General features: G+C 60.7%; 46 protein-coding genes and 1 tRNA gene (1 of these 47 only partly in view). 16 read left to right on the top strand and 31 right to left on the bottom strand.

Going from position 1 to position 57,671, the window contains the following annotated elements; all coding sequences use genetic code 11:
* On the bottom strand, positions 1 to 189 hold the 5' portion of the coding sequence (gene ispF, locus K315_RS0104230; RefSeq protein WP_033520764.1) for a 2-C-methyl-D-erythritol 2,4-cyclodiphosphate synthase. The gene continues 288 nt to the left of window position 1, outside the view; the window shows 189 of its 477 coding nt (coding positions 1–189); its start codon is at positions 187 to 189; the stop codon falls past the left edge of the window.
* 104 nt (positions 190 to 293) lie between these two features.
* On the bottom strand, positions 294 to 896 hold the full coding sequence (locus tag K315_RS0104235; RefSeq protein ID WP_029576332.1) for a CarD family transcriptional regulator: 603 nt from the start codon (positions 894 to 896) through the stop codon (positions 294 to 296).
* Positions 897 to 1,127: 231 nt separating this feature from the next.
* Here K315_RS0104235 and glgB point away from each other — a divergent pair, with 231 nt between their 5' ends.
* From glgB to K315_RS0104260, 5 genes are all read left to right on the top strand, one after another.
* Positions 1,128 to 3,356 (top strand): 1,4-alpha-glucan branching protein GlgB, encoded by a 2,229-nt coding sequence (gene glgB, locus K315_RS0104240; protein ID WP_029576333.1) that lies wholly within the window; start codon positions 1,128 to 1,130, stop codon positions 3,354 to 3,356.
* Positions 3,357 to 3,369: 13 nt separating this feature from the next.
* Positions 3,370 to 4,125 carry a response regulator transcription factor gene (locus tag K315_RS0104245; protein ID WP_015450393.1) on the top strand — a complete coding sequence of 252 codons (756 nt, stop codon included), beginning with the start codon at positions 3,370 to 3,372 and terminating at the stop codon, positions 4,123 to 4,125.
* Entirely contained in the window at positions 4,125 to 5,255 is a 1,131-nt protein-coding gene (locus tag K315_RS0104250; protein WP_044085797.1) for a sensor histidine kinase, read from the top strand. Before K315_RS0104245 ends, K315_RS0104250 begins: the two co-directional genes overlap by 1 nt.
* 183 nt (positions 5,256 to 5,438) lie before the next feature.
* Positions 5,439 to 6,071: a LexA family protein gene (locus tag K315_RS0104255; protein ID WP_081666391.1), complete on the top strand. Its 633-nt coding sequence runs from the start codon at positions 5,439 to 5,441 to the stop codon at positions 6,069 to 6,071.
* A complete protein-coding gene (locus K315_RS0104260; protein WP_029576336.1) occupies positions 6,064 to 7,392 on the top strand; it encodes a Y-family DNA polymerase in 1,329 nt (442 codons plus the stop codon). Before K315_RS0104255 ends, K315_RS0104260 begins: the two co-directional genes overlap by 8 nt.
* 1,322 nt (positions 7,393 to 8,714) lie before the next feature.
* Here K315_RS0104260 and K315_RS0104275 read toward each other — a convergent pair.
* The gene (locus tag K315_RS0104275; protein WP_029576337.1) at positions 8,715 to 9,527 is read right to left on the bottom strand and encodes an HAD-IIB family hydrolase; all 813 of its coding nucleotides are present in this window, start codon (positions 9,525 to 9,527) and stop codon (positions 8,715 to 8,717) included.
* A gap of 68 nt (positions 9,528 to 9,595) precedes the next feature.
* On the opposite strand from K315_RS0104275, the gene K315_RS0104280 reads away from it, so the two are divergent.
* Positions 9,596 to 10,027: a metallopeptidase family protein gene (locus K315_RS0104280; protein WP_044085798.1), complete on the top strand. Its 432-nt coding sequence runs from the start codon at positions 9,596 to 9,598 to the stop codon at positions 10,025 to 10,027.
* A 7-nt stretch (positions 10,028 to 10,034) separates the two neighbouring features.
* Here K315_RS0104280 and K315_RS0104285 read toward each other — a convergent pair whose 3' ends face one another.
* From K315_RS0104285 to K315_RS0104295, 3 genes are read right to left on the bottom strand one after another with little or no spacing between them, the layout of a single operon-like run.
* Positions 10,035 to 11,591 carry a DUF5719 family protein gene (locus tag K315_RS0104285; protein WP_029576339.1) on the bottom strand — a complete coding sequence of 519 codons (1,557 nt, stop codon included), beginning with the start codon at positions 11,589 to 11,591 and terminating at the stop codon, positions 10,035 to 10,037.
* Entirely contained in the window at positions 11,588 to 14,734 is a 3,147-nt protein-coding gene (locus tag K315_RS0104290; RefSeq protein WP_029576340.1) for a glycosyltransferase family 2 protein, read from the bottom strand. Before K315_RS0104290 ends, K315_RS0104285 begins: the two co-directional genes overlap by 4 nt.
* A gap of 30 nt (positions 14,735 to 14,764) precedes the next feature.
* Positions 14,765 to 15,079, bottom strand: coding sequence for a WhiB family transcriptional regulator (locus K315_RS0104295; protein ID WP_015450384.1), 315 nt, complete (start codon positions 15,077 to 15,079; stop codon positions 14,765 to 14,767).
* 301 nt (positions 15,080 to 15,380) lie between these two features.
* Here K315_RS0104295 and K315_RS0104300 point away from each other — a divergent pair, with 301 nt between their 5' ends.
* The 4 genes from K315_RS0104300 to K315_RS0104315 all read left to right on the top strand — a co-directional run bounded on the left by K315_RS0104300 (position 15,381) and on the right by K315_RS0104315 (position 20,828).
* A complete protein-coding gene (locus K315_RS0104300) occupies positions 15,381 to 16,781 on the top strand; it encodes an LCP family protein (protein ID WP_029576341.1) in 1,401 nt (466 codons plus the stop codon).
* A 64-nt stretch (positions 16,782 to 16,845) separates the two neighbouring features.
* Positions 16,846 to 18,147, top strand: coding sequence for an LCP family protein (locus K315_RS0104305; RefSeq protein WP_161786023.1), 1,302 nt, complete (start codon positions 16,846 to 16,848; stop codon positions 18,145 to 18,147).
* Positions 18,148 to 18,617: 470 nt separating this feature from the next.
* Positions 18,618 to 20,483, top strand: coding sequence for an FtsK/SpoIIIE domain-containing protein (locus tag K315_RS0104310; protein WP_211219728.1), 1,866 nt, complete (start codon positions 18,618 to 18,620; stop codon positions 20,481 to 20,483).
* A gap of 66 nt (positions 20,484 to 20,549) precedes the next feature.
* Entirely contained in the window at positions 20,550 to 20,828 is a 279-nt protein-coding gene (locus K315_RS0104315; protein WP_015450379.1) for a WhiB family transcriptional regulator, read from the top strand.
* Positions 20,829 to 21,659: 831 nt separating this feature from the next.
* Here K315_RS0104315 and K315_RS0104320 read toward each other — a convergent pair.
* A complete protein-coding gene (locus tag K315_RS0104320) occupies positions 21,660 to 23,153 on the bottom strand; it encodes a sensor histidine kinase (RefSeq protein WP_029576344.1) in 1,494 nt (497 codons plus the stop codon).
* A 103-nt stretch (positions 23,154 to 23,256) separates the two neighbouring features.
* Here K315_RS0104320 and trhA point away from each other — a divergent pair, with 103 nt between their 5' ends.
* A complete protein-coding gene (gene trhA, locus K315_RS0104325; RefSeq protein ID WP_029576345.1) occupies positions 23,257 to 24,153 on the top strand; it encodes a PAQR family membrane homeostasis protein TrhA in 897 nt (298 codons plus the stop codon).
* Positions 24,154 to 24,391: 238 nt separating this feature from the next.
* On the opposite strand, the gene K315_RS0104330 is transcribed toward trhA, so the two are convergent.
* The 13 genes from K315_RS0104330 to K315_RS0104385 all read right to left on the bottom strand — a co-directional run bounded on the left by K315_RS0104330 (position 24,392) and on the right by K315_RS0104385 (position 35,057).
* A complete protein-coding gene (locus tag K315_RS0104330) occupies positions 24,392 to 24,877 on the bottom strand; it encodes a GreA/GreB family elongation factor (RefSeq protein ID WP_029576346.1) in 486 nt (161 codons plus the stop codon).
* Positions 24,878 to 24,981: 104 nt separating this feature from the next.
* Positions 24,982 to 25,389: an FKBP-type peptidyl-prolyl cis-trans isomerase gene (locus K315_RS0104335; RefSeq protein WP_015450374.1), complete on the bottom strand. Its 408-nt coding sequence runs from the start codon at positions 25,387 to 25,389 to the stop codon at positions 24,982 to 24,984.
* 146 nt (positions 25,390 to 25,535) lie between these two features.
* Positions 25,536 to 26,996 carry an L-serine ammonia-lyase gene (locus tag K315_RS0104340; protein WP_029576347.1) on the bottom strand — a complete coding sequence of 487 codons (1,461 nt, stop codon included), beginning with the start codon at positions 26,994 to 26,996 and terminating at the stop codon, positions 25,536 to 25,538.
* Between the two features lie 143 nt (positions 26,997 to 27,139).
* Positions 27,140 to 27,706 carry a hypothetical protein gene (locus K315_RS0104345; RefSeq protein ID WP_029576348.1) on the bottom strand — a complete coding sequence of 189 codons (567 nt, stop codon included), beginning with the start codon at positions 27,704 to 27,706 and terminating at the stop codon, positions 27,140 to 27,142.
* A gap of 147 nt (positions 27,707 to 27,853) precedes the next feature.
* A complete protein-coding gene (locus tag K315_RS10185) occupies positions 27,854 to 28,054 on the bottom strand; it encodes a helix-turn-helix transcriptional regulator (RefSeq protein ID WP_029576349.1) in 201 nt (66 codons plus the stop codon).
* Positions 28,055 to 28,341: 287 nt separating this feature from the next.
* A tRNA-Leu gene (locus K315_RS0104355) sits at positions 28,342 to 28,422 on the bottom strand.
* A 95-nt stretch (positions 28,423 to 28,517) separates the two neighbouring features.
* On the bottom strand, positions 28,518 to 29,549 hold the full coding sequence (locus tag K315_RS10385) for a Ppx/GppA phosphatase family protein (protein WP_029576350.1): 1,032 nt from the start codon (positions 29,547 to 29,549) through the stop codon (positions 28,518 to 28,520).
* A 75-nt stretch (positions 29,550 to 29,624) separates the two neighbouring features.
* On the bottom strand, positions 29,625 to 30,179 hold the full coding sequence (locus tag K315_RS10390) for a DUF501 domain-containing protein (protein WP_420796739.1): 555 nt from the start codon (positions 30,177 to 30,179) through the stop codon (positions 29,625 to 29,627).
* Between the two features lie 241 nt (positions 30,180 to 30,420).
* Positions 30,421 to 31,020: an FtsB family cell division protein gene (locus K315_RS0104370; protein ID WP_029576352.1), complete on the bottom strand. Its 600-nt coding sequence runs from the start codon at positions 31,018 to 31,020 to the stop codon at positions 30,421 to 30,423.
* Between the two features lie 106 nt (positions 31,021 to 31,126).
* A complete protein-coding gene (gene eno, locus K315_RS0104375; RefSeq protein ID WP_029576353.1) occupies positions 31,127 to 32,428 on the bottom strand; it encodes a phosphopyruvate hydratase in 1,302 nt (433 codons plus the stop codon).
* Between the two features lie 666 nt (positions 32,429 to 33,094).
* Positions 33,095 to 33,538 carry an amidase domain-containing protein gene (locus K315_RS10940; RefSeq protein ID WP_081666393.1) on the bottom strand — a complete coding sequence of 148 codons (444 nt, stop codon included), beginning with the start codon at positions 33,536 to 33,538 and terminating at the stop codon, positions 33,095 to 33,097.
* Complete coding sequence (locus K315_RS0104380) at positions 33,486 to 34,250, bottom strand: hypothetical protein (RefSeq protein WP_029576354.1); 765 nt, start codon at positions 34,248 to 34,250, stop codon at positions 33,486 to 33,488. Before K315_RS0104380 ends, K315_RS10940 begins: the two co-directional genes overlap by 53 nt.
* Positions 34,251 to 34,298: 48 nt before the next feature.
* Positions 34,299 to 35,057 (bottom strand): hypothetical protein, encoded by a 759-nt coding sequence (locus K315_RS0104385; protein WP_152571444.1) that lies wholly within the window; start codon positions 35,055 to 35,057, stop codon positions 34,299 to 34,301.
* A 195-nt stretch (positions 35,058 to 35,252) separates the two neighbouring features.
* Here K315_RS0104385 and K315_RS0104390 point away from each other — a divergent pair, with 195 nt between their 5' ends.
* Together K315_RS0104390 and K315_RS0104395 are read left to right on the top strand one after the other, a co-directional pair.
* A complete protein-coding gene (locus K315_RS0104390) occupies positions 35,253 to 36,125 on the top strand; it encodes a response regulator transcription factor (protein ID WP_081666394.1) in 873 nt (290 codons plus the stop codon).
* Positions 36,106 to 37,536 (top strand): sensor histidine kinase, encoded by a 1,431-nt coding sequence (locus K315_RS0104395; protein WP_029576357.1) that lies wholly within the window; start codon positions 36,106 to 36,108, stop codon positions 37,534 to 37,536. The genes K315_RS0104390 and K315_RS0104395 overlap by 20 nt, the downstream gene beginning before the upstream one ends.
* A gap of 105 nt (positions 37,537 to 37,641) precedes the next feature.
* Here the strand turns inward: K315_RS0104395 and K315_RS0104400 are convergent, their stop codons facing one another.
* The 7 genes from K315_RS0104400 to K315_RS0104430 all read right to left on the bottom strand — a co-directional run bounded on the left by K315_RS0104400 (position 37,642) and on the right by K315_RS0104430 (position 47,513).
* The gene (locus K315_RS0104400; protein ID WP_029576358.1) at positions 37,642 to 38,427 is read right to left on the bottom strand and encodes a hypothetical protein; all 786 of its coding nucleotides are present in this window, start codon (positions 38,425 to 38,427) and stop codon (positions 37,642 to 37,644) included.
* A gap of 215 nt (positions 38,428 to 38,642) precedes the next feature.
* A complete protein-coding gene (mfd, locus tag K315_RS0104405) occupies positions 38,643 to 42,254 on the bottom strand; it encodes a transcription-repair coupling factor (RefSeq protein WP_029576359.1) in 3,612 nt (1,203 codons plus the stop codon).
* On the bottom strand, positions 42,244 to 42,843 hold the full coding sequence (gene pth / locus K315_RS0104410) for an aminoacyl-tRNA hydrolase (protein WP_029576360.1): 600 nt from the start codon (positions 42,841 to 42,843) through the stop codon (positions 42,244 to 42,246). Before pth ends, mfd begins: the two co-directional genes overlap by 11 nt.
* Before the next feature lie 162 nt (positions 42,844 to 43,005).
* Positions 43,006 to 43,542: a GNAT family N-acetyltransferase gene (locus K315_RS0104415; RefSeq protein WP_029576361.1), complete on the bottom strand. Its 537-nt coding sequence runs from the start codon at positions 43,540 to 43,542 to the stop codon at positions 43,006 to 43,008.
* Between the two features lie 165 nt (positions 43,543 to 43,707).
* Positions 43,708 to 45,102 (bottom strand): nucleoside hydrolase, encoded by a 1,395-nt coding sequence (locus K315_RS0104420; protein WP_029576362.1) that lies wholly within the window; start codon positions 45,100 to 45,102, stop codon positions 43,708 to 43,710.
* Positions 45,103 to 45,241: 139 nt separating this feature from the next.
* A complete protein-coding gene (locus tag K315_RS0104425) occupies positions 45,242 to 46,342 on the bottom strand; it encodes an ABC transporter substrate-binding protein (protein WP_029576363.1) in 1,101 nt (366 codons plus the stop codon).
* A gap of 334 nt (positions 46,343 to 46,676) precedes the next feature.
* Positions 46,677 to 47,513 carry a DUF1287 domain-containing protein gene (locus tag K315_RS0104430; protein WP_044085800.1) on the bottom strand — a complete coding sequence of 279 codons (837 nt, stop codon included), beginning with the start codon at positions 47,511 to 47,513 and terminating at the stop codon, positions 46,677 to 46,679.
* Between the two features lie 172 nt (positions 47,514 to 47,685).
* Here K315_RS0104430 and K315_RS0104435 point away from each other — a divergent pair, with 172 nt between their 5' ends.
* On the top strand, positions 47,686 to 48,492 hold the full coding sequence (locus K315_RS0104435; protein ID WP_029576365.1) for an ABC transporter permease: 807 nt from the start codon (positions 47,686 to 47,688) through the stop codon (positions 48,490 to 48,492).
* A gap of 322 nt (positions 48,493 to 48,814) precedes the next feature.
* Here K315_RS0104435 and K315_RS0104440 read toward each other — a convergent pair whose 3' ends face one another.
* Positions 48,815 to 52,057 carry a UPF0182 family membrane protein gene (locus K315_RS0104440; protein ID WP_029576366.1) on the bottom strand — a complete coding sequence of 1,081 codons (3,243 nt, stop codon included), beginning with the start codon at positions 52,055 to 52,057 and terminating at the stop codon, positions 48,815 to 48,817.
* 203 nt (positions 52,058 to 52,260) lie between these two features.
* Between K315_RS0104440 and K315_RS0104445 the strand changes: the two genes are divergently transcribed.
* Both K315_RS0104445 and K315_RS0104450 read left to right on the top strand, forming a co-directional pair.
* Entirely contained in the window at positions 52,261 to 53,031 is a 771-nt protein-coding gene (locus K315_RS0104445) for an ABC transporter ATP-binding protein (protein WP_029576367.1), read from the top strand.
* Positions 53,028 to 53,930: an ABC transporter permease gene (locus K315_RS0104450; RefSeq protein ID WP_015450335.1), complete on the top strand. Its 903-nt coding sequence runs from the start codon at positions 53,028 to 53,030 to the stop codon at positions 53,928 to 53,930. The genes K315_RS0104445 and K315_RS0104450 overlap by 4 nt, the downstream gene beginning before the upstream one ends.
* 191 nt (positions 53,931 to 54,121) lie before the next feature.
* On the opposite strand, the gene K315_RS0104455 is transcribed toward K315_RS0104450, so the two are convergent.
* From K315_RS0104455 to K315_RS09410, 3 genes are all read right to left on the bottom strand, one after another.
* Positions 54,122 to 55,414 carry a uracil-xanthine permease family protein gene (locus K315_RS0104455; RefSeq protein ID WP_029576368.1) on the bottom strand — a complete coding sequence of 431 codons (1,293 nt, stop codon included), beginning with the start codon at positions 55,412 to 55,414 and terminating at the stop codon, positions 54,122 to 54,124.
* A 184-nt stretch (positions 55,415 to 55,598) separates the two neighbouring features.
* A complete protein-coding gene (locus K315_RS0104460) occupies positions 55,599 to 56,426 on the bottom strand; it encodes a histidine phosphatase family protein (RefSeq protein ID WP_015450331.1) in 828 nt (275 codons plus the stop codon).
* Between the two features lie 301 nt (positions 56,427 to 56,727).
* Positions 56,728 to 57,444 (bottom strand): L,D-transpeptidase, encoded by a 717-nt coding sequence (locus K315_RS09410; RefSeq protein ID WP_029576369.1) that lies wholly within the window; start codon positions 57,442 to 57,444, stop codon positions 56,728 to 56,730.
* Positions 57,445 to 57,671 lie beyond the last annotated feature (227 nt).

Below are 57,671 nucleotides of genomic sequence, written 5' to 3' on the forward strand. Positions count from 1 at the left end.
GCTGTCAGCACCAACGCCGAACAGCGTGCCGATATCACCCAATCCTGCCGCTGATAACAGTGCGTCAATGAGGGCATGCACAGCGACGTCCCCGTCGGAATCCCCCTCAATCCCGATGCCTTCCCACTTCAGGCACGCAAGCCACAGCGGACGGGCGTCCTTGGCGAAACGATGGGCGTCAAACCCCATTCCCACAAGCGGGATTTGCGGAACCGGGACCCCAGAAGCCCGTCGGTTCTGGTGTTCTTGAGGAATCGGCACGGATGAATCCCCGTACGGCACCGAAGCCAAGGTCACTTCTTCTTGCTCTTGGACTTCTTCTTTTCCGCTTCAAGACGGGCAAGCGTCTGCGATGCCGGCTCCTCGGGAGCCTCGGTGTGATGCTTGTCATCGCCCGGCAGCGGGTCGGCGTAGCCGAGGTTGACGTCAAGCAGTCGCTGCGCCTCCTCTTCGGAAATGTCTTCGGACAGCGAAATTTCGGACGTGAGGATGCTCCGCGCGCGTGTCAGCATGCGCTTTTCGCCGGCGGACAGGCCGTGCTCATCGACATTGCGCTGGGACAGGTCGCGCACGACCTCGGCGATTTGATTCACGTCGCCTGTTGAAATCTTCTCGACATTGAGTTTGTAACGGCGGGACCAGTTCATTTCCTTCTCGACGATCGGCGTACGCAGGATGTCGAACACCTTCGACACGGCATCGGCGTCGACGATATCGCGAACCCCGACCTTCTCCGCGTTTTCCACGGGGACATTGATGACCAGACCGTCAGAGGACAGGACAGACAGCTGCAGGTACTGCCGTGTAACGCCTTTCACCGTGCGTTCGGTAATCGCATCGACCCGTGCCGCACCATGACGCGGATACACGACCATATCGCCGACTTTGTAACCCATGAACCCTCCGTGAACGACGTAGTCAAAGACCGTAACCTTACATATTATGCCAAGGGGCCGAGACTTAGATAATGATGGAATCACGACACCTCCTCGAGCACGACCCCGTATTCCATCGACAGCGAAAAAAAGTGAGAAGAAACATACGACACGGCGGGACTTTTGCACAAATTGCGGGTAGTCTCGTAATATGACCACTACGAACACGAGAGAATCAATGGAGATGTCATCATGTTTACTGTAGATCAAGGAACACTGGACGCCGTCAGCAACGCAAGCTATTACAACCCCCATGAGGTGCTTGGCGGGCATTTCGCACAGGATGACGAGCGCACCGTGACCGTGCGGGTCCTGCGTCCGCTGGCATCCAGCGTCGACATCATCACAGAGGAGGGCGGCAAGCGGGTCCGTCATGCCGCCGAGCATGAGCACAACGGCATCTTCCGCGCGACCGTCCCTGCAATCGAAACGCATGACGGCTGGGGTGTGCCGGACTATCGTGTGGCCACCACCTATGAGAATGGCGAGACCCTCGTTGAGGACGACCCGTACCGGTATCTGCCGACTGTGGGCGACCTTGACATGTACCTGTTCGGCGAAGGAAGGCATGAGCGGCTGTGGGAGGCGCTCGGTGCGCGCGTCATGCGTTATGACGACCCGATGGGTTCCAACGACGGCACCAGTGGCGGACAGCTGGTCGGCACCGCGTTCAGCGTGTGGGCACCGAACGCCCACGCCGTGCGCGTCGTCGGCAACTTCAACGGCTGGGACGGTCGCAAGCACGCCATGCGCGAACTGGGCTCCTCCGGCATCTGGGAACTGTTCATCCCAGGTGTGGAGGCCGGTGAAGTCTATAAGTATCAAATCCTCAACGCGAACAACGAGTGGGTCATGAAGGCTGATCCAATGGAGCGCTCCCATGAGGTTCCGCCGGCCACGGGCTCCATTGTGGTCGATTCGCAATTCGCCTGGGACGACAAGACGTGGATGGACCACCGCAAACGCACCAATCCGCATGACGGCCCAGTCAGCATCTACGAAGTTCACGCCGGCAGCTGGAAGAAAGGCATCAAGAACTACCGCGAACTCGCCGACCAGCTCGTCGACTATGTCGCCAGGGAAGGCTTCACTCACGTTGAGTTCATGCCGCTTGCCGAGCACCCGTTCGCCGGCTCGTGGGGTTATCAGGTGACCGGATACTACGCCATCGATTCCCGTCTCGGCGGGCCGGACGATTTCAGGTATCTGGTCGAGAAATTCCATGAGGCCGGTATCGGCGTCATCATGGATTGGGTCCCGGCGCACTTCCCCAAGGACGCCTTCGCTCTCGGTCGCTTCGATGGCACACCGCTGTATGAGGATCCAGATCCCACCCGCGGCGAACACCCGGACTGGGGCACGTACATCTTCAACTTCGGCCGCAACGAGGTACGCAACTTCCTCGTCGCCAACGCCTGCTTCTGGCTGGATGAGTACCATATCGACGCGCTACGTGTCGACGCGGTCTCCTCGATGCTCTACCTCGACTACAGCCGCAAGCCCGGCCAGTGGCATCCCAATATCTACGGCGGGCGCGAGAACCTCGAAGCCATCGACTTCCTCAAGGAAGCCAATGCCACGGCGTACAAGAACAACCCTGGCATCATGATGATCGCCGAGGAGTCCACCGCGTATCCGGGCATCACCGCCCCGACGGACCAAGGCGGCATCGGATTCGGCCTCAAGTGGAATATGGGCTGGATGCACGACACGCTGCAATACCTGCACGAGCAGCCCATCAACCGCAAGTGGCATCACAACGAGATCACGTTCTCAATGGTCTACGCCTATTCGGAGCATTATGTCCTGCCGATCAGCCATGACGAGGTCGTGTACGGCAAGGGGTCGCTGTTCGGCAAGATGCCGGGCGACGACTGGCAGCGATACGCCGGCGTGCGGGCGCTGTTCGCCTATCAGTGGGCCCACCCGGGCAAGAAGCTGTCGTTCATGGGCAACGAAATCGCCCAATACGGCGAATGGGACCACAACGGGTCGGTTGACTGGGATGCGCTCAACTGGAAGGAACATCGCCAAATCCAGCATCTGGTCGCCGATTTGAACGCCATGTACAAGGCGCATCCGGCGCTATGGAGCCAGGACTTCGATCCCGCCGGCTTCCAGTGGCTGACCAACGATGACGCCGATCACAACACGCTGAGCTTCGTGAGGATCGGTGCCAAGGGCGAACAGCTCGTTGTCGTTGTCAACTTCTCTGGCGAAGCGTGGGAGGACTACCAGGTGCCACTGACGAGCGGCGGTCGCTGGCGCGAAATCCTGACCACAGATGACGAGCAGTACGGCGGTTCCGGCATCCACAACGGCGAATTCGAGGCCGACGCAGGGGCCTATCATTCCCGCGATTGGTCGGCGAAACTCACCATTCCGGCGTTGGGAGCGGTATTCTTGGAACCAGAGAACTGAAAGGCGGTCCCATATGCTCAACACTTCCGCACGCCAGAACCCCAAGAAATCACGCACGATTCTGGTCGTCGAGGATGAACCCGATCTCGCCACTGCCATAGCGCAGCGCATCACCGCGAACGGATGGACGGCACGCGTCGCAGGAGACGGCGCGTCCGCCGTCCGGGCGGCAAAGCAGCTCAAGCCTGATCTAGTCATCATGGACATCATGCTGCCCGTTATGGATGGCATCGAAGCGACGAAACGCATCGTCGCCGAACGTCCTGTCCCGGTGTTGATGCTTACCGCCCGCGATGCCGAATCGGATAAGGTCATGGGACTCGGCGCGGGCGCCGACGATTACATGACCAAGCCGTTCTCGCCGCGCGAACTCATCGCCCGCTGCGAGGCTCTGTTACGCCGCGTGGAGCGCGCCACCATCATCGCCAAGAACCTGGAGAACGAGAAGATCCTCGACTTCGGGTCGCTGGTCATCGACCCGCGGCAGCGCATCGTCACGCTCAACGGCGAACAGGTGCACCTGACGCCCACAGAATTCGACCTACTTGCAACCCTCGCACGTAAGCCGAAAACCGTGTTCAAGCGCGAGAAACTGCTTGAAGAAGTCTGGGATTGGCCGGATGCTTCGGGCACCCGTACCGTGGATTCCCACGTCAAGGCCCTGCGCCACAAGCTCGGCTCGGAAATGATCCGCACAGCGCACGGTGTCGGGTACGCCTTCGAACCGCCGGAGCCCAATGAGGACGACGCCGAAAGCGAGACCCGCTGATGACTCACCAGTCAGATTCGCCCCGGCCCAATCAATCTTCGAAAAAACGGCCGCGGGCGAACCGGCTGTTGGATAGTGGACGGCCTATCGGCTTCTTCTCCTCGCTAAAGTTCGAATTGTCCGTCCTGATTGTCATTTCCACCGCCATCGCATTCGTGATGGCATGGTTCCTGCTTAAAGTCGGCCTGACCGGATGGGTGGCCATGCCGATTACGCTCGCCGTGGCCTTGGGCATCACCTATTTCTTCTCACGCGGGCTGACAACGCCTCTGCGGCAGATGCGAGACGCCGCGGAAGCCATGGCGGAAGGCGACTACACCGTGCGCGTGCAGACCGGCACGGACAGCAATGATGAGATCGGCATGCTGGCCAGATCGTTCAACGAAATGGCCGAGGAGCTTCAACACGCCGACCAGATGCGCAACGATTTGATTGCGAATGTCAGCCATGAGCTGCGCACACCGGTTTCGGCGCTGCAGGCGATGCTTGAGAATCTCGCCGACGGCGTGGTCGAACCGACCCCGGCGAATATGGAGAGCATTCTCAACCAAACGCATCGATTGAGCGATCTGATCGCATTCCTGCTCGATTTGTCCCGTATGGAGGCGGGCGCGGCGAGCCTGCAAATCGAGCGGTTCAATTTCGCCGATTTCATCGACGAGACCATCGAGCCTTTGGAAATCGCGGATTCCGGCCATGCCCACACCATCGACATGCATGTGCCTGACGATCTGACGATGGAAGGCGACCAGGACCGGCTGCGCCAACTGTTCACGAATGTCATCGGCAACGCGCTCAAGCACTCCCCCGACGACACGGCGGTGTTGATTGAAACGCACGAAAACAAAACCAACGACACTATTGTGACCAATGTGGTCAATTTCGGTTCGCAGATTCCGGTTGAGGCCAGAAGCGATATCTTCCGGCGTTTCGTCAAAGGCAAAACCGGCCCCGGCACAGAATCGGGCGGCACCGGGCTCGGGCTGTCTATCGCGCGGTGGGCTGCCCAGCTGCACGGCGGCACGGTGCGTGTCGTGGACGACCCGCGCGGTGCGGATTTCGAAATCACACTGCCCAAGCATCATATCCAGGCGGATGTTGCCAAGTCTGCGCATAGTGGGGACGCATAAGGGCGCTAGCATTGGCCGACGCGGTGCATTCGGCGCATTCTGTGCCTTCGATGTATTCGGCATATTCGGTCAACGCATTCACGTATTTGGCGGGTGTCGCGGTTGGTCCTGCGGCACCCGCCGCTGTTTGTCGTGGCTATCCGACATACTGAATTCGAACATATGTTCGAATGGAGGTATGCGATGGTCGTCAGCGTCAGAACACGCCAGCCGGGCATCACCGGCGTTGACACCGGTATGGCCCGGCTGTCAGATGTCATTTCCTCGATTCATCCGGCATCGGAATCCCCCGTACCGGTGCCGCAGGCACTTGAGGCGGTACACGCCGGCTTTCCCTCGGTCGCGCAGGATTATTTCGATGGCGACTTCAGTCTTGACGAACATATCATCATGCACCCGGACACCACGTTCATCGTGACCGTGGCAGGCGATTCCATGCAAAACGCGGGTATCTGGGACGGCGACTTGCTGGTGGTTGACCGTGCGCTCGATCCGCAGGACGGCGATGTGGTCGTTGCCGTCCTCGATGATGAGCTGACCGTAAAGCGGCTGGTCATGCACGGGCATACCCCGGTGTTGCACCCGGAAAATCCCGCGTATCCGGATTTCACCCCCTCCCCCGACCAAGACCTGCTGATTTGGGGTGTGGTGACCGGGAACTACCATTGGCAGCGTAAGACGGCCCAACGCCACGCAGAACAACCAGTTCCGCCGTCGGTCACCTATCCGGGGGCGAAATCCGGTGGCGGCGCAATCGTCGCTCCCCAGCATCCGGGTGCCTACCGGCACGGAGGGTGGGGGTCGCGCCATGCCTGACCGTGTGCAAGAGCATCCAATTGTGCTCGCCGACGCCAATAACTTCTACGCATCCTGCGAAGCCGTATTCCATCCGGAGGTAGCCGGGAAGCCTCTTGTGGTCTTGTCGAACAACGACGGATGCGTGGTTTCCCGGTCGTACGAAGCCAAAGCGCTTGGCATCGCCAACGGCACGCCATGGTTCACCATCCGTCAGGAGGCGGCATACGACCAAGTCATCGCCCGGAGCTCCAACTACGAGCTGTACGGCAGCCTGTCAAGGCGTATGATGTCCATCATGTCGGGATTCCTGCCCAGACAGGAGGTGTACTCCATCGACGAATGTTTCATGCATTCGCCGTGGGACAGCGAGCGGACACGCCGAATCGCCGCCGTTATGCGGCGAACCGTATTGCAGGGAATAGGCATACCGGTGAGCATCGGCATCGCCCCCACCAAAACTCTGGCGAAAATCACGAATCATTGGGCCAAACGGCATCCGTCGTCCCATGGGATTACCACATGGGGCGATTTGTCGCGCGACGACCAAGGAACAGCCGTGCTTTCGTCCATCGAAATCAACGATGTCTGGGGCATTGGCAGAAGACTGGCTAAACGTCTGCGCGGCTTGGGCATACGGCAGGCCGCGCAACTGCGCGATCAGGATCCGGTCAATATGCGCAGGCGCTTTTCGGTGCAACTTGAACGGACGATTCTGGAGCTGCGGGGCATACCGTGCATCGCGGATGACAACGACGCAACCGGAGGCAAGCGCGACTGCCAGATATTATGCTCCCGTATGTTCGGCACCCCGATTCTTGGCGAGGAAGGCCTCAGACAAGCGGCGTCCGTATACGCCCAGTACGCCTGCAGGAGGCTCCAACGGCAGCACAGCCTGTGCACGCGGGTTTCAGTGTTCTGTGCCAGCAGCCCTTTCAGCAAGCATGATCAGTACTCATCCGTCTGCGGCAGTATCCTCCTGCAAGACCCGAGTGACGACCCGGTCATCATATCCGCGGCCGCCAGGCAGGCGCTCCACGGCAGAATCACCCCTTCGGTGCGTTATGTGCGGGTTGGTGTCATGCTCACCGGATTAGTCGATGCCGCGTCCTATGGCACTCTGCCTGCTCTGGGTGCGCAGACAGATTCTGGTCTGAGTGAGGCGTTCGAACAGGTCGCCAGAAGATTCGGCCCGGCCCACGTAGGCATCGGTTTCGCAGGCATCCGGGGAAACGGCAGGAACAACGGCGATACCGGAGCCGCATGGGCCATGCGGCGCGAGATGCTGTCATCGCGTTGTACCACACGTTGGGACGAGATGCCGGTCGTGCGTGCCGACTGACAGACAGACTGCCGACTGGCAGACAGACTGATGCCGCGACACACCGCACTCCACAAACCGTCTACGCAAACAACACCCTCAGCGTAAGCAGTTTGCGAAACCACACAAACCAGTGACGCAAACGGAGGGCTCAGCGTAAGCAGTTTGTAAGGACACACAAACTAGCGACGCGTAAACACTGCTCAGCGTAGATAGATTGTGAGGGAGCGCACTGTGGTGAGGTGCGCTGTGAGGAGGTAAGGGCTGGTGTGGCTGAGAGTTGATTCTTGGTGCGAGTCAGCAATCAGCTGACACACGACGAACCACCTCGAGGCGGCGTATCCGCCAAGGCGATTGCTGCAGAGACATGAATTCCAGCGGCAGCAAGCACATCGGCGCATCCACGCAATGTGGATCCGGTTGTGATGATGTCATCCAGCAGAATCACCGTCCCGACACCCACGTCGCGGCAACCCGTATCATGTAGACAACCATCATGCAACCGACCGCGCACACGGAACCGATCGCCCATGCGGTCATGACGCTGCTGCGCGCTGGACAGGCTGACCGACCGTCCCCCGTGGCGCGCGACTGTCAGCACATCGGCGACCACGGCATCGTACCCGTATTCCCCACATAGCAGACGACACACCGCATGCGACAACACAGTCATATGCGGTCTGCCGCGGGCCCGAACGGACCGTCCGGATGAAGGTACTGGGACAAGCGTCACCCGATGATCGCTGCCGACACCCGAAACACCCGAGGCAGCACCAATCCTGCCCAGCATCATATCGACGGCAAACGCAAGATACCGGGCGAACACAGTATCGCATTCCCGATCATCATGGTCCTTCCATGCAAGCACCGCCGACCTTGCCCGACCCGAATACCGCGCACATGCGAGCGTACCGCCGGGAAGGCCCGGAAACTGCCGGGACGGCCACACAGTAAACAACGCCCGGCAATCGGCGCACAACACCGAATCGGGTTCGCCGCACCCCGCACATCCGCGCGGCAGCACAACCATCGCGAACGGGGATGACAACAGGCGGGAAGCCAAATCACGCAATCGCATGCATCCGACTGTATGCGAACGCCACGCGGCGATGCCAGCCCGTACGAAGCATGTGGTCAGAAGTTACGGCTGCGCTGCTCTCCAAAGCATCACATCACACAACGCCGCACAATACGCGCAATACGCAGCACAACATCACTGCATCAGACCATCATGATGCCCGCGCCACATCACAGCTCGGTAAGACACGCCGTGCGACACAACTAGGCTCATGCCCCTGACGACACAAACACCTACCTGCATCCGGCAAAAGGCCACCGGTGATTCACGCCACCACAGGCAGACGGCGAATAAGCTCACCGCACACCTCAAGGGTCTCCTCCGGCCCCGTGACACGAATGGCAATCGTTCCGGCGTTGACGGCAGGGTAATCATTGCCGTCCGGATCCATACGGTCGCCGAGATAAATCATCTGCGACACGTCGATATGCAGCGCGGTCGCCAACTGCCGGACGGCATACGCCTTATCCACACCGCGCAGCGAGATATCAACGCTTGTGGACCCGCCGGATCGGACCGCCAAATCAGGCACATCGGCGCTGACAGCCTCGGCAAGCCGGTTCTTCTTCTCATTGGTCGGATCCCAGGATTCCTTCGCCGCAATCGGCGCGAGCTGCCCCAAGGCAGAGAAGGTAATCTGGCTGCCGCGGTCTTCGATGCAATCGCCCCACACGTGGTCTTCCCAAATGCCTTGTTCCTTGGCGTGTCGTTCCAGCGAACTGATGGCGGCCTGCCGCTCGGCGACGCTGAGATTATGCTCGTACACGCACTCCCACTGCGTGCCGTCCCAGCGGTAGTAGCGGGTTCCGCTGGTCGGCATCAAATGCATGTTGGCTTTGCAGGCGCGATCGTCCAACATATCGAGAATCTGGCTGCGCACCAAGGCGAACCTGCCGCCGGTGACAATCGCCACCGGCAGACGGTGGGTCAGCGCGGTCAGGCAATCCGCGATTTGCGGGGAAATCGGTTTCTTCGATCTGGCGAGCGTACCGTCAAGGTCGAAGGCAATCGCTTTCGCTTCGGACGCCACTGCGTCGAGATCAAGCTGCTGCCATGCATGGATCGCTGTGGCGTTCATTGTTCCTCCTTGCCGAAATGCACCCTGCTATCCTAGCTCAATCCTTGCCTCGACATACAGTTGACGACATGCTGCGAGCACCTTGGCAATTACACGTATACCGCAACAGGCACGGCCGCGGAAGCCGTACCCCGATGTTCGGGGTGAGAATGCCCCGGTACCGGACGAAAAGCGGCATATTCGACGATATGGTCGCATCCCAGTTGCGTCGGCTGCACGGAGCATGGCCTCAATTGGTGCAGCCCGTGCAGTTCGCCGTCGAGGACGTTCCGCCGTCCGATCCGGCACCATGGCAGGCGGACCCGGATTTATGCTCCCAATGCTTCCCCGCTGGGCGCGGCACGCCAGCACGCATCGTCCTGTACCGCATGCCAATTCAGATGCATGCGCGCACCCGTATGGACCTGCAGTTCGCGATCCGCGACGAGCTGGTCAGCCGTCTCGCTGAGCTGTATGGCCGCAGACCTGAGGAAATCGACCCCGATTGGGGGCTTGATTAGCGAACGGTCAGTGCACGATGCGCTGGTCGTTCGCCGTCAGCACTTCACGGCTCTGTGGCTCCAACGATGATGCCGGCAGATATGCTGCCTGCGCCACCTTGCCTGAAGACAGCGAAGTCTGCGACAGTCTCGCGCCCCACACCATGTTCTTGCCTGCACGGCATGTGAGCATCTGGGTACCGGCGCCGATATCTTCGGGATCGACCGACACGCCGGTCGTGGCATCCACCTGAATCTTCTTGCTTCCCGTCGCCTTACCGGACGCATCGAAGCCACGCACCGTGACAGTCTGGTCATTGTCGGACAGATTGACCAGTTGCAGGCTCGCTGACGTTGATGATGGGATGACCAAGCCTGAGGCCTGCTGTCCCGACTCTCCGGGAACGAACGCGAAATCCGCCTGTCCGGAACCACTCTGGCTGACTGTCGCCTGTATGTTGATTTCGGATGTGGCGTCGGCGAATAAGCCCAGCGTACCGTCTGGGGCGTTGCCGAGATCGACCGCGGTGACCCTGTTGCCGGGTACGGTAACCGTTTTCGCCTCCACGCGGCCTTCGTCGGTCACCCACGACAACGTCACCGTGGTGCTGCGCTGTGCGAAGACGAGGGCAGTCACAGCATCGCCTTTAACCACTCCGGGCATGGCCTGGGTGAGCGCCGCGGCCTGAAGCGGGAGAACGACATCCGATCCCTGCGGCTTCAACCCCTGCATGCGAATCACTTTCACGACGGACGAAATCGGTGTCTCCTTGCTGGACACGGTGACGTACACGCCCTGCTGTCCGGGCGCGGCAGCGGCGATATCAAGGGTCGCCTGACCGCCTGCGGCGACCGTCAACGTGCTGGACGTGGACAATGACAGCTTCCCCGCATGTTTCGTGCCGTATACGGTCACATCAAGTGACGTAGACTTCTGCGAAGGATTGGACACCACGAGCTGCTCGGTGACACCAGTCTGCGTCGCAGGCAGCAGGAATGTGTCACTCAGGGCGGTCGGCACGCATGAAGCGGCCGACATACCCTTCAAATCCCCCGATGTTGCCCACGACGCCATCGAGCCGATCACACCGGTTCCTGATTTCGTCTCAAGCAGTTTCGCATCAATGTATTGCGCGCTCTTCGTGACGTCGCCGGCGAGCGTCTTCACATTCGCGGAATCCAGCAAATCGCTGTCGGACAGCTCGCCGGGCTGCGCATCGTCAGCAACCGGATAATCGTAGACATCGGTACCATACACGGAACCGAAGGCCGCATACAAGGCGGAAGACGCGATGTTGCCCGCGGTCGCCTGGTATTCGCTGTCCCCGAAATTCTCGTCATCAGCAAGCGTCATCTGCTGCGGACACAACAGACCGTATTGCGTCTGGCTGACATGTTGCACGGTCGTCCCTGACGTAACCGAAGGCGAATCGACCAACCATCCGGCGGGCTTGAGCACAATCAATGCGGCAAACGCCGCAAGGATGACCACCATAGTCAGCAGAGCCACAAGGACGCGACGGACCTTCGACGCGGTGTGACGGCCCGACGCGCCACGCTTACGATTGGATAGCTCCTGACTCATGCTTCATCCTCCTCGTCATCGCTCATCACCTTGGCGCCCGGACGAGGCAGGGCGACCAGACAGTATGCGGCGATGACAATACCCATGCTCCACAGCCATACGTAACGCCATCCGCGCGCCTGCAATTTGCGCTGCGCCGAGGTGTTGACGTGCTGAGTCGCGGTATCTGTTGCGCCGGCGACACGGTAGTAGGTGCCGCTATCCGCGCTGACGACGGTCTGCACGCCGTCGCACGCGGTGATATTGGCGATCAACTCCCCTGTCGCAGTCCGTGCAGCGCGGTTCGAGGTGTTGGGAACCACGTAAATGCCGCCGAAGCCCAGCTGGCTGATCGACGCGATGGCATCGTCATCAGAACCTGACAATAACGCCGCGCTCGCCTGGGCGAGGGTCTGGTATGCGGCATCACGTTCCCCCGACACGAACTGGGCCCGCAACGCAGGCGAAGCGTCAATCAGGTCGCCTTTGCCGGTGCGCAATATCGAATAATTGACTGAATTGTCGGTCTGGGCCTGCAAGGCGAGCACGCGGTAATCGCTGTTCTTCGCCAGATAATCTGTGGCAACCATCGGCAATCCGCTCGTGCTGCCGCCGATATGCTGGCTGGGAGACACCAAAGCTGCGAAACCGCACCATGTGGCGGCGAACGCCAGCATCACAATGACCAGCAGGGCACGTGCGGCACGGGTCAAGGCCGTCGTGCGACGGGATTGTTCAGGACTTGCATGAACAGCGCCCTCTTCGGCACCAAGAGACGTCTTCAACGCGCGGAAACGCTGTACAGCCCCACCCGCGACCAAGCACAGGCAGGACAGGAACGCCACCATGACCAAGGCCATGCCCGGAAGCACGGAACCGGCCACCTGGCCGTCGGCGTCAACCGCGATGGCCACGCGGGACGATGCCAGACACAACACCGCTCCGCACACCGCGACCACCCACATCATGCGCGACACTCTGAGCGCAAACGGCAGGAACAACGAGACGACAGCCAAGGCGGCCACGACGGCAAGCACCACAACCGAAGCGACATGCAACGCGGTCTGCGGATCAAGCGAGCTTAAGTTGCCACTCCCGCTGACGCCGAAAGTCCTGCGGACCACATCGGCCAGACTCAACGCCGTCGGCGAGCCGTTCACACTGCGCACAGGTATCGCAATATCGCCGAACAGCTGCCGCCACATGCCCTGCGTGCCGTTATGGATGGCATTGAGCAGGGTCGGAGCAACGGCGAATCCCGCGGGGAACGGGATGAGCAGCAGCATGGCACGATGCTTCGGCACCATCATGAGGAACACGATGAACGCGACGACCAAGGCGAGCAGCGTCTGCGGCTCTGACAGTACAACGACGACAAAGCACAAGGCCGCGCACGCCGCAGCCTGAATCGACGCCTTCGGCTTGATCGGGTCCTCGGTGTGGTACATACCCACGGCGCGGAACACGAAGGCAAATGCAGCGGGCAGGAAGACCATCATGGTCAGCATCGCGAGGTTCCCGGATTGGTACAGCCCCATCGCTGCGGCGAAGGAGACCCACATCAGCCCGCCGGCGATACGTACCGAGTCGGAACGGGTGAACACTCCCGCCAGCGCCCAGAACGACAATGCCGCGAGCGGCGCAGACGCGCAGTACATGATGCTGACCGCCGTGGCGACATGCCCCAACGTGAACACTGAAGCGACCATGAGCACCAACAGCCACGGCGTCGGTGGTGCTGCGCGACCGACACCGCCGCCGAACACCCATTGTGTTGTTGCGGAATCAACAAGTTGGCGCCAATTTGCGCCGGTGGCCAACCATTGGTCCGAATACAGCGTGCCACCGGAGGCAAGGGAACGCACCAGCGACCATTGCGAGCCGATGAGCAGGCACAGCACCACCACGGCCATGAGTATCGCCCCGGTCCACCGCCGGATCAGACGGGTGCGCAGATGCGGTTTGGCCAACGGGCTGAGCAAAATCACATGGCGTTGGCTATCCAAGGCGCGTCGGCGGTCACGCCAGTGCGCAATCTGCTGTCGGTCAGCAACCAGTTGCCCCAGACGGGATTGGGATACTTTGCTCTGCCGGGCGACCAGACGACGAGCCTTGAGAGCGCGCGGGAAGGACACGAGCGCGGACCACGGCATCACGAGCTCGCACAGTGCATCATACGGTTTTTTCGCGAACAGTTTCGCCACGGCACGCCCGATCGCGGCGGGCAGGCTGCACAGCCACCAGACCAGCCACCACAGCATGCGGATATCCGTATACGCGTAGCGTTGTTCGGCGCGCATCCGCGCCATCGACGCATGCTGAGGTTCATCCTCATCGATGGGCATGCCCGAACGGGTACGGATGCCTTCGAATCTTGCGCGCCGATGGGCGATGCGCGCACGGGGCACGACGACGACACGCCCACCGCTGAGACACACGCGACGGCAGAAATCCGCGGATTGCGCGAAGGTACCGAACCACGATGAGATGCCGTGGAGCATACGCAACGTATCGACGGGAACCAGCGCACCGGCGAGTGACACGGCGAAGACATCCTGTCTGCCGTCGTACTGCTCTTGGTCGGGCTCACCGTCCACGACCAGCGAATACAGGCGGTGGTGGCCGGCGTACTTGCCGACATCATGAAGGTTCTGTCCCAGCCAATCGAGCTGTTTGGCCCCCAGAATCGAAGCGGTCGGCGCGTTGTGCCATGTCTCAATCAGCGATTCAAGGCAGATATTGTCAGCCGGGCGGGAATCATCATGCAACATCCACAGGCCGCGGATTCCTGCATCGAGCCGTGCCGTCTCGACAGCCTCCGAAACGGCTTGTGCAAAGGATTTCGCAGCCGTAACCGGAACGATGCGCACGGACACCTGCTTGGTCTGCGGCAACCGCATCGCAGGTCCGGCAGGCATGGGAATCACATCGAATGAGGTCTGGAGGGGTTGTGCCAGCGTTCCCGTGCAATCAGCGATGACCACGACCCCCGGCAGCACGCTCTGTGCCAGCACGGCGGACAGGGTGGATGGGAAAAACCTCCTGTCTTCCTCGACGGTGATCACCGCCGCCACGGAGTCGTCAACGTCCTGGCTGTGCGTGTATGTGCGCGACGCCAGGACATCTCCCACCAACTGTTCGATGCCGCTGCCTGTCAAATCCATAGTTCCAGTGTACGCAAGGGGGTGAGAGCGTCACGCCCGACGACGTTCCTTCTTGTAGCGGCGGCGCTCCCGCTCGCTCATTCCTCCCCAGATGCCGAATCGTTCATCATGGTCGACAGCCCAGTCGAGACACTGTTCACGCACTTCGCACAATTCGCATACCTGTTTGGCGTCGCGTGTCGAACCGCCTTTTTCAGGAAAGAACACCTCGGGGTCGGTTTGCGAGCATAAGGCCCTGTTGCGCCACGACAGCCCGTCGTCTTCGTCAAAAATCCCCCAGGTCCCATGCAGCGAGCGCGAACCGGCGGCACCATTACCGTCGTGATCCCGTGACTCACCCCACATATCTCCTCCTTGGTATATCGAGTATCACCGCCTTCCAGCATATACGCAGAACCGCCGATGCTTCAAGCTTTATGCACCCTTGCTGCCCATTTCGTGGGCATGGCGAGGGCATTCTGCGTCGTCTAGACTGGGCCCGCAACCCGGCGTCACGGCTGATCGAAGAGCCGTTCGGGGTGCAATGTCGGGGGAATAGTGTGAATATGAAACGTTCCATCACCCTGATGGTCTACAATGACTTGGTCTAGAAGAACAAATCATCCAAGTTCGGCCAAGGCTGACGGCTCATAGGAAGGTTCCAAGCGTGACATCCCATCGCAGCAACCCCAAGCTTCCCAATCTCAACGGTTGGAATCAGCCCAAGCCCCGCCACAGCCTCGGGTACCGCACCCGGCACCAGGCTCGTTCCGTGGTCGTCAGCGTCGTCGCGGCGGCCTTGGTATTCGTCGGCAGCGCCGCCGCAATGACGTGGTACGACATCAACCATGTCATTGACGACAACACCATCAGCATCATCCCGCAGAAGTCAGGGTCCACGCAGAATACCGTCGTCGATCCCAACGCCGGCCAGACCATCAATATCCTGCTGCTCGGGCAGGATACGCGCAGCGGCGAAGAGAACAAGGCGTTGGGCGGTCCGGGCGAGGCGGAGAACCATCAGTCGGACACCGCAATGGTGTTGCAGATCAGCGCCGACCGCTCATACATCAACCTGGTGTCCATCCCGCGCGATTCCATCGTGAACGCCCCCAGCTGCCAGACCAGCAAGGGCACGATTGCGGCTCGCTATGACGTGATGTTCAACTCGATTTTCGCCAACGCGTATGCGAAAGGCGGCGACTTGGCCTCCGCCGGCAGCTGCACCATGGCCGCGGTCAATTCGCTGACCGGACTGGACATTGAAAACTTCGTGGTTGCGGACTTCGCCGGCATGCGGGACATGGTCGATGCGCTCGGCGGCGTCGACCTGTGCATCCCCGTCGCCACGAAAGATGCGACCACCGGTATCAATCTTCAGCCCGGTATGCAGCATCTCGACGGCACGACGGCGACCGAATACGCTCGCATGCGCCATGGGACCGGCACCGACGGCTCGGATATCATGCGTACGACACGCCAGCAGTACCTGGTCAAGGAAATCATCAAGGAAGCGCTTTCCAAGAACCTGTTCACGCAGAGTTCGCAGCTGTATCAACTGGCCAAGACCGCGCTCAAGTCGCTCAATATCAGTTCCGGTCTCGCCCATGCGTCCACGTTGGTGGGCTTGGCGATGAGCTTGAAGAATCTCGATCCGACCCATCTGTATATGCAGACGATTCCGGTGACCTCGTGGTCCAAGGACATCAACCGCGTCGTCTGGGCTTCGAACGCTGACGACGTGTGGGAGAAGCTGCGCAAGGAGGTGCCGCTGACACAAGCCGACGACACCACGTCCGAGACTTCTTCCGATTCGTCCGCCTCCCCCAGCAGCTCGGACACCCCAAGCGCCTCCGACTCGGCATCCGCATCCGCAACGCCGAATGAGACCGTCGACCCGAAGACCGGCTTGATCACCCGCGCCGACGGCACGCTGATTGACCCGAACACCGGCGGCATCGTCAACAAGAAGAACGGCACTATCACCGACCCGACGACAGGACAGTATCTAGGCATCGCCGACCGGTACCTCAATGCGACAGTATGTGCGGTTAATGCGCAGGAATGACGGAAATCCGTGATAATACGTCCGCGCTGAGTAAAAGTAGCACCGTATTCGCACAGGAGGTCGTATGTCACAAGGATCATCGCAGTGGGAGGCTGGCGGCAGCCAACCGCCGAGCTTCTTGCCTGCGGGGACCCCGAAACACCGAGTCCGCACCCCGTCCGCCCCGGCGCAGCCGGCTACAGGACAAGTCGTACCTCCAAGTTTCTCTCCGGCACAAGGACATACCTCTGGTTCGCGTGCGGCATCATCCGCACCACGAGCAGGCGCCGCACAGTCCGTTCGGCAATCCGCACGCGTATCCGGCGGACCGTCCCGCAACGCCACGAACAACGAGCATGTGATGGAACCCAGCGCCAACGATATCCGGCGTCCTTCCAGTTCACGGGGCTCTTCCGGCCCGACACGACCCCGTCGTCACATCAGTGTGGGCCGTGTGTTCTCCAGGTTCATTGTCGTGCTATTGGTCGCCGTCATCGTCGCAGGAATCGCGGCCTACAACTGGGTCAACAGCAATCTCAGCAAATCCGCATGGCTGAGTGATATGTCCAGTGGACAGGCGACGTCGTGGCTTATTCTCGGCTCCGACGAGCGCGACGGCTCAATCAACGAATCCTCTGGAGATGTCCCCGGAACCCGCACCGATACGATTCTCGTACTGACCAAACCGAAAAGCGGGCCGAGCTCGCTGATCTCCATCCCCCGCGATTCGCTCGTGAAGGTCGATGACAAGTCCATGAAAATCAACGCCGTATACGAGCTATACGGCAAGAAGAATCTGGTTGGCGCAGTCGAAAACATCACCGGACAGAAAATCGACCATGTCGCCATGGTGAAATTCGGTGGCGTGCAGGACGTGGTCAACGCCTTGGGTGGTGTGGAACTGTGCTATGACAGCACAGTCAACGACGCGAATTCCGGGCTCATATGGCAAGCAGGATGCCATGTCGCAGACGGTGGGACCGCGCTGGCGTTCTCACGTATGCGCTACTCCGACCCGCAGGGCGATTTCGGCCGTGCCGCGCGGCAGCGGCAAGTCATCGCCGCGATTATGAAAAAAGCCACATCGCGAAGCACGCTGACCAGTTTCTCGACCACGTCGAAGGTTGCGAAAACAGCCTTGGCCTCGGTAAGCGTGGATGACAAGACGACGCCGACCACTCTGCTGGCCATGGTGATGGCGTTCCGCAGCGCCTCGAGTTCCAAGGGCATATCAGGCAGTGTCTATTGGACCGATCAGGGATATTATGTGGCCGGTGTCGGATCGTGCGTACTGCTTGACGATGACAAGAATCTGCAACTGTTCAGCGAACTGGCGGCTGGCACTCATGCTTCGGGCAGTGTCGGGACGCTTGCCGAGTCCTCCTGACAGGGGTTCGAGCCGCGTATCGTCGGCGTTCTCTGTGAAGCATAAGGCATCACACAGGAACATGTGAAGTCCTCTCCCCTTGCGGGGTCACTCGCGCACTCGGGCACACACGCGATCTCGGGCATTCGGGCAACTCGCGCACCATCGCGCACCATCGTCCAATGGAAGAGCGCAGGTGAACAGCGTTATCGCATTGGCTCGTGCCGTCGTCATCTTTCGTCCACATTTCCCCGGGCGTCTAGACGACACGCCGATTGCACCTTCATACTGTCGATATGACTTTGGGTTCTCGATCATCAACGCATGTTCCGCAGCAATCAGCTCGGCCGCGTCAGCGACACCGACTTGTGCTACGGGGTAATCAGCGACGGCAGACGCACCGTCGTGCATCTGTGCTGCACCATCGCCGGATCCTCATCGCATGCAGCGCCCTGGCGCCGGCCGCCACGCAATGCACGATGGCGATCATCATGGGGCTGGAAGGACGCTGGATGTTCATTCCTATGGCAATCCCGGGGTTGATAGGTTGCCTTGCCTCCGCCATATTGGCGATTGGCGGACGCAATGCGGACGAACACGGCGATATCGACACGCCGGCGCATGCCTCCGACGATGCTTGCGTGACTGCCCGGTCTTCGCTCGAATTCCCGACAGGAAACGGCGCTCCCCCGCCCTCCGAACTCGATACGCCCGAACCGTTGGAAACACTGCTGGGACTCGACCATGACCCGATGTTGTGGCGTACCATCGTGCGCACATGGGCGCAAGGGTTGGATTCATCCAGTCCCGGTTCACGCGGCTGGCAGTCGCATGGCCCGGTCGCCCAAAATCATGCCCGACACAGGCGTGATTCACCGCATCTCGACGTGCCAATCGGCACATGCGGAATGGGGGTATTCACACTGGACATCGCCAGACAGGGTCCGCATGCGCTAGTCGCCGGCACCACCGGTTCCGGAAAATCCGTGGCCTTGCTGGTCTGGTGTCTCGCGCTTGCGACGAGGAATCCACCCAGCCGAGTGAACTTCGTGTTCATGGATTTCAAAGGCGGTGCCACATTCCAAGGGCTTGCCGACCTACCGCATTGTGTGGGCAATGTCTGCGACCTCGATCTGGCCCACGCGGCCAGGGCGTTGCTCGCGTTGGAGCGTGAGCTGCGGCGGCGCGAACAGCTTGTCGCCTCACAGGGTTGTTCCAGCCTCGCCGAGCTTGACGATCCACCACCCGCACTGGTCATTGTCATCGACGAGTTCCACGCGATACGTTCGTTGTTGCCCGATTATCTGGAACGGCTGACCCGTGTGACCTCACTGGGCAGGTCGCTGGGTATGCATCTGATCGCCTGCACGCAAAACCCGCTCGGCCAGGTCAGTGCCGAAATGAAAGCCAATATGCGGCTGCACCTATGTCTGCGCGTCAACGACGCCATGCAATCGCGCGAGCTGCTCGATTCCCCGGTCGCACAGGCCATCAGTCCGTCGTGCCCGGGAGGGGCCTATCTGTACGATGGCGAGGCGTTGCAATCATTGAGATGCACGACCCCTGTAGATTCCCGACGTCTGATTCGTCATATCGCAGCCGCAGGACTGTTCCTGTCGCCGACGTCCACGCCTATGCTGTTCACACCTCCGCTGCCGGAGCACCTTGACCGCATGCCTGACAATCTGGCGGTTGCCGACCATGGCAACGGAAGTATGCGAACCGAGCGCCCCGACCGGGTGATCATCGGTATCAAGGATGACGGGGTCGTCTGGCACCCGGCATCCATTGACGTGTCGTTGGGCAATATCGCGATTATCGGCAGGCCTCGGAGCGGGAAGAGCAGTCTGCTCGATGTGCTGTGCGAGCAGTCGCGGATGATTGGCATCCACGTCACCTGGTGGGCGGTCGGCGCCGACGGTGCGCGGCGCGAACAGCGATTCGCCGCATTGAAGCCGTCTCGGGGGCCGGCACGCGAACTCATCGTTGTCGACGACGCCGACGAACTCGCCGACCCGCTGTCCACCGACCCATATGCCGACCGATTCCGACGGGCGCTGCAATCACCCGATGTCACCGTCGCCTTCGCCGTGGGGTCCCTGCGCCATATCAGGGTCCCGCAGGATGCGCCGACACGCGTGGTCTTCCCTACCGGCGATCGCGTGCATGATCTCGGGCTGGGCATTCCCGCCCCCGTGCTCGCTTGCATGCAGCAGCGTGATTTCACCACCGCCGGTCGCGCGGTGGTACTTGACGGGCCGAGTGCGGGACCTGTACAATGTTTGCGATATCAAGTAAAATGTTTGCGTTATCAATCTCCACACGACGATGACATTTCTCTGGGCCAAACCTCTTGAAAAGTCCTCGATTTCGTGATTATCTGGTAATGGACTTGATTAAGACATGAAGGAAGGCAACAAGCAATGAGCAGTGCTTATGATTGGCGGGCAAAGGCCGCATGCCGCGACAAGGATCCGGAACTGTTCTTCCCCGTCGGCAACACCGGTGCGGCCTATCAGCAGATTGAGGAGGCGAAAGCCGTCTGCCGTACCTGCAAGGTCATCGACGCGTGCCTCAAATGCGCGCTTGACACCAACCAGGATTACGGTGTGTGGGGCGGTTTGAGCGAGGATGAGCGTCGCGCGTTGAAGCGCCGCGCAATGCGCGCACGTCGTTCGCAAAATATGCAGATGCAGATTTGATTGCCGCGGGCAGCCCGTCTTATTCGCAGTGGGGCCGGTCATCGATTCGGATGGCCGGCCCCGCTGCGATTCTGCGGTATGGTATCGGCAAAATCTGCAATATCTGCGGTATCTGTAGTATCTCGTGGAGCCTATCTCACCTATGTGTGTGCGCTGACCCCTGATACACGCAGCAGCATCGTTGATATGCTGCGGATCGTACTTGCGATATCAAGTATCACCGCACACACATAGGGCAGATATGGCCCGCAAGGTACTACAGTCAGGCGGATGCACGATTGTCGGCATCGCGGATCGGCACCTTATCGGTGTCGACGCCTGCATGGGCCACGGGCGGCCAAACGGCCGAGGCCGGATTCGATGTCGCGGCGGTCTCGCACTGGCGCAGTCCCAGAGACGACAGAACCCCACGCCGGCAAATCCCGCACTCCATGGGAGATTACGGCGAAATCGGTCATCCTGAGATAATCTCCCAGGCCAATCCGGGAGTTCTTCAACGTGACGTGTGTTCCGGCATGATCTCCCGAACAGCAATGGCGGAATTCCGCGGTTCTGCGATTCAGCCTCAAACCCCGATCCGGGAGGTTACCGTCCGACAATCCCGGATTCGGCAAACTCCCGGCGAAACCGGCAGCAGATTACACCGAAAGAACCAAGCGCCGAAAGAGCTCCCGTGCCTCCACGGGAATTGCGCCAATCCAGCTGGCTGTGCGGCAACCTCCCGGACTGGGCTTTGCTACCGCAATCCCGGCCTCAGAGCGTCAGAGTGCCAGGCGTCTGAGGCCAAAACACCTGAACGTCAGGTAGCCGAAACACCAACACGGCACAAGACTAATTCTGCTCGGCTTGGGCCGCCCTGAGATTGATGCTCACAATGACCTTGGTGCCACCCTGCTCGCCCGGCTCCCAGTGGACGCTGCCGGCGAAGTCGTTGGTGACAAAGGTATTGATAATCTGCGTGCCGAGCCCGGACCCCGAGGATTTTGCCATCCCGTGTTCCTCCTCGGCTTCAATGCCAGAACCGTCATCTTCAACCGCGATATCAAGATGCGTGCCCGTTCGCTTCGCGCGAATCAGGATATGACCTTGCTGGCGGCCCTCGAACCCGTGCTCCACCGCGTTGGTGACCAGTTCGGTCAGCACCAGGGACAGCGGGGTCGCATCCTGCGCGGGCATAAGCCCGAACGAACCGTCGAAATCGATGTCGATACGTTGGTCGCTCATGGTGGCCAGATCGACGCTCATCTTCAACAGCTTCGAAATCACTTTATCGAAGTCGACCATCTCGTCGGCGGTCTGGCTGAGGCCTTCGTGGACCATGGCGATGGTCTGTACACGGCGTTGCGCCTCCGCAAGCTCCTTCTTGACCTCCTGCGATTGGGTCTTGCGCGCTTGCAACCTGAGCAGCGCGGAGATGGATTGCAGATTGTTCTTCACCCTGTGATGGATTTCGGAGATCGTCGCGTCTTTGGTCTGCAGTTCAACGTCCCGACGGCGCAGCTCGGTGACATCGCGGCACAGCACGATGGCGCCCGTCCGGCCGTTGGCGTCGTACAGCGGCAGCGACCGCATGGACACCGCGGAACGATTGGCTTCAAGCTCGGAATCGACCGCCGCCTTGCCGCTCAAGACCAACGGCAGGCTTTCAGGGAATGTGTCGTTCGTATGCAGCAGCTGTGTACCGACCTCGCTCAGATACTGGCCCTGCATAGTTGTCAGCGAGCCGAGACGGCGGAAGCAGCTCACCGCGTTGGGCGAAGCGTATCGCACGATACCATCGACGGTGAGAATGATGAACCCGTCGGCGACACGGGCGTTGTGCCGCTGGTTCATCACAGGGTCATGATATGGGAACTGCCCGCGCGGAATCATCTCGTACAGCTGTTTGCCGGCGTTGATGCTTTCGGACTCATAACGGCCGTTGGATTCACGCGTCGCCATATTGGTCTCGCGCACAACCAGGCCCAAGGTCTTGCCCTCGTGGCAGACCGGAGCGTACACATTGCACACCGTCGATTTGCCGATGCTGCGCATCACGGTCGAGCGGAAAATCGACGTCGCGCGCATCGCGGCGTCCAGCTCGCCGTGGAGTTCACGGTCGACTTCCTTGCCGACAACATCCTCGCTGCGCAAGGTCATCACCGTGGATGGACGGCACTGGTCGGCGACGACATAGCGGCCGTCCGGCATCGGTAATATCAGCAGCAGGTCGGCGAAACTCAGGTCGGCGATAACCTGCCAATCAGTGACGAGCTGGTGAAGCCATTCGCGATCGGCGTCGGTGAAGTCCGGGCGCATCGCAAGGATCTGCGTGAATACTGCCATGCTCCCATAATACGCACCATGCGCGTCCCGGCGGTGTCAGATTGACAAATACTTCGCTTACGGTAACGTAGGTTACGTTAGCGTAACCGAGGATGTGAGGCAGATGACAACACCAGAGGAAGCCGCCATCGAAACGAATCAGTCGCAGCAGCGCGATGCGGTCGCGCAGGCGAGGCAACGCGAAATACGCGCGAAAGCAAAGGCGATCCGCGTCAAGGCACAGGCGAAGGCGGACCGTATCCGCAGCAAAGCGGACGCAAAGGCCGAACACAAGCTCGCCAAGGCCGAGGCGAAGGCCGCCAAGCTCGAAGGAGTCAGCGTTCCGCAAATCGCGAAGAGGGTGCGCCTGGACGTCCACGGCAGGCCGAAACCGCTGATGCGCGGCTGGCTGCACGCCTTCGCTTCCCCGCTGTCCTTGGCTGCCGGGATCGTCCTGATCTGTCTGGCGCACGGCACCGGCCTGAAATGGGCGTGCGCTGTGTTCATGACCTGTTCACTCGTGCTGTTCACGAATTCGGCGGTCTACCATCTGGGCGATTGGTCTCCCAAAGTGACCAATGTGCTCAGGCGCATCGACCACGTCAATATCTTCCTGCTCATCGCCGGCACCTACACGCCGGTATCCTTCGCATTGCAGCCGCGTATGCGTGACATCATCATCGTAAGCATGTGGGTGTGCACGGCGATTGTCATGATCATCCATGTCATCTGGATTAACGCGCCACGTTGGCTGTATGTGCTCGTATACATCATCTTCGGAGTCTCCGGGGTCGCTTACATGGGCTTGTTCTGGATTTCCCCGGCGGCGGGTCCTGCAGTCGTGGTATTGATTGCCTCCGGCGGGCTGTGCTACATTCTCGGCGCGATTGTGTACGCCCTGCGCAAACCCGACCCGTGGCCGAAAGTGTTCGGATTCCACGAGATCTTCCATCTCGGCACCATCGCCGGGTACGCCTGCCATATGGTGGCAATCTACATGGTGATCTGTAATCTGCGGTGACGCTGCCGGCCGGCGTATTTCACGCCGCTGTGTGAGTCTTCCGACCTATCAGACGCGTGCCTGACATGCGCACGTGGAATCGGACGATGGTCGCATCAACCGCATCAAGAAACGTCAGGATATGGTTGTGGCCCGACACGCGACTCACGTGCCCGGCCACAACCATATTCACTTCGATCCGCATTCAACGCAGCGGAACAAGGGGCGCGACACCTGCCAGGGCGACGCGCCCGAAATCTCAAGCCTTCAGCGGCTCCGCCTTCTTGATCGTCACGGAAATCTGACGGCCCGTCGGCGTCGCGTACGACACCGTGTCACCGGCTTTGGCGCCCATGATCGCGGCACCAATCGGCGATTCCGGGCTGATGACATCGTAATCGGTAGCCACCGCGATATCACGGGAGCCGAGCACATACGTCATTTCCTTGCCTGCGAGCTCGAGCGTCACCACTGAGCCATTGCCGACCGTACCCGCCTTCGGGGCCTGAAGAATCTTCGCATTGCGCAGCTTGACGGTCAGCTCGTTGATGCGGCCCTCGTTCTTGCCCTGCTCCTCGCGAGCAGCCTGGTATCCGCCGTTTTCGGACAAATCGCCTTCCGCGCGCGCCGCGGCGATACGTTCGGTGATTTCGTCACGATACTGGCCCTCGCGGTACTCGAGTTCCTGCTTCATCTTGTCGTATGCTTCCTGCGTGAGCAGGATCGTCTTCTCTTCCTCGGCCATTGTTACCTCCTGACCTTGATGGATCGCGCCGCCCGCGAACACGTGCGAGACGGCCATGTCATGAAAAAGCGCCGGCGACCACCGGCGCCTGAAAAGGATGCGTGTCAGCGCGTCGAGATGATGTCGATGACGAACACGAGGGTGTCCTCTCCCCCGATGCCCGCCTGCGGAACACCCTGCGAGCCATACCCGTAGGACGGCGGAATCGACACCACGAGACGGGAACCGACATTATGGCCGGGAACCGTCATATCCCATCCGCGAATCACCTGGCCGACGCCGATGCCGAAACTCGCCGGCTGATGGCGCTCAAAACTCGAGTCGAACGGGGTGTCCTTGCCCCAGACCACACCGTGATAATTGACCGTCACCGTGTCGCCACGGCGGACCATCGGGCCGTCGCCTTCCACGATTTCGATTGACTTGAGCCCGACCGGCGGTTTATCCGTCGGGAAAGCGATTGCCGGTGTGGCGCCGAACTCAGCGTTGACCTCGGGCATGTTGCTGACCATGCTTGCCTCCTTGATGACGTATCTGTGCATTCCACCGCCCCCGTTTGACACGGGTCGCCGGCGTAATGCCACTGAAACAATTTCACTTAGATTAGCACGCTTCGTGACGCTTCGCAGGGCATGACCGCCGGTACGAGGTTCACTGGTCAGCATTCGACGACATTCACCGCAAGCCCGCCTTTTGCAGTTTCCTTGTATTTTGCCATCATGTCCTCGCCGGTCTGCTTCATCGTGCGGATCGCCTGGTCAAGGGTAACGATATGCGAGCCATTGCCGAGCATGGCGATACGAACCGCATTGATTGCCGTATTCGCTGCCACGGCGTTGCGCTCAATGCAGGGAATCTGTACCAATCCGCGAACCGGGTCGCAGGTCAGGCCGAGATTATGTTCAATGCCGATTTCCGCGGCGTTCTCTACCTGCTGGACGGTCCCGCCGATTACCTCGCATAATCCCGCGGCGGCCATCGAACACGCTGAGCCGACCTCACCTTGGCAGCCGACTTCTGCGCCCGAAATCGACGCGTTGCGTTTGAACAGGTACCCAATCGCCCCTGCAGTGAGCAGGAAGCGGACGACACCGTCCTCGTCGGCGCCATCGACGAAATGCCAGTAATACTCCAGCACCGCGGGGATGATGCCTGCGGACCCGTTGGTCGGTGCGGTGACCACTCTGCCGCCGCCGGCGTTTTCTTCGCTGACAGCGAGCGCGAAGAGGTTCACCCATGCCGCATCCGAGGATTCCAGGACGACATCGATGCGATGGTGGCTGCGCCGCAGCACATCGCCTGTGGACATCAGCAGTCGGTACATGCCGGCTGCGCGACGGGGCACGTCAAGACCGCCGGGCAACACCGGCTCGTCACTGCTGCATCCGGCTTGCACACACTGCCCCATAGCTTCCCAGACCGCGAGCAGCCGGGCGCGCACATCGGCAGCCGGGCGTACGGCGGTTTCGTTCGCCCAGATGATGTCGGAAATCCGTTTATGCTCCCGCTGGCACAAAGTCATCAGCTCAGTGCAGGTGTCGAAATGGTATGGGGCCTTGTCCGGGAATCTGGTGGTCTCTTGTTCATCCGCATCGGCGAATGCCGTGTGTTCAGGCGGACGGTCATGAATACCGATCAGCGTGTCTTCCGGGCTGCCTTGTGCGATGAATCCGCCTCCAATCGAATACCACACCTGTTCGTCCAGCAGATTGCCTTCCCCGTCGAATGCCTGGAATCGCATACCGTTGGGATGCGCGGCGAGACGCTGCCACTTTTCGAAGACGATGTCACTGTCCGGATCGAAAACGATGCGCCTGCCGCCGGGCAGGTCAAGACGCCGACTGCGAGCGCATTCCTCACGGGCTTGGAGCAGATGCGCGGTGTCGACTGTATCGGGCATGCTGCCTTCAAGTCCGGCGATGATTGCGCGGTCAGTTCCGTGGCCGAGGCCGGTCAAGGACAGCGAACCGTACAGGACCGTCCTGACGCGGGCGACCTGGTGCAGGATTCCCGAACCACGCAGCGAACGGGCGAATCGGCATGCGGCCTTCATAGGGCCGACCGTGTGCGATGAGCTTGGGCCCACTCCGATGGAGAACATGTCAAGCACGCTGAACAAGCTGTCACCTCCGAATTCGATATCGCAATACGGGTAGGCATCCGCATCGGCGTCTTTGCACACCACCCGCCGACGGGAGTCCGTCGACGGGCAGGTCGATCCGTCAAGCGGGGTTGCTGGGCGGACTCAACCCGTGTATTCGCTCAATAGAGTAGCGCGGCCATATGTACGACGAAAAACACGCCGAACGCTGCGAACAATATGGTGCAGGCGAACAGGCCCCACACCCAGGTGCGCAATGTGACGAGACGTTCGCCGAAAGCGGATGCGCAGAAGAATGACGCCAGTCCTATGGCGGCGCAATTGAATGCGATGGATCCCAGCTGCGCCCCCGCCAACGCGGCATGGCCGAGCGGAACGATAATCGAGTTCAGTACGGCGGCGAACACGAAATACCCCCACACGCCGAACAACACGAGGCCGAAGAGGGCGGCAATCACCGGACGCCACGCCTGCGGCGCTTTCTTCGAGACTTTGCTTGCCGCCCACAACGCCGCGAATCCGACCGTATAGGCGAACACGACCGACAGCAGCCCGGCGATCGCGGACCATGGTACGAGCGCCAACGAATGGTAGGACATGCCGGTATACAGCGGCGCACAGAGTATCTCTCCCAGGCACAGCGCCAGCGCTACGATGACCGCCTGGGCGAAGATGAGCGGGACTCGACGGTTGCCGTCGCGGGTTGGAGTGTTCGTCTGCTTGACCATGATGTTCCTTTGCATGTATCTGTTCTGAGCGGGTGGCATGGTTTGATGTTGCTTGGTCTCGCTCTGTGGTGATTGATTGTTCTCGACTGTGCTTGACTTGTCTTGACTGCTGCTGGACTGTTGCCGACTGCTGATGTTGCGGCAGTTTCAGCTCCTCGAGCGCGCCCGTCCTCCTCCGACTCCCCTGCCTGGTCGGGCGGCGTTCCATGTTTCGACGGTCTGACGCTTCCAGCCTTGTGTTCTGCCGATTGTGGCATCAGGCTCCGGCAGACGATATGCACTCGCTGCCGCCGTGCTGATACCGAGCAGCTGCGCCACTTCAGTAACGGACAGATATCGCTCAGTCATATTCGCTCCTCTGTGCGACTACCGTGTCGTACAAGACGCCGGTAGCCGTGCTGAAATTGCCTTATGAACGGTAATCTACCATCGCATGCGACCCTGCAGTCGCACACCGGCCGGATATCTCGTGATTGAAGCCGCAGGCCGGGCATATCTGCCTGTCATGTAACCGTATGATGGCACAACGCCGTTATTGCTACGTCATGTCGCGTGGCTTCATCGAGCAGCATGTCAATGTAAGAAAGCCAGGAAACGCACGGAACCCGCCGTTGCCGACGGGTTCCGTTGGTCTGTGCCCCCTGCGGGACTCGAACCCGCAAGCCAATGGCGATGGATTTTAAGTCCACTGCGTCTACCAATTCCGCCAAGGGGGCAACTGTTCCATGCTAGCATGCAGGCGGACCGGGCGCGGCTGAGACACGCGTTTCGCGTCTTGCCACGCCACGCATCGGCGACGGTGGCACGCCGTTCAGTGCGAGGCGAGCAGACGGCGGCCGTAATCGAGCACGATGCCGTCGAGCAGCCCGTGTTCGCTCGCAACAAACGAATCGATGGCCTTGTCGTGGTCCTCCAGCGCCGCCTGCGAGACACGGGCGAGCACCCGGCTCCACACCAGCGCGCCGCCGCCGACAACATCGATTCTGCCCGGGTGAATGGTCTTGTACGCCCGGCGCTCCTCGCGCGTCATCCGCAGGAACCGGTCATCGACCGCATACGCGTCCTCGAGCGAAAGCCGTCTGCCGTCAACCGCGGAATGGTCGTACTCCTTCAGCCCGATGGCGAGTGCGGTCATCGTGGTCACAGTGCCCGACACGCCGATGATGGTGCGGGTCTTGCCTGCCGGGACCGTGCGGAAGGCCTCATCGATATGCTCGTCGATATCGGCGACGGCCTCGTCGATTTCCTGCTGGGTCGGCGGGTCGGTGTGCAAGTGACGCTCGGTCATACGCACCGAGCCGATATTCATCGAGAATGCAGCCTGGACATCGGTTTCACTCTGTTCGTCTCCTCCGCCGAGAACCAGCTCGGTGGATCCGCCACCCAAATCGACCACCAGATACGGGGGCTCGAGCTCACCACGCGGGACAACGCTCGTCGCTCCGAGGAAGCTCAACGCCGCCTCTTCGGTGCCGGGGATGACTTCCGGCCGCACGCCGAAAATGCGCTGGATCTCGTCTTCGAATTCCGCACGATTCTCAGCGTCACGGGTCGCGGACGTGGCAACGAAGCGAAGCCCGTCGACCGGATGCTCGGCCAGGATCTGCGCGAACTCGCGCGCCGCCGCGTACACGCGTTCAAGCGCTTCATCGGCGAAACGATGGGTTTTGTCCACGTCCTGCCCGAGCCGGACGACCCGCAGGACGCGCGGGACGATATCCTCATACCCGTTGGCGTCCACACGTGAGATTTTCAGCCGGATGGAATTGGTGCCGCAATCGATGCCGGCAACCGTCACCGACTTGCCCGTGCCGCCCTGCAGTTGCGATGCAAGCTGTGTCATACTGTTTCCTTTCCCTGTGCGCCGACGTATCGATGTCGGCGGATGCGATTTCGGCGCGTTCCCGCGCGTACGAGACTACCGTTCCTGCGACAATCGCTCGATCTGCTCGTCGTCGACGACCGTGGTGCAGCGGCAAACCGTGGGGCTGAACTCGTCGCGGATCCGTTCAAGGGTCATATCGCCGATCGGGTTGGCGCCATGGCCCATGACCAGTGTCTGGGCGAGCAGCGCATGGAGGCATTTGACGCGCGTGGGCATGCCGCCGGCGCTGATGCCCGCGATATGCTCCTCGCTGTCGCCGAGCCGTTCGGCGAGCTCGTGCCGAAAGACAAGATATCGTTGGTGCGCGAGGGCATAGGCTTGGGCCAGCTCGGCGTCTTCACCCAACCGCTCGTTGAGTTGTTTCATGACGCCTGTGGCTTCGACATGGGACACCGCCTTGACTGCTTCAGGGCTCGTCAGGTAGCAGGTCGTGGGGAACGGGATGCCGCCAGGCAGCAACGGCCGGGTCAGCACCGCCAGCGGACGGCCGCACACGCAACGAGCGCCGACCGCGACCATGCCGCGCGGAAATCGGCCAAGCTGCACGTTAACCGTCGCGATGTCCTTGGCTGTCGGCGGCTGCGCCATGAGGCGGTCAAGCAGCACGCGAGCCTCCTGCTCAAGCTGCTCTCGCTCAAGCTGTTGCGTTGGGGTTGCACTCGCCGGTGTCATCGGATGATGTTCCTCCTGTGGTGTGTGTTGCGGTTGTGATGTGGTTTCGTGATGTCCGATGCGTTCATGGTGTGTGGTCATAAGCTCGCGGCGTGCAAGTCCGGGCATCGGCGGGATTGGACCCCACTTCCGGTCTGCCGCCTGCCGGCCGCCCCTTTTACTGGGATGCCGACGGCGAAGACGAATCGGATGCGCTCGCCGAAGGCGAAGGGCTGGCGTTTGAACCCGAGCTTGCCATCGAACCCGATCCGTTGTCAGAAGAGCCACTCCCGCTCGACGATGACGACGAGGACGATGACGAGGATCTCGACGGGGTGTCCGCCTGCTGGAACGCGTAAGCAAGTTCCTTGTACCACGGCAGCGTCGTCTGCTCATCCTGCGCGCTTGAGGTGCCGCTGCTCTTCGAAGTAGTCGAACCGGTGACCGCCTCGGGATGCTCGACCCTGACCGAAACCTCCCCCGGGAACACGAATCCGAGACGTTCGCGCGCCTGAGCGGTGACATACGCCTTGTCGTCCCAACGAGCGATATCGTTCTCCAAATCCTGCTTCTGCGCTTCAAGCGTAGCTTCCTGCTTTTTCAAACCATTGAGTTCGGAGAGGTTCAACGCGTAATCATGAAAAGTTGACACCAGCTGCATCAGGCCGATGATCACGATAATCACCGCGATGAAGAACGAGACCGGTCCGCTGTTCCTGCGTGTCTTGGCGGTCTGCTGGGTGCGCTGACGCGCCGGTTTTCGCGAACTGGTTGTCATACTGACGAAAATACCCGCCGCATTCGACTTGCGAACACGACGGGTATTGCGTAATGCGCGGCACATCTAGGGACATGCCGTCAGCACACTGCCGGTGAGACTAGGCTCACTTGGCGATGTACTTCTTGCAGGCCTTGAAGGCGCTGTAGCCGGCGTACAGGGCTTCGGAACCGAGCTCGTCCTCGATCTCCAGCAGGCGATTGTACTTGGCGATACGCTCGCCACGGGCCGGGGCACCGGTCTTGATCTGGCGGGTGTTCTTGGCGACCGCGAGATCGGCGATGGTGGTGTCGGAGGTCTCACCGGAGCGGTGGGACACCATGGAGGTGTAGCCGTTCGCGGTGGCGAGCTCGATGGCGTCGAGGGTCTCGGTGACGGAGCCGATCTGGTTGAGCTTGACGAGCAGGGAGTTCGCCGCACCCATGTCGATGGCCTTCTGCAGACGAGCCGGGTTGGTCACGAGCAGGTCGTCGCCGACGAACTGCAGGCGATCGCCCAGGCGCTTGGTGATGGCCGCCCAGTCGTCCCAGCCCTCTTCCTGGAACGGATCCTCGATGGAGACGATCGGGTAATCGTTGATCAGCTGCTCGTAGAAGTCGAGCATGTACTCAGCGTCACGCTCGCCGCCTTCGAAGTGATACTTGCCTTCCTCGCCCTTGCCGTAGAACTCGGAGGAAGCCACGTCGAGGCAGATGCCGATCTGCTTGCCAGGCTCATAGCCGGCGTCCTGGATGGCCTTCATGATGTAGTCGAGCGAATCGCGGTTCGACTTCATCTTCGGAGCGAAGCCGCCCTCGTCGCCGAGACCAGTGGACAAGCCGTCCTTCTTCAGCTCGTTCTTCAGGGTGTGGTACACCTCGACGCCGGCGCGCAGGGCCTCATGGTAGGTGTCGAAGCCGTACGGGGAGATCATGTACTCCTGGATGTCGGTGGCGAAGTCTGCGTGAGCGCCGCCGTTCATGATGTTCATATTCGGAACCGGCAGGATGTGGCCGTTGGTGCCGCCGATGTAGCGGTACAGCGGCATGTCCGCGGACTCGGCGGAGGCATACAACGCGGCGAGGGACACGCCGAGGATGGCGTTGGCGCCGAGCTTGCCCTTGTTCGGTGTGCCGTCGAGCTCGATCATCGTGTCGTCAAGAGCACGCTGATCGGCGGCATCCATGCCGATGACCTTCGGAGCGATGACTTCGTTCACGGCCTTGACGGCGTTGAGCACGCCCTTGCCCTGGTAACGGGACTTGTCGCCATCGCGACGCTCCCAAGCCTCTGCGGCACCGGTGGAGGCGCCGGACGGAACCAGGCCGCGGCCCTGTGCGCCGTCTTCGGTCTCGAGATAGACCTCGACGGTCGGGTTGCCACGGGAATCAAGGATTTCGCGCGCGTATACGCTTTCAATTGCTGCCACAACTACTCCTTTTGCTCAGGTTGTGATGACACTGTCAAGGATAGTGGAATTGTTGGACGATATCGCCGATTTCACTCACTGTTTCCTGTGAGCGTTCACAGCCACGCGCGAGATAGCCAGCAAGTATGTCGAAGCGCAATCCTGTGACGCTGATATGTGAAACGAAACCATAGGCACTGCGCGAACTTCATTACGCCAGTATGCGTCCGTGATGCGTTGTGGACCAATGTGTCGTTCACACATCCTGTCTGTTTCGTATGACATGACAAACCCTCATGACAGTACATCATCAGCAACATATATGTCGGGAAAACAGACAAGTTGTATATGGGATGGCATACGCAACCAGACGCATCGCCGCATTGAACAGAGACATCACATGCCGTTCAGCGAATTCTGCATGTTCTGACATACGAGACGACATGCATCGCCGCGCAGAAACACGAAATATCGCCTATCTGGTAAGCGGTGTATGTCACATCATGCACGATTCGAATTTCATGCCTCATACAGTTACGGGGTACACAAGTAAGATGTACGTTTTATCATGAGTCACATCACCCATCGCACCAACAACAAGCGCCATCTTCGTGAATACGCTTCACGGAGATGGCGCTTCAATCTAGATAACGACACAGGAATGACGACATCCTTGCGTACGAGAGGTCATGAATTGATTCTGATATAGAGCGAGCCAGGTTGCCATTCCCAGGTATTCTGATTGGAACTTACCCAATCAACATAGTTCTTGGAATGTTGCGCAACCTGATAGTCTCTGTAATTTCCACGGTCACTTCCTGTCGCAACCACAAATCCGATATGGTCACAACTCCCGTCGATGCCGTGGTCAAGACCTATGAAATATCCTGGAGCCAACCACGTGCTGAATTTCCGGTGGTCAGAGGTCCAAGATTTCCAACCGAAAAACTTGGAAAACGCATTGGCATTGACCCATGCGGTTGTTCCTCCCCCTGACGCATATCCCCATGCCGGAAGATGGAACGGCTCTCCGCCGGCACGCCGGATCTGTGACGCGAAATTCGTGCAATCGTTATCCTTATATATAGTATCGGTAGCTCGAATTCGGTTGCACGGCATAACGAAATGCATACTGATATTCGTTCTGTCGATTCAGCTGACGAAGGGGTGATGCTTGCTGTTGCAAGTAGTCACCTTGGACGGAATCAGACACGGCATCGCCTTGAGAAGGGCTAAGTTCTGTTTCAACTTCACTGATTGTGCCCAGTTGCAACTTCGCTCGCTTTCCGTCAAGAACCTGCGCAGCCTGAGCGATCACCATATTCTCACTGGAGTTCTCGAAAATATCGAAAAACGTCAGGAACAATGCCTCAGTATGCGGATTCAACGCTCCTGCAGAACCAGCATCATGCGTATTGTCATACGCGTTGAACGCCTCGCGATATTCAACCCAGTTCGCCGTACTTAGCGGTTCCACACGCTCTTGCGACTCAATGCGTTTCATCGCCTCCGGTATTTTCCCGCGAAGAGCATCAATCGCCTGCTGGGGATCGTGGAATACGCAAAGTTTCGGATAAGTCGCAGATCCCACCGATTCTGCTTGAGGGTAATCAATGCTACCCAGCTCAGCGATGATGGGTGTGCGGCATAATTGCACCCCTCGGTATTCAACAGGCGATAACGTCTGAATCCAACTTTGCGCTTTTGCACGCTCTTGAGGCGCAGTAACTTCTTGTGCAGTGGCTGGCGCCGCCACCATAGTAGCGGCACATAGTGCGGCAAGCATTCCAAACGTACGCTTGATGCGATTTCGTGCGCTTGGTACGTGATTATCCTGTTTCATTGTTTCTCCTTTATTGGTTATTTCTTCTTGATATCGAAGCGCTGATACCTACGCACCACCGCTCACATCCCGATCTGCGGCGATCCACATGGTTGTGACCCATTGCGGGATGAGGCCGCTTGACTGCGCATCAGGTCCGCAGCGTCCGAGCGAACGATCCGAGGCTGCGTCATCGTGGCGCAGCGGGCGGATCGACCCATCATCCTGCCGGACCAGTGTGACGCGCTCGGCGGCACAACTATCCAGATGCAGCGCCTTCGGATTATCGGCGTCCTGCTCCACCGCGACCACATAGGCGACCGCACGGCGGTCATCACCTTCACAGCCCATGACACGCACGCCGACGAACCCGTCATCCAAACCGATTGACGCGGCCGTATGGTAGTCGGCCAGCGAACGGTGCACCGCGGACGTGACCTTCCCAGGATCGGTCATGCACATGCTGTTGTGCCGGGTCAACGGGGTCATCGCCCGATAGGCGTCCACACCATTGGTGTATGAGGTGATGAGATATCCCAGCCCCTGCCAGCGTTGCACGTTCGCGGCGACGCCCGTATCCGCGCCGCTAGCATGGGCCGCCTGGGCTGTCTGGACAGGACGCGCGAAACGCGGTTGCTTCCAGTTGAGGTATTGGCTGACGTCGACAGCGATCACGGCGAGTACCAAGGCGAGGGCCGTAATCAGGCACGCGATGAAGCGAAGAATCCGCATCGGCAACCCGGAATGTTCCGGTATTGCCGTCCGCTGTGGGGAACTCGTGTGTTGTGCCTGCCGCATCGATGGTGTCGAGACTGTGGAATGGTTCATGTCTTGTCCCCCCGCCTTTCCAACGAGATCACGTAGAGCCTCAGGACCACACGGCAGGAGGGGGCGTTCCAGCTTTCCGGCTGCCGGATCATGTTCGGATAGTGTTATCGTCGCAGAAGCCCGCCAACAGTGCAACGACGCTGAAGATTTCTTTAGATTCGGCTTGAAACAGCCGGTATCGCATACACTGAAACCATGACGAACACAGATAATGCCCCCATGCCGCCCCGGCACCATAGCGATGTTTCGGCCCGCCGAGCCATGCCCCAAGGACATATCACCATTGGACTGGTCGAAAACGACCCGTATGCGTTTGCGCTGCTCCGGCCGCAGATCGAACGGCTGGACCCGCGATTCAGCATCCTGTGGGCGGTTTCGACTGGCGCGAAGGCAATCCACCATTGCCTGTTCACCTCCCCACGCCCCCAAGTGCTCGTCATCGATATGGGATTATCCGACATGCCCGGCACACGAGTATGTGAGATACTGCGGCAACACGGATGCACGGCCGGCGTGGTCGGCATCACCGCGCTAACAACCGCGGATTGGGCGACACGGCTCGCAGCATGTGGAGGGCAGGCGCTCATCGCGAAAGACCGGATTCCCGACAACCTGCGACCCGCAATCATCGACGCCGCGGCAGGACAGGCATATCAAAGCGAGGGCAACGGCACAAGCGGCCCGGAACATGCCGGCAACGCGGAGGAATATGCCTTCGACCGGCTTGTCACAAGAGCCACTGCAATCTATCCCAGCGTGCAAGCGGCCATCAACCGTCTCGCCAACACCGGGCAGGGTGAGGTCGGATCGGCGGCGGCGACAGCTACAGCTACGGCGTCAGCTCAGCCGCCGGCCAACCCATTGAGTCCCCGACAGCAACAGGTACTCGCCGCCTACGCCGCCGGCGAGACAACCGGCCGTATCGCCAAAACCCTGCACACCAGCAACGCCACCGTGTACGTGCATCTCCACGACGCACTCGCGCGGCTGGACGCCACCAGCAAAATCGAAGCCATTGACATCGCCAGAAAGAACGGGTGGATCCATATTGAGCAATACCAGCAATAACGGCAATAACACAGACGACAACGCCCGAGATGCCAAACCCGAAGCAAGCCTCCACGACACGCCAGCCCGCATTCGGCGGGACAACGGCATTCACCTGGCCATCGGGCGTCCGAACATGCCACTGCTCATCGCGACCATCGCCATCATCGCGATAACGGGCATTGAAACCGCGATATTGTGCGGAAAATGCGACCTGATGTCAGCCATCATGGTCATCGCAGCAACCGCCATCATCAGCGTCGCACTACTGTCCATCGCATGGTGGCCAGTCCAAGGCGCGTTCCTCACCATGGTCGTATGGATCGTCTGCTCACTGGTGCCACCGAGCACGCAGCTCCTGCCCCAGTCACTCTGGCTCGGTGTGCTGCTCGCCGTCATCGTGCTGGCACGCGTCAACGCATTCCTCGCCTTGGGCATGCTCGACTGCACCGTGCTGATTTCACTGTCCGCGGCGGCGCTAATCTGGCAAATCCGCATCGATTCGATGACATGGGGCGTCGCCATACTCATACTCGGCGTGGCGACACTGGCACTCGCGGGCATCGGCCTCGCACAATATCTCGAGAGGCAACGCAGGCGGCAGGAGCAGGACGAACGGGTGCACAGCCAGGAACAAGTCATGCTGCGTTTGCACGACGATGTCGCCAATCGGTTGAGTCTCGCCTCAATACGGGCGCATGACCTCGCGGGAAGCTCGTCGGACCAGCAATCCCGCGCGCTCGCCAAGGACATCGACGATGCGCTCGCCGGAACGCGCGATATCGTGCGAATGCTTGATACACAGGGCGAGGCCGGCAACGCGGATGATGAGGGATTCGAAGCCTGTGGCAAGACAGCGTCGATGGACGCATTCCAGCTCGTGAACAAGCATCTGCATGCTGGACACACGCTGCTCACCGAGCATGGGGGGGAAGGAGTCATTACCAACTCGATTACTGCCGGGACAACGGTTGACAAGGCACGAGCCGAGCTCATCGGCGACCTGCTCGACGAACTCGTCGTCAACATCCTGCGGTACGGCGACCGTGATGGCGGGTACGTGCTCAGTGTCGGATGCCGAGGCGACGATATGACCATCGCCTTGTGCGATACGGTAGCATCCGTGGCCGGTGCTCCGAAGGAATCAGAAGACCGGAAATCAGGGGTGGACGAGGTTCGGACGGTACCGGGCGTGACTACGGGCCGCTCTTCGAACGGCTCTTCGCGGGCTGCCATGGAAGGTTCCGCGGATGGTTCAACGAATGGCTCCGTTGATGGTCCCGCGGATGGCACGGCCGCATCGGGGACACGGCTGGGATTGAGCGGACACGCCCGGCTGATCGAGCATCATGGCGGGTCGATGACCTGGAATCAGGCCGACGGAAGCTTCAGCCTTGAAGCGGTGATTCCGTTGCACGATGATGCCCGGTGATGCCAGTGAAGCCGTTCACAGCGACCGTCACTGACAACCGGTTGCACTCGGGCGTGTGCCGGCAGTCACTGGGTTCGGGCACCGGCACAGGCATGGTTGCCATCATCAAATCGTGCGCGAATACTCGACAATCCGTCCGGTGACGTCTTTGAGATAGTCGATTGAACGCGTCCAATCGCCGGGAACCTCGATGGAATGGTTGGCGTTCGGGTACGTGCACACCCGTTCGGTGAGCAGATGCGCCTTGGGCTCATCGAAATACGGATCCGCGGTTCCCCCGCAAATCAGCGGTTTCGGCGCGTGCTCCGCACCCGGCAGTGGCGCGGGGATCACCGACTTGTGCACGTCGAAGGGCGGCGGGTTGAGCACCGGGGTCAGCAGCGCGACATGCAGGCCTTCCCTCGCCGCATGCGGGAAGGACAACGTGGACAAGGATTTCGTGACCACCAGCAGCTTCGGAGCGGAGTCCGGGGTGAGGGAGGAAACGCTGGAATCGGCGGAAGCGTTGGAATCGGCGTCAACAGCGGAATCCTGTGCATCGTCTGTGTCGCGATTGTCTGACGCATGTTGCGCGGCGATGGTCGCCCGAGCGACGGATTTCGCCTTCCACACGTCGATGACGCGTTCCATGCAGGCGATCATTTCGGGGAATTCGACGTCTTCGGTCAGAGTGAGCGCGAGACGGTCAACGTACCAGCCCTCGGCGGCGAGCGCCTGCGACGCCCAGTACAGCAACGGGCGATCGACGGTATAACCGATGCCCGGCATGATCAGCGCATGCTTGACGGTTTCCTCTGGTTTGACGCGGTCCTTGCCCCACGGAGTGAGCGCGGGGATGACGTTGCACCATTCGTTCATGGATGGCGTGGTGCTCTTCGTGTTGTGTTTCATGGCGCTTCCAGCTTCGCGCGACGCTTCGACAGCGGCGGTGTTCTGTGACGGCCGGCTCCTATGACCATCCGCTATCCGCGGCGTGATGCGACCGGCTAATAACACAACAGGCCGGTACCACACGCTCAGGGGCATCTTCCCCTGCTATCACGTCATCACGCAACCGCCCAGTCACACCACAGGCTCAACCAATCGCACCGGGCTCGCCCGGTCAATCACTTGCCGGCCGCCCAGGGCTTCCATTGCAGGTCGTCGAGCAGCTGGTTGGTCCAGGCAATCACTTGGTCGCCGGGCATGGGCCCCGAGCCAAGCGAGCCGGCGAACGGCGCCGGAATCGTCAGCGTGCGCGTGAGTGGCCGGTACTGGGCTCCCGTGTAGATGCGCTGCAATCGCATCATCAGGGATTCCGCCGGCTCAATCCCACGAATACGCACGTTCCGCCCCTGGGCGATGATTTCAGTGATACCAAGATCTCGCGCTTTGTTCCGCAGCCGGGCCACGGCGAACAGCGAATCCAGCTCTGCCGGAGGCTTGCCGTAGCGGTCGGTCAGCTCGTCGCGCACATCGTCGAGATCCTGTTCGCTCCTCGCCGAGGCAAGTTTGCGATACGCCTCAAGCCGCAGCTTGTCGGAATCGATGTAATCCACCGGAATCGACGCTTCGATCGGCAAATCGATACTGACGGCTACCGATTCCTTGCGCTCAGGCTCCTTGTACTCCTCGACCGCCTGCGAAACCATGCGCACGTACAGGTCGAAACCGACGCCCTCGATATGCCCGCTCTGCTCGTCGCCCAGCAAATTGCCGGTGCCGCGCAGCTCGAGATCCTTCATCGCCACATCGAAGCCCGACCCAAGCGACGTGTTCTGCGCGATGGTCGCGAGACGGTCGTGCGACTGCTGGGTCATCGGCTTGGACGGGTCGTACAGGAAGTACGCGTACGCGCGTTCCCGTCCTCGGCCGACACGACCACGCAGCTGATGCAGCTGGCTTAATCCGAAACGGTCGGTATGGTCGACGATTAGCGTGTTCGCGTTTGATATATCCAGCCCGGTCTCGACGATTGTCGTGCATACGAGCACGTCGATATCGCGATGCCAGAAATCGCGGATGATTGCGTCGAGTTGCTTCTCTCCCATCTTGCCGTGCGCGACGCCGATTTTCGCCTCGGGCACCAGTTGGTGGATCTTGTCTGCCGTGGCACTGATGGAGTCAACGCGGTTGTGCACGTAGAACACCTGGCCGCCGCGCAACAGCTCGCGCCTGATGGCCGCCGTGACCTGTGCGTCCTCGTATGCGCCGACATACGTGAGCACGGGCAGACGGTCCTCGGGCGGGGTGGCGAGCGTGGACATCTCGCGGATGCCGGTCACCGCCATTTCCAGGGTGCGTGGAATCGGCGTCGCCGACAGGGACAGGACGTCGACGTTCGTGCGCAGCGCTTTGAGCGTTTCCTTATGCTCGACGCCGAACCGCTGCTCCTCGTCGATGATCAGCAGCCCGAGATCCTTGAACTTGATTTTCGGGTTGAGCAGCTTGTGCGTGCCGATGACGACATCGACCGACCCGTCTTCCAGACCTTTGATGGTCTGCTTGATTTCCTTGGGGCTTTGGAAGCGGCTCATCGCGGCGACATCCACCGGGAAGCCCGAGTAACGTTCCGTGAACGTCTCGTAATGCTGTTGCACGAGCAGCGTGGTCGGTACGAGGACCGCCACCTGCTTGCCGTCTTGTATGGCTTTGAAGGCGGCTCGCACCGCAATCTCAGTCTTACCGAAGCCGACATCGCCACAGATCAGGCGGTCCATCGGCACCGGTTTCTCCATATCGGCCTTGACCTCGTCGATGGTGGTCAGCTGGTCGGGAGTCTCCTGATACGGGAAGGCGTCCTCGAGTTCCTTCTGCCACGGGGTGTCCGGGCTGAACGCGAAGCCTTTGGTGCGTTGGCGGGCCGAATACAGGCGTACGAGGTCCTGGGCGATCTCGTGCACATGCTTGCGGGCTTTCGCCTTGGTCTGCGCCCAGTCGGAGCCGCCGAGTTTGTTGAGTTTGGGGGCGTCCGAGCCGATGTATTTGCTGACCTGGTCGAGCTGGTCGGTGGGAATGTACAGCTTGTCGGCGGGCGCATTGCGTTTACTGGGCGCGTATTCGACGACCAGGTATTCCCTCGTCGTTTTCGCGCCGGCAGGGCCGATTTGGCGCTGCTGCATACCGGTGTACCGGCCGATGCCATGCTGCTCATGAACCACGTAATCGCCGGGTTTGAGCTCCATCAGGTCGATGGCCTTGCGCCGGCGCTTCGGTGTCTTGGTTTGCCCGACGGCGCTGGAACGGCCGGTCAGGTCGCGTTCGGTGAGCAGGGCGATTCGCGCGTCCCGGTCCACGAACCCGTCGACGGCTCGCGAACGTAATACGTCAAAGCGCGTGATGCCGGTCTCGTTGACGGCTCGTTTGAGTCTGGCGAGCGTTCCTTGGGCTCCGGCGGTGATGGTCACGACGAATCCGGCGTCAATCAGCCCTTCAATACCGGTGGCGGCTTTCGACTCGTCGCCACGGTATTCTTGCGGGGAGCTTGCGCCGATGCGCACATTGCCCGGCAGGCCTGGGTCCACGCCGAAATCAGCGAGTTTCCACACCTCATCGCGCGAATAGGCGAGCGAGCTGACGGTCTCCTCGTAGTCGAGGAAACTCGCCTGGTCGAAGCTGATCGGCGCGCCTGCCCCATGGCCGCTGGCGGCGACATGCCAGCTGGCGGCGAGGAATTCGTTGGCTGTTTTCGTCAGGTCGTCCGCTGCCCGGCGCAACCGTTCCGGGTCGGAGAGCATGATGACCGCACCTTGGGGCAGCATGCGCTGCACCGGCTCCATGTTGTCGATCAGCGCAGGCATCAGGGATTCCATGCCTTCCACGGGGATGCCGTCCGCGATGGAGGCGAGCATGTCCTCGGCGTTGGGAATCTGCCCGATGAGTGATTTCGCGCGGTCACGCACCGCTTGCGTCAGTTGCAGTTCACGGCATGGCGTCGCCCAGACGGCGTGCAGGCCATCGCCGTAAGTGCGCTGGTCGGAGGCATGGAATTCCTTGATGGTGTCGATTTCATCGCCGAAGAATTCGATGCGGACCGGATGAGCGATGGTCGGCGGGAACACGTCGAGGATACCGCCGCGCACCGCGAACTGTCCGCGGTCCATGACCAGATCGACGCGGGTGTAGGCGTTCTCGACAAGACGGGCCGCGGCCTGGTCGAGCGGAAGCTCCTCCCCCGCCGTAAAAACCAGCGGTTCGACATCGCCCAACCCGGCGACGACCGGCTGGATGAGCGAACGCACCGGCATGACCAGAATCTTGATCGGTCCAAACAGGGCGTTCCCGGGTTCCGGATGTGTCAAACGGCGGAATACCGCCATACGGGACGCGACCGTGTCTGCACGCGGGGAGAGCCGTTCATGCGGCAGCGTCTCCCAGGCCTCAAGTTCCGCGATATCCTGCGGATCGCCGTCATACCAGCTGCGAATCGCCTCAACTGTCTCCTGCGATTCCCGTCCCGAAGGCACGATGACAACGACTGGGACTCGCTGTGCGGTCGCCGCTGCGAGAGCCGGACGAATGCCGGGCACGGCTTCCACATTGAGCATCGGCTCGCTGCCCTCATTCGCAGGCACGTCGACCAGTCCGTGCGACAAATCATGGAAGGACCGGTCGTGATCGAGCTGGTCGAGCAGTCCGGAAAGTGCTCCGGCGGTCGGCACAACAGGCGGAACCGCGGGCGCGGCGGGAGCAGCGGCGGAAGCGGACGGTGTCGCAGGCGTATGTTGCTCATCGGCCATTGAACTGCTCCTGCGCGCGGCTCAGACCAGAGAAGATAATGGTTTCAGCGGCATCGGCACCATCGGCGAGGAATTCAGGCAGCTGCTTGCGCTGGTCCGGGCCGAATCCGCCCAACACCCAGTTGACGGTGTTGTCATGCGCATTCGGGCCGCGACGAGCATGCCCCACTCCAAGCCGCACACGCGCGTACGCATTGGTACCGAGCGAACGGTCGATGGACTTGATACCGTTGTGTCCGCCGGCGGAACCACCTGCCTTGACTTTGATACGACCAAATTCAAGATCCATATCGTCGTGGATGACCACGACATGCTCAGGCGGGATCTGATAGTAGGAGCTGATGGATGCCACCGCAGTACCCGATTCGTTCATGTATGTGAGTGGTTTGGCGAGGAAGAACTTGATCGACTTGCCTTGCAGGTTCATTACGCCCTTGCCGAGCATCGCGATGCCCTTATGGTCACTGAAGTTCACCGACCAGCGTTCGGCCAGGACATCCGCCGCCATGAATCCCATATTGTGCCGGGTGCCCTCGTATTGCTTGCCCGGGTTGCCCAAACCTACCACCAGCCAGAAATCAGAGACCATGCCGTTCCTCTCCCTCATCGCCGCCGCCCGCCGCATACCGGGCGCGGCTCATCATGCAATCATTCGCTACCAGAATGGCCAATCCTAACCGCCACGGCTGACTCGCCTGCGCGGCACCAGCCTGCGATCCGCGACGGCCGAACATTCATGATGCCTGGTATTTCAGTCGTTGTCCAGCGGCAACCACCAGTAGGACATATCAAGATACCGCGTGCCGTCGAAACATGCACGGGGCAGAAAACCGTACCGTTCGAACCCGAAATGGTTCATCAGCGCGACTGAGCCCGCGTTCGACGCGAAAATCAGGGCGGTCGCGATGCGGTAACCGCGCGTACGCGCCGCGTCGAGCAGCCATGCGACCACAGCCGTCCCGTACCCACGGTGGCGGGCCCGCTCATCGACGTAATAGCTGAGTTCCACCACGCCGTCGTACGCTTCGCGCGGATGGAATTTCGACAGCGACCCGAAGGCCACGACACGCTCGGATGCATCTTCAAGCACGACCACCGGGTAGCGGTCACGCGGCTGGTGCGAATCCACCCACTGCCTGCGCTGCTCGAGGGTGCGTGGCACCAGATCAGCGGTCGAACCGCCGGCGACCACCGCTTGATTGTATATATCGGTAATCGCCTGAAGGTCGCTCTCCCGCGCGTCGCGGATGGTGACCGGTTGATGCTCAGCGGACCGTTCGCCGTTCACATTGCCTCCCTGATGCCCGTATGCCGTCGTATCCGACGCCGGATTCGGTTCGACGATATTCCATCATGACGGCATGACCGCCGAGACGCAGGGCCGCCGACAACACACCGCTACGCGACCCGCAACCCGCACGACATGCGACTTGCAATTCGCGACTGAGCGCCGTTACTTTGCCAAACGCTGGGACAACGCGGAAATGCCGTCGGTGAACATGTTGAGGAACCTCATGGAATCCACGGCGATCGCCACATGCGTGCACGACGCCGTCGGATCGTTGAGACGCGTCATATCGCCGATGGTACGGCCGCGCACACCCTGGCGGTCACCGGTCGCCAAATCGACCCGCAGCGCGATATCGAAAGTCTGTACAAGCGTCGGATCAAGCGCGGCCGCCACAGCGAGTGGGTCATGTACAGGCGCGCCGACGGAGAATGCTGGGTCGGCTTCCTTGTTCGCTTTGATCATGAAGGAGGCGAGATCGGCGAAGAACCCGCCGACACCGCCATCGATCTGAGACCACGGCTCAGTCAGCTCCGACGACAGCAGGCACCGATGGGTGACATCCAGGCCGATCATCGTCACATCCGCCTGGGAGCGCAATACCAGATTGGCAGACTCGGGGTCCTGCATGATGTTGGTTTCGCTGACCATATCGAAGCAATTGCCCTGCTGGGTCAGGGCCCCGCCCATCATCACGAGCCGCAATTGGGGCGCGATATCAGGGGCGAGAGTGATGGCGGCGGCGATGTCGGTCAGTGGGCCGGTCGAAATCACGGTCAGGTTCTTGCCCCACTGACGGACACCGTCGATAATCGCTTTGACACCCGCAGTGTCGCCCGGCATAACCCCCATCTCGACCTTGCCATATTCGTCGGCAAGTGCGCCAAGCATGTTCCGTCCACGCTGCGGCCCCGAGGTGTCGACGGGTTGCTTGGGCAGATATCCGCCAATCGAAATAATCGGGGATGACAGTTTCGCCCGCACGTCAGGCTGGGCGGATTGCACCGACAGCGCCTCGTCCTGCCATGATGCCTGCCGCTGCTTCTTCTTCGCTTCCTTCTGATTGTCGCCGAATATACCGGCGGAGACGGTCCCGGCGGCGGTGAAATCGATGTTGTTCGAGGAGAAGTCGTAGACCGCGCCGTTGTACAGCACGGACGCGGTGCCGCCTGCCGTGGTCTCCATGCGCGCGTAATCGTCGATATTCAAGTCGGCGATGCCGTTGTCTCCATGGAAATGGGCGCAGGCCTTGTCCGCGGCGAATCCTTCCGCCCATGAAGGGCAACGGCACCCGTCCAGCACCGGAATCTTCGAACCGCCAAGGAGGTTGAGCACGTCACGCGCGTTCTGCTGCGCCACCGACTGGATGACATTGCCATACGTGGCGACGACCGATACCAGCCGCTCAGGCGCATACGCCATCAGCAGGCCGATGGCGAGCGCGTCATCGGTGCCGGTGTCAGCGTCCAAGATGATGGGTGCGGTGATGTCCTGCGAATCGCCGGCAGCCCCTGCCTCAGCGGTGTCACCAGTGTCACCCGTCTGGTTCTGCGGATCCATGATCTTTTCTCCCTCGACTGTTCGGCGGGCATCCTACCCGCACGAATCACATGGCGTCAATCCCCATGATATCGCGCGCTGGACAAATTCCAACCGATGGACAGGACAATCCGGCCAACACGCGCCGTCAGGGGCGTGATTATTGCGCGAGGAAACGGTCGGTGACGAGATTCTTGGCCTTCGGAGCAGTGCGTACCACCTTGCCGGAGGCGTCCGTGTAGGCGCCGGCGTTCGCAAGGAAGTCGAAATACTGCTGCGTGGAGACGGTGTCGTTGGTGCCGAAGACGAGTTTGTCTGAGGCGATGTCCTTCGGGTTGCCCCAATACTGGCCGTCTACGATGACATGCATACTGCGTTTGACAAAGGCGAGTTTGAGATTGGCTTCCGGGGCTTCGTCCACGAGGATCTGCGCCGCCTTGTCGGGATGCGCGTACGCGTATTCGTACCCTTGCTGTGCGGCCTGGGTGAAGGCTTTGACCAGTTTCGGATTGTTCTTGATGGTCTTGCTATTGGTGATGATGCCGATGGAGTCCGCATTGCCGGGCACCCCGTAGTCAGGCTCGGTGAAGCAGTTGAGCTTCGGGCCGTACATATCGGCCTGAACGCCTTCCCAAGTCGCGTAGAACCCGCCGAAATCCGCTTTGCCGCTGGACAGGGTCTGGAATGTGGACGTGCCGACCGTCACCTTGTCGAATTGCCCTTTGCCGCCATCGGTTTTAATCATCTGCTTGATGACCGCGTCGGATTCGTTCGAGCCGAAGGTGGCGAAGGTTTTCCCGTCGAAATCCCGCGGGCGGGTGATGGACGTGTTCGAAGCCAGAGAACACCAGATGGCGCTCGGCTTGCGCTGCACTTGCAGCACCTGCTTGAGCGTGGCGCCTTTGAGGCTGTAGGTGGAGACATTGGTGAGATTGGACAGGGCGAAATCCGCGACACCGTTGTTGACCGACTGTTCGGCGCCTGCCTGGGCGACGGCGACGATATCGACGGCTAGACCGGCTCGTTTGAAATACCCGTTGTGTTTGGCCACATACACGCCGATATGGTTGGTGTCGGGCGCCCACGAGAGCATGAAGGTGGTTTTGGTCAGTCCGTTCGCGGATGTTCCGGCGGTGCCACACGCGCCGAGGGACGCGATTACGGCGATGGCAAGCGTGGCGGCGAATCCTGCACGAATGCGGCTGATGATGGATGTTGTGGTGCGCTGCCGTGCACGGGCAGCCTGTGGCAGATGGCTCATATGATGTCCTGGATCATGACATGTTCCGTTCTCTGGATTCGGGCGGATTCGGCAGAGAACGAACGTGAGGGCCGGCCCCGCCTGCCCCATGTCCCCGCCCGGCCGTCATGATGTCATGCGCGTTGACCACGGCCGGATGGTTTGCCACACATGGGCACGCAAGCGATGTCAAGGATATCTTCAGCCGTGGTCATCCTTGTGAGCGGGCGATTGCCTGTTGCGGACCGGACGCGGCAGACGGCGGTGGTAGGTGTGTTGGCTCCGCTTGCTACGCAATCATCATTCTCGGCAATATTCCGGTCGCTTTCTTCCAGCCATCGCCGTCAGGAACGGTTCACCGCGGCAACGGCCCGGACCAGGTTTTGATCACCGATTGTGGGACGCGCGAGGCATCGAACCGGTAATGCCCAGTGACCTCCATATGCGTGCGGAACGCGAGATAATCGTTCTCCCGCTGTTTCTGTCCCATGTTGTGAATGATCAGCGGCATACCTTGCTTGTCGCGCCGGTCAGAGACGATGCCGATGTGCCGGGTATGTTCGAAGACGACGATGTCACCTTGTTCCCAGTCATTGCCGTGAATATCCGTGCCGAGCGTCACGCCGTAGGTGCTGAAAAAGACGTCAAGCACGCCGGTACGACGGAAATCGATATTCGGGTCGGGCTTGGAAATCACACGCGGGTAAGCCTGCGGTCGGGCAGCGATGTCGGCGTCGACCATGGCTTTGAGGTCGTACCCGGCGTTGGCGAACGCCCGCCAGACGACATCGGTACAGGCGCCACGGTCGGACGGCGGATACCCGCCCTGATAGTAGCCCGTATCGTAGGTCGGCATCGCCTCAGCGTCTTTGCGGGCACCGTGGACGATATCCGTGTAATCGTCCACGCCATTGCCGTTTGCGTCCACGCTGCTGGTGAATGTCGGCGAGGAAGAAGGCAGGTTCACGGCTGGGGTGGCGCCGATGTCGCCGGCTTGCCCCCTGCGCGCGCATCTCACCCACAGACACGCCCCTGCGACCAATGCCACGACGACGAGCATCACAATGACGGACACGACAATCCGTCTGCCTCGCTGGGGACTACCGGCCCGCGTGTATGTGCTGCCATCTGCCCTGATATCCGCCCTATGCTGCGGCATTCTGCTCTCCCATCCCGCCAAGATACGTTCCATTGTGCCACTCCTCGGGCCGCAACGGCGACAAACCCGGCGAATTCGTCTGCGGTCTGCGGGTTCGTGATAATGGAATTAGCAACGATTCTTCCGGCCGTCCGGCACGCGGGCTCCTCACCTTACTGCGTTCCCCGGCGGCGTGTGCGTCCCTGGCGCGGAAAGCAAGGTGATTATGGCTCGTCAATCACGTCAATCCCATCCCTCCCGCCGATACCTGCGATGGCTGCCCACGTTCGCGGCGGTGCTGGCAATTCTCGTGATATGGCAGGTATGGGTCGAGGCCGCGCATGTACCGCAGACCGTCATGCCCTCCCCCACGCAAATCGTGGATGCGACGGTGGAAACATGGCCGACCTTGTGGCCGGCAACCTTGACGACCCTTGAGGAGGGCGCGATCGGTTTCCTGTTCGCCGTGGCGGCGGGCATTATGGTGGGGGTCGGCTGTTACGCTTCGAAAACCTTGGATGCTGCGCTGTTTCCGCTGCTGTACGCCGCACAGACCATGCCGCTGATTTCCATCGCCCCGCTGTTCCTGATTTGGTTCGGCTTCGAAACGAGCGGGAAAATCGTAATCGTCGCCGTATTCGGGTTGTTCCCCATCGCCGTGCAGACCATCCGCGGGCTCAGGGACGTGCCGCGCTACTACGTCGATGTCGCGCTGACCTGCGGGGCCACCCCGGTGTGGACGCTGTGGCATGTGAAGCTGCGCGTCGCGGCACGGCAGATTTTCGGCGGCATCCGCATCAGTGCCGCCTACACATTCGCAACCGCCGCCACGGCGGAATACCTGGGGGCGCGACGAGGGCTCGGCATCTGGCTGCAGGCGGCGTACAACTCCTTCCGCATGCCGCTCATTTTCTCGGCTACATTCATGATCATCGTGCTGACCTGCGTGTTGCTCATCGCGGTGTCCTTGACGGAGCGAGTGCTGCTCGGCCCCGCGGACGAGGATGAGGACCCGGACGCCGACCAGCTGTGACCGCGCCGGGTATCGCTGCGACATCGGCGAATGCACCCACTGCCGAACCCGAACCACACAAGCTTCTGCCGACGCTGAGACCGCCGTCAGGGTTGGTAGAAGCTTGTGTAGACGCTGACAACGGACACCTCGTGCCGTTTGCCGACGCTGACGGTTCATTTGCGTCGCAAAAGACTCTCTCATCGCTAAACACGCGATCGGGGCAGACTGCCCAACCGGTCGTTGTGTGAGCCAATCCTCACACAATGACGGGCGGAATGCATCGGCCCCGCCGCACTGATGCGTACGGCGGGGCCGAGACGGCCGTCACAGCTTGCGACGACTACTTGCTGGCCGAGGTCTTATTCTCCTCCTCGATGGCCTTGTTGATGGCGTCCTCCAACTGCTGCTGTGCCTTACCGTACGCAGCCCAGTCGCCGGATTTCATCGCGGCGTCAGAATCCTTCATCGCCTGCGCGGCATCGGCAAGCGCAGACTTCAGTGCCTCGCTCTGTGAACCACTCGATGAGGACTGGCCTGTCGTTCCTGACGTACCGCTGGATTCCCCGCTGTCTGCTCCGGAGGAACCAGACGATTCCGACGACCCTGCCGAGCCGGCTGCCCTGCCGTCCGACGCCGCGCGATTGTCGACATCGCCCGCATCCGCGCCTGAATTGCCTCCGAACACTTGGTCGAGCGCCTGATCGAGTGTGTCGGCGAATCCGACCTGGTCGCCGAACGCGACGAGCACCTTCTTGAGCAACGGGAACTGCGTCGAACCGCTCGACTGCACGTACACGGGTTCGACGTACACGAGTCCGCCACCGAGCGGCAAGGTGAGCAGGTTGCCGCGTTTGACGGTGGTAGAGCCGGATTCAAGCAGGTTGAGTTCCTTGGATACATCGGCATCCGCGTTGAAGTTGTTCTGCGCCTGGCCGGGCCCGGGGACGTTCGAATCCTTGGGCAGTTCCTGCAATCTGATGGTGCCGTAGTTCGCCCCGATCTTGCCGGCGGTAGTGCCTGCATCGGAGTCCACGGAGAGGAAACCGGTGAGGATCTCACGTGTGGAGGTCGAGGAGCCCGCCGGGATGAACGAAGATGTCAATGAGAACACCGGCGCTTTGGACCCTCCGGTCTGCAAAGTCAGATAGTAGGGCGGCTGGAGCACGTCCTCCTTCTGAGCCTGCTGTGATTCGGTCGGGTCGACCGGCGACTGCCAGAAATCCTCACCGGAGAAGAACTGGCTCGCGCTGTCCACATGGTATTTGGTCAGCAATTGGCGCTGGACCTTGAACAGGCTTTCCGGATAGCGCAAATGGCTCATCAAATCGCCGGAGATCTCGGAGATTTGATGGTAGTTGCCTGGGAAGATCTGTTGCCAGGCCTTGAGCACCGGGTCGTTCGGATTCCACGCGTACAGAGTGACCGAGCCGTCGTAAGCGTCAACAGTGGCCTTCACAGAATTCCTGATGTAATTGGCGTTCTGCGACCCCAGCCCCTGCACGGTCTGCGAAGTGCGGGTTGTCGAATCCTGGGTCGCCGCGCCCAGATCGGTCATCTGCGAATACGGGTAGGCATCGGATGTGGTGTACCCGTCCACAATCCATTTGACACGCCCGTCGACGACTGCCGGGTAGACGCGCCCGTCCAACGTCAGGTACGGCGCCACCGCGGCCACACGCTCCTTGGGGCTGCGGTTGTACAGGATCTGCGACTGGGAGTTGACACGGTCGGAGAACAGAATCTGGTCGGAACCGAAACGAATCGCATACAGCACGCGCATGAAGATGTTGCCGACACGCGGACCGCCATTGCCGTCGAAGGTGTTGGTCGCGCCCTTCGAACCGGTCGGATAGTCGAACTCCCACGATGTGGTGCCTTCGGGCGCGCCGACAATCGAGTATTCGGGCGCGTTCGGCGAGAAGTAGATGCGCGGCTCGTAATGCTCCGACTCGGTGAGCTTGCCCTGGGTGGGGATGCCGGATTCGAAGAATTTCGGCTGGCCGTCCGCCGTGACCTTGTTGCCGTAGGCCGCGACCACACCGTAACCATGCGTGTACACCGTATGGTCGTTGACCCAGTTGCGGTTGTCGTTGCCGTCAAGATTGAGCTCGCGGGCGGCGATCACCGTGTCCTGGCTGGTGCCGTCAATGGTGTATTTGTCCACTGCCAGTGTGTCGGCGAAGGTGTAATACTGCTTGGACTGTTGCAGCTGCTTGAAGGTCGGCGAGACGATTTGAGGGTCCAGCAGACGGATCTGCGCGGTGCTTTCCGCGTCGGAGCTCAGTGCGCCGGATTTGCCTTCCGTGGTCGCCGCATACTGTTCGACCTTGATACCGTCAAGCCCGTACGCCTGCTTGGTGGCGTTGATGTTGCGCTGGATGTACGAGGATTCCGCCTCCTGCGCGTTCGGGTTGACGCGGAAGCGCTGCATCACCGCCGGCCAGACACCGGTCAGCACAAGCGAGATGACCAAAGTCGAAGCGACTGCAATCACCGGGACACGCCATGCCTTGAGCGCCGCCCGAGCACGTACACCGACCGGTGCAGGCCCCTCGAGCTGGTGCGAACGCATAAGCCAGATGCCCAGCACTACGCCGAGTATGGCCGTTAACGCCGCCATGATGAAGGTGACGGGAATCGTGGCATGGACGGTGGTGTACGTAGCGCCGGTGATCCGGTCACCTTGTGCGGTGAGGCTGGAGAACACGCCAAACACCTGATTCACGGCCCACACGAGCATGTTGAGCATGAGCCACACACTGATCTGCCGGCGCGCATGCTTGGTGATGGCGAACAGGCCGTGGCCTTTGACCGGCATGGTCAGTCTGATGCCGCCGACCAGCGCGTGCGTGACCACGGAAAAGATGATTCCCACGAGCAGCAGCATCGCGACGGCGGACATCACAAGTCTCAAGCCTGGGAGCACGAAGACGTAGAAACCGTTGTCGATGCCGAATTGCGGGTCTTTGGTGCCGAAGCGCTGCGCGTTGAACATGAGCAGAATCTGCGACCAGTTCGAGTTGAACTGCGAGCCGAACGTGATGCCCACAATCAGGGAGACCACGACTGCGACACGCGTTGCGGTACAGGTACTCACCCCTTTGCCGATTTCGATGACACCGCCGTTGATTCGTACCGTGGAGCCGTCAGCACCGCTAGGACGCGTGCGGATGGCGAGCACTGCGGCAATGAAGCTGACCAATGCCATGAGCAGCGCATAGGCGGCCCACAAGCCCACTTTCACACCGAGCTGCGTCCAGATCACACGTTGGAAGCCGAGTTGGTCGAACCACATGACATCCGTGATGAACCGGGCCAAACCGAAGAACAATCCGACGATCACGACGATGACAGCGATGATGCCAAGGGCGATTGTCGAACCGTTGTGCCTGCGCACTTTCGGCCGTTTCGCCGCGCGGCGGCCAAGCCGGGGCACCGACGTATTCCCATGCGGCGCCTGGGCGTTCCCACCGCCCTGCGCATCCCCGTCGACCTGAACGTCAACGACCTCGGGGTCGTCGTCCTTACGTCCGGAATCGCCGGGGAAGCCGAACATCATGCCGAAATCATCAAACAAAGCCATATTCCCAGCCTACCGACCGGCAAGGAACAGCGAAACGCCCAGCTGAAACGAAGGACGATATGGTATAAGGCTGACCATCGATACGGCGATATCTACGGCAACCGTGTCTCTCGGCCGCATCGACGACCTCGACAATGTCGGCAAGCGGCGAAACACCGTCCGATTGCCCAACACTGCACTTGCAGACGCGATAGCCTGTAACCATGAGTACGCATCTGTTCAGCGCACGCGACATGACGTGCACCGTCCCCTCGCAGGACGGCGAGAAAACCATTTTCAAAGGGCTGTCCTTCGACATCGACGCCGGCGAGATCGTCGACCTGGTCGGCCCGTCAGGCACAGGGAAAAGCAGCCTGCTCACCGCATTCGCACGGCTCAATCCCCATGCCAGCGGCACCATGTTCCTCGATGGCCGTCCATCGACGGAATTCACACCGCAGCAGTGGCGGTGTAGCGTCGCCTATCTGCCGCAGAAGCCGGTGCTGATCGGAGACAACGTGGCCGAGGTCATTCGTTTGCCGTGGACCCTGGCGATCCGCAACGAGCAGGATGACAGCTCGTCTGACACGAATCACCCTGCTGACCCCCAAGCCCACGCCCGTACCCGCGGCAAACGGCATCGCAGCGGCATCTGGGGCGCGGTGCACAACGGCGTCGATATGCTGCCAGATGACAAAATTCGCGCCACCCTCGACGCCATCGGCTGCGAAGATATCAATCTTGGCAGGGCGCCGCACGACCTGTCAGGAGGGCAGGCGGCACGCGTGAGTCTCGCGCGCACGCTGCTGACAGATCCGAAACTGCTGCTCGCCGACGAGGTCGATGCCGGGCTCGACGATGACAACGCGGCAAAAGTCGCCGCCATCCTCAGCGACGCCGCACAACGCGGCATGGCGGTAATCCGCATCCGGCACCGCCCGCCGGACGGGGTCGCCACCCGAACCGTCACCCTCGACGAAGGAGGACTGCGATGAACACGATCAATCTGGCTTCGGCATGGGCAACTCTCCCGGGGAACACACCCCACGTCACTCAAACCGTGGCACAAACAGCCACGCAGACGACATCGGGCACCTCCTACCCCATCGACATCTGGGGCCTGCTCATCGCACTCGCGATGGTGATGGTCGCCTCCGGGCTGTCATGGCTCATGCATCTGGGCATCGGCAAAACGCTTCTGTGGTCCGCATGCCGCGCGCTCATCCAACTGTGCGCGATGGGCCTCATCATGGGCTATGTCATCAAATCCGGCAACCCGTGGCTGGTACTCGCCTTGGTCGCCGTCATGCTAGTGGCGGCCGTGCAAATCACCCTGTCACGCGCCAAAGGCGTGCCGAAGGGGCTTGCGGGCCCGGTGCTGCTGACCTTGGTCATCACCATGCTGCTCATGATTTCGATGGTCACGGAACTGGTCGTACGCCCCCACCCGTGGTATGCGCCACAGCTGGTAGTGCCACTGACCGGCATGCTGTTGGGCAATACGGTTTCCGCGCTGGCCGTAGGGCTGAGCCGCTTTTATGAAAGCATGAAGGAACGGCGGGACGAGGTCGACACGCTGCTGGCGTTAGGCGCGACACGCTGGGAGGCCGCACGGCCATCGGTGATTTCCTCGATCCGCCTCGGCTTGCTGCCGACCACGGCGTCGCTCGCCTCAAGCGGCATCGTGACCATCCCGGGCATGATGGCCGGCCAGGTCATCGCGGGCGGTGACCCGCTCAACGCGGCGAAATACCAGTTCGTGATTCTCGCCTCCATCGCCGCGCTCACTTTGCTTGCTGACACCCTGATCATGGTGATGGTGTATCGCACCTGTTTCACGGCCGATGACCAGTATCGCGACAAGCCCGTGGTCGAGCGTGGGAAGAAGCGGTGACGATTTGCTTGCCGAGTGAATGTCAACAGTCAGGTAAGTCGGCAGGCAGGAACCGCATCAACTCGAGTACCGGGCAAACCGGGCGATACAACGTTTTGGGCCGCACCCCGGAATACGGGATGCGGCCCAAAACAGTAGGGATGCCATCCGGCGAATTCATGTACCCGCCGAGCAGCGTCATGGTCATTCAATCACAGCACATCCGGATCGTCCTTGGCGATTGTGCCGGTCGCCTTGCCGATGGCCTTGAGGCCGTGGTACATGACGAGCACGACGATCGTGCCGATGGCGATGCCGTTGAACTGCACGCCGCTGACCGCGAAGGTGAAGTCGGTGATACCGATAATCATCGTGACGGCCGCGGTCATCACGTTGACCGGCTTGTCGAAGTTGACATGGTTGTCCACCCAGATGCGCACGCCGATCATGCCGATCATGCCATACAGCAAGGTGGTCACGCCGCCGAGCACGCCGGCGGGAATGGTGTTGATCACGGCACCGAACTTCGGGCACAGGCTCAAAATCAAGGCGAACGCCGCCGCACACCAGTAGGCGGCCGTCGAATACACCTTCGTGGAAGCCATGACGCCGATGTTCTCGCCGTACGTAGTCGTGCCGGAGCCGCCGCCGAAGCCGGCAATCGCGGTGCCGATACCGTCGGCCATGAGCGCGGTGCCAATCTGGTTGTCATAATCGCGGCCGGTCATCTGTGCCACGGACTTGACGTGGCCCACGTTCTCGGCGACCAGCACGAGCACGACCGGAATGAACATCGCGAGAATCGAGAAATCGACCTGCGGCAGATGGAACTGCGGCAAACCGACCCAGGCAGCGCTTTCCACTGCCTTGAAATCGACCTGGCCGCGGGCGCACGCGTACGCATAGCCGACCAGTACGCCCAGCAGGATGTTCAGACGCCCGATCAAGCCGCGGAACAACACGCCGATCAGCAGGACGGCAACCAGCGTCACCACAGCCGTGTCCGGGGCCTTCTTGAAGTTCGTCCACACCGACGGGGCGAGGTTGAAGCCGATGATCGCCACAATCGCGCCGTTGACCACCGGAGGCATGATCTTGTCAATCCACTTGGCGCCGGCGAAATGGACAAGCACGCCCACCAAGGCGAGCAGCAGACCGGTGACCATGATGCCGAAGCTTGCGACCGCGATGCCCTTGTGGGCCGAGGCGACCGCCGCAATCGGGGCGATGAAGCCGAAGGAGCTACCGAGGTAGCTTGGCAGCTTGTTCTTGTTGATGAGCAGGAACAGTGCCGTCGACATGGCGGTGAAGAACAGGGTCGTCGACGGGTCGAAGCCGGTGAGAATCGGAACCAGGAAGGTCGCGCCGAACATCGCGATGACATGCTGGGCGCCGATACCTGCGGTGCGCGGCCAAGACAGGCGCTCGTCGGGTTCGACCACCTCCCCGGGTTTCAAGGTCTTGCCGTCACCATGCAGTTTCCATGTGAACAAGCCGCTACTCATCTACTGCTCCTTTGTCTTCTTGGAATTCGCCGGACGCACATGGCGCGCCGACGCCTTGCACAATGGTAGCGGTGTCGATGTCACGAGAGACGACAAGACCTCAAAACCCGCGGATTTTCAGGCGTGTCGCACTCTCGTCGTCTGGGTGCCGGCAGTCGGGACGCATCGGGCGGCAATACGGGTGTCACTTGGTGTATTGCGTCAGATGCGGGTCAACCGAATGCACGACATCAACCAGATCGCCATTCGACAGCAGCGGGCGCTGGAACTCGCGCCACGGTTCCACTTCAACCTCCCAACGGCCGGTCTGCTCGTCGAGCACCGGGCGGGCGGTCTGTTCCCAGCGCAGCCGTTCGGTCGTGCGGCCGGTGTGCGGGTCGCGGCGGGAATAATGCAGGCACGTGCAGTTTGTGATCTTCCAATCGTCGCTGTCCGCGCGGTGCATGAACTCCTCGTCGGAGAGGTCCTCGAGGGTGAGCATCATCGCCAGCATGAAATCGCCATGCGTGACCACGACCACCGATTCCGACTCGGACCGGCGGTCGAGCGAGGTGAGCAGGTTGTGCACACGGTCTTCGGCGACATCGGCAATCGATTCGCCTGCCGGCGGACGCCAATACAGCGGGTCGGTGCGTTTGAACAACCAGTTGCGCTCGTAATTGGTTTTGAATTCATCTTGCGTGATGGTGTTGATTTCACCCCACGACCGCTCACGCAGCACCCGGGTCTCCTCCCATTTCGCCTTGGGCAAGGCCATGGTGGCGGCCGTTTCGCGGGCGCGGACGTACGGCGAGACCAGATAGCGGTCGAATAGCTGCTGCTGGGAGACAAGCCAGCGGCCGATGCAATCAGCCTGGCGACGGCCGGTCGCCGTCAAACGCCACGAACGATCCGGCACCGTCACGTTATCCTGCGTGTACAGGGAGGTATCGCCCTGCTCGCCGGCCTTGATGATGACATTCGCCTCGGATTCTCCGTGCCGGATCACATACAAATCAAGCGGCATCCCCATAGGCGCTCCTTTCCGAACAATGCGTCCAGACCGCGACCACGCGGCCAATTCCTGATACTACGCTATCGCAACATCCCGGGACCATGCCGACGAATCCGCGGGGCGAGAACAAATGACACCGACAATTCACCGCGCGTCGATCAGACGGTGTTTATCGGGGGTGTTATCAGACGGTGTTTATCGTCCATGTGGCGGCACCGTCAGATAGTGTTCCGCAGACTGCAGCGTCCGGCAGACGGTGTCCATCTGACAGCATCACCGGACAGCGTCACCAGACGGTGCCCGTCGCCCATCAGACACGTCAGCTGATATGCACGGGCGTGCCGTCAGGAACCTGATCGTAGAACCACTTCGCGTCAGACAAGGTCAGACGCACGCAACCGTGCGATGCCGGATGCCCGAGTTTCACCGCCTCGCTGACCACATACGTCCCCGCATCCTGCTTGGTGGGCACGGTGTGGAACAGGAAGACGTTGTTGCGGAAGGACACCCAATAGTCCGCGCCCCAGCCATCGGAGGGGTTGTAGAAATGGTCGCCCCGGCCGTTGATGGTGAAATCCCCGTGTGGAGTGCTGTCGTTGAGCCCCGTGCTGGCAATCATCGTGTAAATAGTCTTGCCGTTGGAGCACACGTACACCCGTTGGGCGGACAAATCGACCGTGATGCTCAGGTTCTTGTATTCGGACAGTTTCGGCTGCGCCCCGCCAGATGCGGCACGCCAATCGACGGTCGTGCCCTTGTTCTGGGCGTTGGTATGTGTGCCAGGGGATGCGTTAATCGCCGGTACTGCTGATCTGTTCAGTGTATGAGTACCGTCGGGGGCGGGAACTTTGCGGTGTACGACAGTAGTGGATGACCCGGATACAGCTCGGGTTGTCGCTCGCATATCCGCACGATGCTGCTGGATGGAGAAGAACCCGAAAATCAGCGCGATACATGCCAACGCCGCGAGAAGAACCCTGGCATTGCGGCGGAGCGGATGATCGCTCTGCCCGCTTCGATGCGGGAAAACCGCCATAGTCGCCTCCGTTCGTCTGCAGTACGCACGCTGAATTATGTCCCCGTGGTTGGTGTCGCCACGGGGGATTCATTCATGCCTTTCTACAATAACGGTATCCGCACCGATGACGCGCGGGTGGAGCCGTTTTCGTCGCTACAAGCCAAAGTTGACAAGGCGGATGGGAGATTGTTGCCGCGCGCGGGAGACTGGCAGGAATCGGTGCGAGATAGTCTACGCTCTCTCCC

Origin of the sequence: Bifidobacterium thermacidophilum subsp. thermacidophilum DSM 15837 (assembly GCF_000426425.1) — a bacterium.
GTDB lineage: Bacteria > Actinomycetota > Actinomycetes > Actinomycetales > Bifidobacteriaceae > Bifidobacterium > Bifidobacterium thermacidophilum.

Bases quoted from the DNA above. Each gene is read 5' to 3' on its own strand.
- K315_RS0104235 (WP_029576332.1), bottom strand. From the start codon at position 896: ATGGGTTACAAAGTCGGCGATATGGTCGTGTATCCGCGTCATGGTGCG.
- glgB (WP_029576333.1), top strand. From the start codon at position 1,128: ATGTTTACTGTAGATCAAGGAACACTGGACGCCGTCAGCAACGCAAGC.
- K315_RS0104245 (WP_015450393.1), top strand. From the start codon at position 3,370: ATGCTCAACACTTCCGCACGCCAGAACCCCAAGAAATCACGCACGATT.
- K315_RS0104250 (WP_044085797.1), top strand. From the start codon at position 4,125: ATGACTCACCAGTCAGATTCGCCCCGGCCCAATCAATCTTCGAAAAAA.
- K315_RS0104255 (WP_081666391.1), top strand. From the start codon at position 5,439: ATGGTCGTCAGCGTCAGAACACGCCAGCCGGGCATCACCGGCGTTGAC.
- K315_RS0104260 (WP_029576336.1), top strand. From the start codon at position 6,064: ATGCCTGACCGTGTGCAAGAGCATCCAATTGTGCTCGCCGACGCCAAT.
- K315_RS0104275 (WP_029576337.1), bottom strand. From the start codon at position 9,527: ATGAACGCCACAGCGATCCATGCATGGCAGCAGCTTGATCTCGACGCA.
- K315_RS0104280 (WP_044085798.1), top strand. From the start codon at position 9,596: ATGCTGCGAGCACCTTGGCAATTACACGTATACCGCAACAGGCACGGC.
- K315_RS0104285 (WP_029576339.1), bottom strand. From the start codon at position 11,591: ATGAGTCAGGAGCTATCCAATCGTAAGCGTGGCGCGTCGGGCCGTCAC.
- K315_RS0104290 (WP_029576340.1), bottom strand. From the start codon at position 14,734: ATGGATTTGACAGGCAGCGGCATCGAACAGTTGGTGGGAGATGTCCTG.
- K315_RS0104295 (WP_015450384.1), bottom strand. From the start codon at position 15,079: ATGTGGGGTGAGTCACGGGATCACGACGGTAATGGTGCCGCCGGTTCG.
- K315_RS0104305 (WP_161786023.1), top strand. From the start codon at position 16,846: ATGTCACAAGGATCATCGCAGTGGGAGGCTGGCGGCAGCCAACCGCCG.
- K315_RS0104310 (WP_211219728.1), top strand. From the start codon at position 18,618: ATGGGGCTGGAAGGACGCTGGATGTTCATTCCTATGGCAATCCCGGGG.
- K315_RS0104315 (WP_015450379.1), top strand. From the start codon at position 20,550: ATGAGCAGTGCTTATGATTGGCGGGCAAAGGCCGCATGCCGCGACAAG.
- K315_RS0104320 (WP_029576344.1), bottom strand. From the start codon at position 23,153: ATGGCAGTATTCACGCAGATCCTTGCGATGCGCCCGGACTTCACCGAC.
- trhA (WP_029576345.1), top strand. From the start codon at position 23,257: ATGACAACACCAGAGGAAGCCGCCATCGAAACGAATCAGTCGCAGCAG.
- K315_RS0104330 (WP_029576346.1), bottom strand. From the start codon at position 24,877: ATGGCCGAGGAAGAGAAGACGATCCTGCTCACGCAGGAAGCATACGAC.
- K315_RS0104335 (WP_015450374.1), bottom strand. From the start codon at position 25,389: ATGGTCAGCAACATGCCCGAGGTCAACGCTGAGTTCGGCGCCACACCG.
- K315_RS0104345 (WP_029576348.1), bottom strand. From the start codon at position 27,706: ATGGTCAAGCAGACGAACACTCCAACCCGCGACGGCAACCGTCGAGTC.
- K315_RS10185 (WP_029576349.1), bottom strand. From the start codon at position 28,054: ATGACTGAGCGATATCTGTCCGTTACTGAAGTGGCGCAGCTGCTCGGT.
- K315_RS10385 (WP_029576350.1), bottom strand. From the start codon at position 29,549: ATGACACAGCTTGCATCGCAACTGCAGGGCGGCACGGGCAAGTCGGTG.
- K315_RS10390 (WP_420796739.1), bottom strand. From the start codon at position 30,179: ATGGCGCAGCCGCCGACAGCCAAGGACATCGCGACGGTTAACGTGCAG.
- K315_RS0104370 (WP_029576352.1), bottom strand. From the start codon at position 31,020: ATGACAACCAGTTCGCGAAAACCGGCGCGTCAGCGCACCCAGCAGACC.
- K315_RS10940 (WP_081666393.1), bottom strand. From the start codon at position 33,538: ATGCATTTCGTTATGCCGTGCAACCGAATTCGAGCTACCGATACTATA.
- K315_RS0104380 (WP_029576354.1), bottom strand. From the start codon at position 34,250: ATGAAACAGGATAATCACGTACCAAGCGCACGAAATCGCATCAAGCGT.
- K315_RS0104385 (WP_152571444.1), bottom strand. From the start codon at position 35,057: ATGAACCATTCCACAGTCTCGACACCATCGATGCGGCAGGCACAACAC.
- K315_RS0104390 (WP_081666394.1), top strand. From the start codon at position 35,253: ATGACGAACACAGATAATGCCCCCATGCCGCCCCGGCACCATAGCGAT.
- K315_RS0104400 (WP_029576358.1), bottom strand. From the start codon at position 38,427: ATGAAACACAACACGAAGAGCACCACGCCATCCATGAACGAATGGTGC.
- mfd (WP_029576359.1), bottom strand. From the start codon at position 42,254: ATGGCCGATGAGCAACATACGCCTGCGACACCGTCCGCTTCCGCCGCT.
- pth (WP_029576360.1), bottom strand. From the start codon at position 42,843: ATGGTCTCTGATTTCTGGCTGGTGGTAGGTTTGGGCAACCCGGGCAAG.
- K315_RS0104420 (WP_029576362.1), bottom strand. From the start codon at position 45,102: ATGGATCCGCAGAACCAGACGGGTGACACTGGTGACACCGCTGAGGCA.
- K315_RS0104425 (WP_029576363.1), bottom strand. From the start codon at position 46,342: ATGAGCCATCTGCCACAGGCTGCCCGTGCACGGCAGCGCACCACAACA.
- K315_RS0104430 (WP_044085800.1), bottom strand. From the start codon at position 47,513: ATGGAACGTATCTTGGCGGGATGGGAGAGCAGAATGCCGCAGCATAGG.
- K315_RS0104435 (WP_029576365.1), top strand. From the start codon at position 47,686: ATGGCTCGTCAATCACGTCAATCCCATCCCTCCCGCCGATACCTGCGA.
- K315_RS0104440 (WP_029576366.1), bottom strand. From the start codon at position 52,057: ATGGCTTTGTTTGATGATTTCGGCATGATGTTCGGCTTCCCCGGCGAT.
- K315_RS0104445 (WP_029576367.1), top strand. From the start codon at position 52,261: ATGAGTACGCATCTGTTCAGCGCACGCGACATGACGTGCACCGTCCCC.
- K315_RS0104450 (WP_015450335.1), top strand. From the start codon at position 53,028: ATGAACACGATCAATCTGGCTTCGGCATGGGCAACTCTCCCGGGGAAC.
- K315_RS0104455 (WP_029576368.1), bottom strand. From the start codon at position 55,414: ATGAGTAGCGGCTTGTTCACATGGAAACTGCATGGTGACGGCAAGACC.
- K315_RS0104460 (WP_015450331.1), bottom strand. From the start codon at position 56,426: ATGGGGATGCCGCTTGATTTGTATGTGATCCGGCACGGAGAATCCGAG.
- K315_RS09410 (WP_029576369.1), bottom strand. From the start codon at position 57,444: ATGGCGGTTTTCCCGCATCGAAGCGGGCAGAGCGATCATCCGCTCCGC.